40 protein-coding genes (1 of these 40 cut by a window edge) are annotated in these 57,671 nt (G+C 55.1%); 22 read left to right on the top strand and 18 right to left on the bottom strand.

Annotated features, from left to right (window positions below):
* Positions 1 to 1,611, top strand: partial view of a sigma-70 family RNA polymerase sigma factor gene (locus tag KF752_06885; GenBank protein MBX3421267.1) — the 3' portion only. Its footprint begins 303 nt before the window's first position; the window shows 1,611 of its 1,914 coding nt (coding positions 304-1,914); its start codon lies off the left edge, out of view; the stop codon is at positions 1,609 to 1,611.
* Between the two features lie 22 nt (positions 1,612 to 1,633).
* Here the strand turns inward: KF752_06885 and KF752_06880 are convergent, their stop codons facing one another.
* Positions 1,634 to 3,376: a DUF4332 domain-containing protein gene (locus tag KF752_06880; protein MBX3421266.1), complete on the bottom strand. Its 1,743-nt coding sequence runs from the start codon at positions 3,374 to 3,376 to the stop codon at positions 1,634 to 1,636.
* 337 nt (positions 3,377 to 3,713) lie between these two features.
* On the opposite strand from KF752_06880, the gene rimI reads away from it, so the two are divergent.
* Both rimI and KF752_06870 read left to right on the top strand, forming a co-directional pair.
* Positions 3,714 to 4,190 carry a ribosomal protein S18-alanine N-acetyltransferase gene (rimI, locus tag KF752_06875; protein MBX3421265.1) on the top strand — a complete coding sequence of 159 codons (477 nt, stop codon included), beginning with the start codon at positions 3,714 to 3,716 and terminating at the stop codon, positions 4,188 to 4,190.
* A 134-nt stretch (positions 4,191 to 4,324) separates the two neighbouring features.
* Entirely contained in the window at positions 4,325 to 4,837 is a 513-nt protein-coding gene (locus KF752_06870; protein MBX3421264.1) for an NUDIX hydrolase, read from the top strand.
* Between the two features lie 137 nt (positions 4,838 to 4,974).
* On the opposite strand, the gene KF752_06865 is transcribed toward KF752_06870, so the two are convergent.
* The gene (locus tag KF752_06865; GenBank protein ID MBX3421263.1) at positions 4,975 to 6,384 is read right to left on the bottom strand and encodes a sodium:solute symporter family protein; all 1,410 of its coding nucleotides are present in this window, start codon (positions 6,382 to 6,384) and stop codon (positions 4,975 to 4,977) included.
* Between KF752_06865 and KF752_06860 the strand changes: the two genes are divergently transcribed.
* The 5 genes from KF752_06860 to KF752_06840 all read left to right on the top strand — a co-directional run bounded on the left by KF752_06860 (position 6,371) and on the right by KF752_06840 (position 11,324).
* The gene (locus KF752_06860) at positions 6,371 to 7,249 is read left to right on the top strand and encodes a 1-acyl-sn-glycerol-3-phosphate acyltransferase (GenBank protein ID MBX3421262.1); all 879 of its coding nucleotides are present in this window, start codon (positions 6,371 to 6,373) and stop codon (positions 7,247 to 7,249) included. The genes KF752_06865 and KF752_06860 overlap by 14 nt on opposite strands.
* Before the next feature lie 360 nt (positions 7,250 to 7,609).
* The gene (locus tag KF752_06855) at positions 7,610 to 8,638 is read left to right on the top strand and encodes a fatty acid desaturase (GenBank protein ID MBX3421261.1); all 1,029 of its coding nucleotides are present in this window, start codon (positions 7,610 to 7,612) and stop codon (positions 8,636 to 8,638) included.
* Positions 8,639 to 8,744: 106 nt separating this feature from the next.
* Positions 8,745 to 9,710: an aldo/keto reductase gene (locus KF752_06850; GenBank protein ID MBX3421260.1), complete on the top strand. Its 966-nt coding sequence runs from the start codon at positions 8,745 to 8,747 to the stop codon at positions 9,708 to 9,710.
* Between the two features lie 34 nt (positions 9,711 to 9,744).
* Positions 9,745 to 10,527 carry an inositol monophosphatase gene (locus KF752_06845; GenBank protein ID MBX3421259.1) on the top strand — a complete coding sequence of 261 codons (783 nt, stop codon included), beginning with the start codon at positions 9,745 to 9,747 and terminating at the stop codon, positions 10,525 to 10,527.
* Positions 10,528 to 10,607: 80 nt separating this feature from the next.
* Entirely contained in the window at positions 10,608 to 11,324 is a 717-nt protein-coding gene (locus KF752_06840) for an orotidine 5'-phosphate decarboxylase (GenBank protein ID MBX3421258.1), read from the top strand.
* Between the two features lie 103 nt (positions 11,325 to 11,427).
* Here the strand turns inward: KF752_06840 and upp are convergent, their stop codons facing one another.
* Positions 11,428 to 12,054, bottom strand: coding sequence for a uracil phosphoribosyltransferase (gene upp, locus KF752_06835; protein ID MBX3421257.1), 627 nt, complete (start codon positions 12,052 to 12,054; stop codon positions 11,428 to 11,430).
* A gap of 421 nt (positions 12,055 to 12,475) precedes the next feature.
* On the opposite strand from upp, the gene KF752_06830 reads away from it, so the two are divergent.
* Positions 12,476 to 12,862, top strand: coding sequence for a hypothetical protein (locus KF752_06830; protein MBX3421256.1), 387 nt, complete (start codon positions 12,476 to 12,478; stop codon positions 12,860 to 12,862).
* A gap of 13 nt (positions 12,863 to 12,875) precedes the next feature.
* Here KF752_06830 and KF752_06825 read toward each other — a convergent pair whose 3' ends face one another.
* Together KF752_06825 and KF752_06820 are read right to left on the bottom strand one after the other, a co-directional pair.
* Positions 12,876 to 16,868: a ThuA domain-containing protein gene (locus KF752_06825; GenBank protein ID MBX3421255.1), complete on the bottom strand. Its 3,993-nt coding sequence runs from the start codon at positions 16,866 to 16,868 to the stop codon at positions 12,876 to 12,878.
* A gap of 213 nt (positions 16,869 to 17,081) precedes the next feature.
* Entirely contained in the window at positions 17,082 to 17,930 is an 849-nt protein-coding gene (locus KF752_06820) for a TIM barrel protein (GenBank protein ID MBX3421254.1), read from the bottom strand.
* 771 nt (positions 17,931 to 18,701) lie between these two features.
* On the opposite strand from KF752_06820, the gene KF752_06815 reads away from it, so the two are divergent.
* Positions 18,702 to 21,671, top strand: coding sequence for a vitamin B12-dependent ribonucleotide reductase (locus tag KF752_06815; GenBank protein ID MBX3421253.1), 2,970 nt, complete (start codon positions 18,702 to 18,704; stop codon positions 21,669 to 21,671).
* Positions 21,672 to 21,870: 199 nt separating this feature from the next.
* Here the strand turns inward: KF752_06815 and KF752_06810 are convergent, their stop codons facing one another.
* The 4 genes from KF752_06810 to KF752_06795 form a co-directional block, all read right to left on the bottom strand.
* The gene (locus tag KF752_06810; GenBank protein ID MBX3421252.1) at positions 21,871 to 22,803 is read right to left on the bottom strand and encodes a hypothetical protein; all 933 of its coding nucleotides are present in this window, start codon (positions 22,801 to 22,803) and stop codon (positions 21,871 to 21,873) included.
* Positions 22,804 to 23,458: 655 nt separating this feature from the next.
* A complete protein-coding gene (locus tag KF752_06805; protein ID MBX3421251.1) occupies positions 23,459 to 24,817 on the bottom strand; it encodes an HD domain-containing protein in 1,359 nt (452 codons plus the stop codon).
* 13 nt (positions 24,818 to 24,830) lie between these two features.
* Positions 24,831 to 26,306, bottom strand: a complete 1,476-nt coding sequence (locus KF752_06800; protein ID MBX3421250.1) for a DUF1501 domain-containing protein — start codon at positions 26,304 to 26,306, stop codon at positions 24,831 to 24,833.
* Positions 26,307 to 26,310: 4 nt separating this feature from the next.
* A complete protein-coding gene (locus tag KF752_06795; protein ID MBX3421249.1) occupies positions 26,311 to 29,364 on the bottom strand; it encodes a DUF1553 domain-containing protein in 3,054 nt (1,017 codons plus the stop codon).
* A gap of 432 nt (positions 29,365 to 29,796) precedes the next feature.
* Between KF752_06795 and KF752_06790 the strand changes: the two genes are divergently transcribed.
* Positions 29,797 to 31,005 (top strand): trypsin-like peptidase domain-containing protein, encoded by a 1,209-nt coding sequence (locus KF752_06790; protein ID MBX3421248.1) that lies wholly within the window; start codon positions 29,797 to 29,799, stop codon positions 31,003 to 31,005.
* A 51-nt stretch (positions 31,006 to 31,056) separates the two neighbouring features.
* Positions 31,057 to 31,374 carry a Dabb family protein gene (locus KF752_06785; protein ID MBX3421247.1) on the top strand — a complete coding sequence of 106 codons (318 nt, stop codon included), beginning with the start codon at positions 31,057 to 31,059 and terminating at the stop codon, positions 31,372 to 31,374.
* On the opposite strand, the gene KF752_06780 is transcribed toward KF752_06785, so the two are convergent.
* The 4 genes from KF752_06780 to KF752_06765 all read right to left on the bottom strand — a co-directional run bounded on the left by KF752_06780 (position 31,371) and on the right by KF752_06765 (position 36,946).
* Complete coding sequence (locus KF752_06780; GenBank protein MBX3421246.1) at positions 31,371 to 32,420, bottom strand: TauD/TfdA family dioxygenase; 1,050 nt, start codon at positions 32,418 to 32,420, stop codon at positions 31,371 to 31,373. The genes KF752_06785 and KF752_06780 overlap by 4 nt on opposite strands.
* A gap of 115 nt (positions 32,421 to 32,535) precedes the next feature.
* A complete protein-coding gene (locus KF752_06775) occupies positions 32,536 to 33,429 on the bottom strand; it encodes an OmpA family protein (GenBank protein ID MBX3421245.1) in 894 nt (297 codons plus the stop codon).
* A gap of 380 nt (positions 33,430 to 33,809) precedes the next feature.
* Complete coding sequence (locus KF752_06770) at positions 33,810 to 35,492, bottom strand: alpha/beta-hydrolase family protein (GenBank protein MBX3421244.1); 1,683 nt, start codon at positions 35,490 to 35,492, stop codon at positions 33,810 to 33,812.
* 107 nt (positions 35,493 to 35,599) lie between these two features.
* Positions 35,600 to 36,946, bottom strand: coding sequence for a PQQ-like beta-propeller repeat protein (locus tag KF752_06765; protein ID MBX3421243.1), 1,347 nt, complete (start codon positions 36,944 to 36,946; stop codon positions 35,600 to 35,602).
* A gap of 365 nt (positions 36,947 to 37,311) precedes the next feature.
* Between KF752_06765 and KF752_06760 the strand changes: the two genes are divergently transcribed.
* The 3 genes from KF752_06760 to KF752_06750 all read left to right on the top strand — a co-directional run bounded on the left by KF752_06760 (position 37,312) and on the right by KF752_06750 (position 41,936).
* A complete protein-coding gene (locus KF752_06760; protein MBX3421242.1) occupies positions 37,312 to 38,244 on the top strand; it encodes a metalloregulator ArsR/SmtB family transcription factor in 933 nt (310 codons plus the stop codon).
* An 88-nt stretch (positions 38,245 to 38,332) separates the two neighbouring features.
* A complete protein-coding gene (ahcY, locus tag KF752_06755; GenBank protein MBX3421241.1) occupies positions 38,333 to 39,850 on the top strand; it encodes an adenosylhomocysteinase in 1,518 nt (505 codons plus the stop codon).
* A gap of 1,126 nt (positions 39,851 to 40,976) precedes the next feature.
* On the top strand, positions 40,977 to 41,936 hold the full coding sequence (locus tag KF752_06750) for an SDR family oxidoreductase (protein ID MBX3421240.1): 960 nt from the start codon (positions 40,977 to 40,979) through the stop codon (positions 41,934 to 41,936).
* Between the two features lie 37 nt (positions 41,937 to 41,973).
* Here the strand turns inward: KF752_06750 and KF752_06745 are convergent, their stop codons facing one another.
* Positions 41,974 to 42,783, bottom strand: coding sequence for an MBL fold metallo-hydrolase (locus KF752_06745; protein MBX3421239.1), 810 nt, complete (start codon positions 42,781 to 42,783; stop codon positions 41,974 to 41,976).
* Between the two features lie 507 nt (positions 42,784 to 43,290).
* On the opposite strand from KF752_06745, the gene KF752_06740 reads away from it, so the two are divergent.
* From KF752_06740 to KF752_06715, 6 genes are all read left to right on the top strand, one after another.
* Entirely contained in the window at positions 43,291 to 44,910 is a 1,620-nt protein-coding gene (locus tag KF752_06740; protein MBX3421238.1) for a sigma-70 family RNA polymerase sigma factor, read from the top strand.
* A 321-nt stretch (positions 44,911 to 45,231) separates the two neighbouring features.
* On the top strand, positions 45,232 to 48,117 hold the full coding sequence (locus KF752_06735; GenBank protein MBX3421237.1) for a PQQ-dependent sugar dehydrogenase: 2,886 nt from the start codon (positions 45,232 to 45,234) through the stop codon (positions 48,115 to 48,117).
* A gap of 168 nt (positions 48,118 to 48,285) precedes the next feature.
* Positions 48,286 to 48,708, top strand: coding sequence for a hypothetical protein (locus tag KF752_06730; GenBank protein MBX3421236.1), 423 nt, complete (start codon positions 48,286 to 48,288; stop codon positions 48,706 to 48,708).
* A 50-nt stretch (positions 48,709 to 48,758) separates the two neighbouring features.
* Positions 48,759 to 49,835, top strand: coding sequence for a methionyl-tRNA formyltransferase (locus KF752_06725; GenBank protein ID MBX3421235.1), 1,077 nt, complete (start codon positions 48,759 to 48,761; stop codon positions 49,833 to 49,835).
* Positions 49,836 to 49,972: 137 nt separating this feature from the next.
* Positions 49,973 to 50,605 (top strand): zinc ribbon domain-containing protein, encoded by a 633-nt coding sequence (locus KF752_06720; GenBank protein ID MBX3421234.1) that lies wholly within the window; start codon positions 49,973 to 49,975, stop codon positions 50,603 to 50,605.
* Between the two features lie 47 nt (positions 50,606 to 50,652).
* On the top strand, positions 50,653 to 51,450 hold the full coding sequence (locus tag KF752_06715; protein ID MBX3421233.1) for a PIG-L family deacetylase: 798 nt from the start codon (positions 50,653 to 50,655) through the stop codon (positions 51,448 to 51,450).
* 20 nt (positions 51,451 to 51,470) lie between these two features.
* Here the strand turns inward: KF752_06715 and KF752_06710 are convergent, their stop codons facing one another.
* From KF752_06710 to KF752_06700, 3 genes are all read right to left on the bottom strand, one after another.
* On the bottom strand, positions 51,471 to 52,502 hold the full coding sequence (locus KF752_06710) for a DUF1559 domain-containing protein (GenBank protein MBX3421232.1): 1,032 nt from the start codon (positions 52,500 to 52,502) through the stop codon (positions 51,471 to 51,473).
* 262 nt (positions 52,503 to 52,764) lie between these two features.
* Positions 52,765 to 53,547, bottom strand: a complete 783-nt coding sequence (locus tag KF752_06705) for a TatD family hydrolase (GenBank protein MBX3421231.1) — start codon at positions 53,545 to 53,547, stop codon at positions 52,765 to 52,767.
* 190 nt (positions 53,548 to 53,737) lie between these two features.
* Positions 53,738 to 55,231, bottom strand: coding sequence for a hypothetical protein (locus tag KF752_06700; GenBank protein ID MBX3421230.1), 1,494 nt, complete (start codon positions 55,229 to 55,231; stop codon positions 53,738 to 53,740).
* A gap of 157 nt (positions 55,232 to 55,388) precedes the next feature.
* Between KF752_06700 and KF752_06695 the strand changes: the two genes are divergently transcribed.
* Positions 55,389 to 56,486 carry a DUF1570 domain-containing protein gene (locus KF752_06695; protein ID MBX3421229.1) on the top strand — a complete coding sequence of 366 codons (1,098 nt, stop codon included), beginning with the start codon at positions 55,389 to 55,391 and terminating at the stop codon, positions 56,484 to 56,486.
* Positions 56,487 to 56,589: 103 nt separating this feature from the next.
* On the opposite strand, the gene KF752_06690 is transcribed toward KF752_06695, so the two are convergent.
* On the bottom strand, positions 56,590 to 57,351 hold the full coding sequence (locus KF752_06690; protein ID MBX3421228.1) for a gamma-glutamyl-gamma-aminobutyrate hydrolase family protein: 762 nt from the start codon (positions 57,349 to 57,351) through the stop codon (positions 56,590 to 56,592).
* Positions 57,352 to 57,671 lie beyond the last annotated feature (320 nt).

Below are 57,671 nucleotides of genomic sequence, written 5' to 3'. Positions count from 1 at the left end.
AACAAGATTCGCCACAAGAATAGCTTGGCTGCCTGGTTACACGGCGTGGCATATCGAACGGCCAGCCGCCTCAGAAGCCAACGCCGGCGCAGCGGTGCGCTGAGGAGCGGACAGTCCGACCAGTCTGTCGCAGGTCTGCAACCTGCGATTCATGATGACCCGCTGGTTGAGCTAGCGCGGTCGATGGAGCTGGAAATGCTGAACTCGGAACTGACCAAGTTGCCCGGCAAATTGCAGGCACCGTTGGTTGAGCACTACTTGCTGGGCTACAGCGTTGCCGAGATCGCCTTTCGAATGGACTTGAGCATTTCAGCGGTCGAGGGTCGTTTGCGGCGCGGACGCCGCCTATTGCGGACGCGTCTGGCTAGCCGCGGCGTCAGTCTGTCGATTATCATGGCAGCCTCCGGCTGGTTCCAACAACACGTCCATGCGGCCAACACAATTATCTGGACGAACAATTTGCTGCCCCACTGTGGTGCCGGAGGCGCTTCGCCAAGCGATCCGGCCTCTTCCCCAGATGTTTCGGCGCTTATACGAGGAGAATTGTCGATGGCTACATTGCCTCCAAAATTGGCGATCACCGCAGGACTACTGGCGATAGCCGGTTCGCTGGCCGCCTACTCGGTGATTGCAGAGGGGCCGGGAGCTCGGGCTACCGGCGACAGCGCGTTGGTACTGAACAGCCAGGATGCTCAAGAACAAGCGGACTTGGCACCATTTTCACTTGCTGGCGGGCCCTCTCCATCCACCGTAGGGCAGACCACCCCAGTCGCGTCAAAAGATGCGGACGGATCGGATAATCCTTTTGCGGAAGACAGAAAATTGGCTGATTCGCCTTCAGATTCATTCGGTTCTGCGACCAGTACTCCCACCAAACAGTCTGGGGATAAACGCGAAGTATTGCTACCGACGAACGGCTTGCCCAGCGCAACTCTCAGGGAGAGACCCGCGATCTCTTGGCAGCGCCCGTTTGGCGAAACTCCACGTTGGATGGAGTCGGCGACTCGGTCGCGCCAAAAGTTTGAAGCTGCCTATGACAAACTCCAGAGCGATTTACCCAACGAACTCGCATTCAACGGTCAGCCACTAAATCAAGTCATAAAGATTTTGGCCAACGACTATCAATGCCCGATATTCATTGATCTCGCTGAATTGGAAAACGACGGAATTGCGTCCGATGCTCCTATTACACTTGAGCGGCCAGGACCGATCAGCTTGCGAGCGGCGCTCAAGCAGGTTTTGCGGCCACTGAGTCTGACCTACACCGTGCGTGAGTACGGTATTGAAATAACTACACTAGCCAGCGTTGAAAGGGAGCCCGTCCTGAGATACTACGACCTAAGCTTTGTACTGCCCAGCGCAGAGAACGCATCACACGTCGTCCAGACAATATTTAGTTCTATTGACCCTGATCGCTGGATCGCCTCAGGTGGCACTTCAACATTGTCCATGATCAGTTCGGTGATGGTGATTAGCGCTCCACTGACGACTCATGAAAAGATTGAAGAATTTCTAGGCGAGCTAACCGCTATGAATTTGCGCAATACAACGCCAAAGCTTTTCCAAATGCCAGTGGGCGCCGGTATGGGCATGGGTGGTGGGATGTTTTAGGCGGAATGTATTGACCCAGGAATCAACCCGCTACGCTACGGCGGGCGTAGCCCTGAGCCGCCTCGATCCAGCGCTGAATATCCTCTGCCATCGGCTGTTTGGCAGAACGCAGAATGTGCTGTCCGTCCGCAGTCTGACATAGATTGTCAACCTGCGCAGTCAGTTGATCCGCGTTGGCAGTGCAAACTTGCCAAGAAGTGCGGTAACCTAGCGCCACCAACAATTGGGCTCCAGTGCCGGACAGTCCGGGAACTTCGCACGCCAGGCGGGCTTGATCCTGCCAATCGCGGATGAGACTATCGGTGATCCAACGAACCGTCAGACCACTGGCCAATTCCTCGGGGCTTGCGCCAACCAATTGCGCAATGGAATGCACGCCGATATCCGCTAAGCGTTTGGCTGTCTTGGGACCAATCGACGGAGCTTCGATCAATGGGCTACCGTAGTGAACGGTCTGCTTGGCAACGCTACTCTGCCAACCAGTTGGTCTGGCAATCCGCGGCGGAATGGGAGCGCTAGTCGGCTGAGTCGTCTCGCTGAGCGATTCGGGCAGAATGCGCAGACCACCCGTAGGTGCTTCAACCGTCTCGTCAACCCTGCATACTTCGATAGCAGGTGTCTGCCGCGTCTGACTTGGATTGAGTGCTGGGCAGGCAGACATCTCCGCGCTCTGGTTGGTAATTCGGTGAGCATCGGCGTCCGATCCAGTAGCTGAATCGCCAGCCGATTCCGTTTGTTTTGCTTGCGCTTCACGCTGGGCGCGGGCAACAGACAACGAAATGTAGCGTGTGGCTTCCGGCTCATTGCGCGCTAATTGTTGGTTGGCAGTTGCGGATTGAACCGAACCGTCAATCGAATTCTGTTCTTGATGCGCAGCGGCGGCTTTACTAACGACCCCAAGCTCTTCGGGCAGATTGCGAACTACGGTCCCTGTTTTTTGGTACTCATCTAGCAATCGCTGAACTTCGCGGCGCTGACTGGCATTAGATATTTGGCGTGCTACCCAGGCCAGCGGCAGATCGATGGTAGCTAGTAGCGACGTGACGGTCAGCGAGACGTGTGGCAATTGAACTGTCGTTTCATCAGCCAAACGCGATAACACACCGGACCAACCGCCAATGGCCAATGCAAACAGTTCCACTAAGATGTCCTGCACCTGTTCGTCCAACGCGCACTGCGGGTTTTTCGTGTTACTGGGTGGCTTGTACAGTTCCATCAGCCGACCGGCGTGCCGATGCGAAACTGTGGCGGCAGCCAACACGGCCTTACAAATCCACTGCGGATCTTGCGCGAATTCAAAACTGGCAACACACTGCTGTTGCAAGTAACGATCGTAGATCGAATCGTACGCTCGACAGATGCTCCACTCCAGCGGACGATGTACGATCTCTTCACCCCCAAACGACCCGGTATGCAAGGGCATGATCGGGTCCGTGAAGTAATGACTTAGCACGCCGCAAGCATAGGCGGCTTTTTTCCAGCGACAGCCGGCCAAATGATCTTGGGCGATGGCCAGCCACTCTTGGCACTTGCCAGGAGCTCCCCCCCAATTGTTCTGCGATACATGCACGACGTGGTTGGTAAAATCTTTGAAGCTCGTGTCTGGTGCGTTCGCACCTTGCAGATAGTCGTCGTGATACTTGAGCAATAAATTGCCAAGTCGTTGTGCTTGCGGTGACTGTAATTGCCTGAGCGCGTCAATCGCAAAGTAATGATGCGTACTGCGGCAATGTGCGGCGCGAAGTATGGCGAAGATATGCGACATATGCAGCTCCAGCTCGGCAACCACGCTCGATGGCTAGCAATCAAAGGGACCTATTCGACGTCAACGGAAGACGGCAAGTTGGCTATACCACTTTGATCAAATCCAAGGCTAGGTGAAACTTGGCGATAATCGCGCGCAAGTTACATGGCGAATATCTCGTCTTGGCTACCCGCGACGGTTCTGGTAACATCCCACCTGAGAAGGCGGGCGTTCGATTCGCCCACCAGTTTCGATGCGATTCGATCCAGATGTGGATCGGTGCATGCAGGATAAAGCCTAGCGGAGACAAGGAATGCCAACCGCCGAAAGCAATCAAACGTGCGTCCACATTCGTTGGATGATTCGCCGTGACATGCCTACTGTATTGGCCATCGAGGAGGCTAGCTTCGAGTTCGCCTGGAGCGAAGAGGAATTCATTCGCTGCCTTCGCCAACGCAACTGCATTGGTATGGTTGCCGAGTTGAACGAAGAGGTGGTAGGCTTCATGATCTATGAATTGCACAAGAATCGGCTGCATCTGCTGAATTTCGCAGTCAATCCAGCAATGCGTCGTCAGTCGATTGGCTCGGCTATGATGGACAAGCTGGTCAGCAAGCTATCGACCGACCGTCGCTGCCAAATCCTGTTGGAAGTACGCGAAACCAACCTCAACGCACAACTGTTTTTCAAGAATTTCGGTTTTCGTGCTATCTCGGTGTTACGCGACTACTACACCGACACCACCGAAGATGCTTATCTGATGCAATACCGCTTGGCTAACGCCCAAGGCGACGAATTCTACTCCGACGAAGAAGATCGCCGGATGGCTGGTTAAAGCGTGATAGCCGGTTCCGCACTGTGACAGTGCTCAACTGAGCGCTGTAGTACCGGACCGTCGCAAGGCTACGTTTGCATGCGAGGTAATTTGAGGAGCTGCAGTTGAGCCAACGTATTCGACAGCGCCTCGGCCTGTATGAGTCCGATCGATTTCGAATCGAGCGGGTGGAATACGAATTGGACTCGGGGCAAGTTGCCGCACGCGATGTGATTCAGCATCCCGGTGCTGCGGTAGTGATTCCTGTGTTGCCCGACGGGCGGATTTGTTTGATTCGCAATTATCGAGTAGCCGTCGATGCCCAGTTAATCGAACTTCCAGCCGGTACATTGGAACCCGGCGAACCCCCTCTGCAGACCGCCGCCCGCGAATTGACAGAAGAGACCGGCTATCGCGCAGGCCAGATTCAGCCGCTGTTGACCATGTGTATGTCGCCCGGCATTTTGAACGAATGCATGCACGTATTCTTGGCCACACAGCTTGAGGCAGGCTCGTGCGACCTGCAAGACGGCGAGCAGATCGAAACTTGGTTGGTCACTCCCCGTCAAGCCATCGAGCTCCTACAAAGCAACGAAATTAAAGACGCCAAAACTGTAGCAGCGCTGCTCTATTATCTACGATTTGTCGCTCAGCAGGATGACCAATAGCCACCTTGTGACCCGGGGTCAAATCTGTGGCTGGTGTCGCCAGACGGTGGAGCCCCTGCTTCCACCGGTCTGCTGAGGAAAGCTATTGTTGTATTGATATTGGCAACTGGCCAGGCCACCGACATCCGCCTGCAGCTTCAGCCAGCCGCAGTCTGGCGGCTGGACAGGGCCACGACAATATAGGCAATCGCCGCCAACAGAGTGGCCATCATGGCCACCGGCATGTGCCACTCCGCAAGCCATGCCTCCAGAAAGTAGCTCCAGCCGCACAGATAATGCTGCAGCCACACCCCACTGCCAACGATCATGCTGGTGATTCCAGCGACTGACGATGGTCTTGTAACCCATAGACCAAACAGTAGTGGCACCAGCAGTCCAACCAGTGTCACTGCGTATGATTCTTCCAGCAGCTTGTAGGCGTTCTCGCCGGCATAGGCTACCACCAAGCTGCAAAGGGACACTCCAACCACAGCCAATCGATTCCAGCTCAACAGCCTCTGGGCGTCATTAGAGCGAACGAAATTCATAGTCAGTATGCTGGCCGGAGACAGGATAGCGCTGTCGATCGTCGATAAAATCGCGGAAAGCAACGCCAGCATGAAAATGATCGCCACAGCTGGGTGAAAGCACATTTGCACGAGCATAGGCAAGATCGAATCCGACGCATGATTGGGCAACAAATGTGCACTAGCGATGGCCAAAAAGACGGGAATCGACCCAAAAGCCAAATAACTTGTTCCGGCGATACCGCAGGCCCATGAAGCGGTTCGGGGCGAATTGCTGGCGAAGACTCGCTGCATCAAATCCTGCCCAGCCACATTGCCCAGAGCGCCAATCATAAACAAGTCCAACCAGCCTAACAGCTCACGAAGATTTTCCGTGGGGAGCAGGACTAGCTTTTCGGCAGGCGTCCCGCTGATTATGCGCTCCAGCCCCCCGGACCAACTGCCACTGCCCAGCTCCCACAGCACCACGGCTGCTAGCACGACCAATCCAATCAACAGCAAAGTTACCTGTACCGCATCGGTCCAGGTAACCGACCACATGCCACCCATCAGCGTGTAGCCCGTTCCCAAGATGGCCACCAATGGCAGTCCGTAGCTGACCGGAATCTGCCAATATAAGTGGAGCACTGCTGCCAAGGCGGTAAACTGAGCAGCAATCCAGCCGAAATAGCTGGGCACAAGAATGCAGGCCGAAATCAGTTCGGCCTGTCTTCCGTACTTAATACGAAAAAAGTCTGGGACCGTAGAAATTTTCATTCGCCAGATGGGCGCGGCAACGAAAGCCGCTACAAATAGCAAACAGCAGCCGGCACCCAACGGGTCAAGCGCTGCGGCGCGGATGCCAGTCGCTCGTACCTCGTCGGACACGGCCAACAAGGTACCGGCTCCAAACCACGTTGCCAGCAACGTCATCCACGCCAACGACAACGGCAACCTGCGACCAGCCAACAGAAATTCCTCGGAGCTGGAAATTCGGCGTTGGGCCAGATAGCTAATGCCATACATGATGATGAAATAAACCACCACGATGAATGCCAACATGATTTGGAATTGGCTTGAAACATGGACCTCCGATGGCTCGTTCACGTTGTCGCTCGTCTGGCTGGCGGGGCTGAGTCTGGTTGCAATCGGCTATGGCCTGAAGTTGATGTGGCAAAGCGATTACGGCTTTTCTGAATCGGTACTGTACCTACCTGCATACCTGCTGGGACGACTCCTTTGGCGTGTCCAGTTTACCAATCCACCACCGCCAGAGCTACGCAGTGGCGCCATCTTGGCACCCAATCACCGCAGCAGCGTCGATCCGATGTTTATCCAGTTGGCAGCCAAGCGACGAGTGCACTGGATGGTTGCTAAAGAGTACTGTCAGATTCCGGTGATGAGCGCGCTAATGAAGGCATTGCAGGTCATTCCAACCAACCGCAGTGGGACAGATATCAATTCCACCAAGATCGCCATGCGTTATGCTCAGCAAGGACGATTGGTTGGCATGTTTCCGGAGGGTCGCATCAATGTCACTGCGGCTCCGCTATTGCCCGTTCGCGCAGGCGCGGCCATGGTTGCACTCAAGGCGGGCGTCCCCATCATCCCCCTGTATTTGCACGGCAGCCCATTTCGCGAGTCAGTGCTCAGTCCATTGCTGATGCCAGCCCGAGTCCAAATTACGTTTGGCCAGGCGGTCCATCCTGTTGAACCGCAACTTGAAACCAACGAGCCCGCCCAACAGTTCGATGAATCGGGCGATAGTCCGCGTGCGAACAATCAGCGTCAAGCAACGTGGATGATGCAGCGCTGGGGCCAGTCAATGTTGCGTCTGGCGGGACGACCGCACGCAACTTTTGAACTTGGCTCATCGCGCGCCAAAGTACGGCGTGACAGCAAACAATCAGCCAACGACCAAGCTTAATCCGGCAAACCCGACTCGTAGATTCGCCTGTCCACCGGGCTGCGCGGCCAGCAGGCCGCATAACTACCAACCTAAGCGACGATCCGACCAGTTCCCCCCAAAATCGCGCGGTATTGCCCGCACAGTTAGATGGAGCAGTTGTGCGCGGGTGCGGCATCCCGTCGCTGCAAGCTGCTGCGCCCCTGGCTACTGCGTGCATTTTTTTGAATTGACAGTTTTTAACGTTGGTAACGGTATAGCCAACACGCTGATCGTGCCGATCAGCGCCGCACTCACTTTTGGACTCGTCTTTTGTCCGATATGCGAGACAATCTGCCAGTGGGGCTTTACTGAACCATTTGCCGAGCAGGTCAAAATATCATGTCTAACCCAGTTCCTGCACCAGTCATTCCGTTCATACCAAACCGAATTTACGCCATCACGATTGCTGTGGTTCATGTGCTTGGTGTGGTTCTGCTCGCTTTGTTGGCCTTCGGTCCGTCGGCTTGGCGGCCGTATTTGTTCAGTTGGCCAGCGTTTTTTGCTTTCCTGTGTTGCATTCACTTATTCGGTCAGGGAATAACGATCGGCTACCATCGGTTATTGACGCACCGCAGTTTCAAGACACCTAAGTGGCTGGAGCATGCGATCGCCATCATCGGCATTTGTTGCATGGAAGACACTCCGGCTCGCTGGGTTACAGTGCATCGAATGCACCATGTACATTCCGATGAAGTCCCCGACCCTCATAGCCCGCGAGTTAATTTCTTGTGGTCGCACATGGGGTGGTTGATGTTTATCAATCGCGAGACGTACTCGATTGCCAGTCTGCAGAAATTCTCCAAAGATTTACTGCGCGACCCGTTTTACATGCGGCTGGAGACCAATGCATATCGCCAGTTCTACTATATCCTGGGTCAGTTGCCCGTGTTCTTCCTGTTCGGAGTGATGATCAGTTACTTTTTTAGCAGCCAGTTCAGTGACGCCGTGCAAATGGGGTCTAGTATGGTCGTGTGGGCGGTCGTTATGCGAGTGATCGCGGTGTGGCATATTACCTGGTCGGTCAACTCGCTGAGCCACATGTTTGGCTACCAGAACTACCAAACGGGCGAGGACAGTCGCAACAACTGGCTGGTTGCACTGCTGTCTGTCGGGGAAGGTTGGCATAACAACCACCACGAAGACCCGTCGGCAGCTTCTGTGCAACATCGCTGGTGGGAGTTGGACTTGAGCTACTACGAGATTAAGCTACTGGAGTTTTTAGGATTGGCCAGCGACATCATTCCAACGCGATTGCAGCGCCGAAAACAGTCTGCTGCAGCGGCATCCTCCGGCCAAGATGTCGCAGCACCGGCCGACAACACCGACGGTGTTCCGCGATCGTTCTCAGATTCGAACCGGTCGTGGTAGTCCAGATTTTAGGCGGTTGGGATGATCGCCATGCCGCCGTGGTTGGCTTGGCCAGCCCATTAGAAGTCATCATGAGAAGCAGTGCATAGTGGCCAGTCCAACCTGTATATCGACAGTTCAAATCCAACCGCCGCCCGTAGGACTCGGCTTATGGAAGATTCCTCAAGAAGCGACAGCGCAGTTGGTCGAGTCAGCAATTGAATGCGGCTATCGGCATATCGACTCCGCCTGCGATTATGGCAATGAAGTTCAGGCAGGGCTGGGAATTCGGGCTGCATTGGATCGAGGACTGTGCAGCCGCAACGCGCTGTGGATTACCAGCAAACTGTGGAATACCTATCACCGACCGGAACATGTACGCCCAGCCATTGAACGATCACTGCGCGATCTGGGGGTTGATTACCTGGACCTGTATTTGATTCATTTCCCCATAGCGCTGCAGTACGTACCTTTTGACAGGCGCTACCCGCCTGGCTGGTTCTACGACCCAGACGCTTCGCAGCCCTGCATGCGCCCTGATGCTGTGCCGATTGCTGAGACCTGGTCGGCCATGGAGGAGTTGCAACGCATGGGGCTATGTCGCCAGATTGGCATCAGCAATTTTGGCGTCAGTTTAATCCGGGACTTACTCTCGTACGCTACGAATCGCCCTAGCGTCTTGCAGGTGGAGGCGCACCCGTATTTGGCTCAGACCAAATTGCTGCGGTACTGCCAGCAAGAAGGCATCGCGGTAACTGCGTTTTCGCCGCTGGGAGCCGGTTCGTATGTATCGTTGGGAATGGCCGACAAGCGTGAATCGGTGTTGGACGAACCGATCGTCCAGCACATCGCCGCCCGACATCTGCGGACTGCGGCTCAAATAGTATTGCGATGGGGCGTGCAACGCGGGACGTCAGTCATTCCCAAAACCAGTCAGGTTCAGCGATTAAGCGAGAATCTGGGGGCCACCGAATTCCAATTGTCCGAAGATGAAATGCAAGACTTGAGTCGATTAGATCGCCATCGGCGCTTCAACGATCCAGGTCAATTCTGCGAACAAGCCTTTGGCTGCTTTTATCCGATCTACGAATGACCACCTGCTCTGCAAACTGAATTGGACGGAACAAGTGCAAGACCCATTAGCCGCTGCATGCGATGCCGCTCGTGGTGCAGGACGCATTCTCTTGGAACATTTGGGCAAGGTCTCGGTACGTGAAAAGGCTCAAGCTGATCTAGTTACCGACGCCGATGTAGCCTCGCAACAGGTGATTATGCGTCTTCTAGCCGGACGATTTCCGCAATACGCTTTCTTAGGCGAAGAGTCGTCTGCCGAGGAGCAACAAGCGGCACTGGACAGCAACAAGCCGGTGTGGGTTGTTGATCCCCTGGATGGCACCGTCAATTTTGTGCATCAGCTAGCCGGTTTTTCCGTATCAATTGCCCTGGTCGTGGCTGGCCAGGTAAGGCTGGGCGTCGTATACGATCCACTGAGTAACAGCCTGTACACCGCCACTCATGACGGGCCTGCCATGCGCGACGGCAAGCCGATTCGGGCCAGCGCATGCCTAGATTTGTCGTCTGCCCTGGTCTGCTGTAGCTTTCCTCCGGCAGTTCGTCGTGACGACCCGACCGTCGAACAGTTCTTGCGTGTGCTTGAACGCTGTCAGTCGCTGCGACGGCTGGGTTCTGCCGCACTGAATTTGTGCTATTTGGCCGAAGGCAGTTTGGATGCCTATTGGGCATCGTCGGTCAAGTGTTGGGATGTCGCCGCCGGGTATTTGATTGCCCAGCGAGCAGGGGTAATTTTTTCGCATCTCCGTGGCGATGCTTTCGATCTGTGGAATCCACTGTTGGTAGCCGCTGCCAGCCCCACACTTCACGGACAGATGTTAGAGTGTATGGCCGGTTAGACAACAGCCCGAAGCGCTTTTTTTAAGTCGATCCCGGCCCCTTGCGGGCCTAGCCAGTTTCCTCCCTTTGCGAGTGACCTATGAAACCTGTTGTGCAGATATCCTTGGACGTTACCACGATCGAAGAAGCCGTTGAGACCGCCGAGTTGGCGGTCCGCGCCGGTATCGACTGGCTGGAAGCGGGCACGCCGCTGATCTTGGCCGAGGGCCTACGCTGCGTTCGCGAGCTGCGAGCGAGATTTCCCGAGACTCCCATCGTGGCCGATTTGAAAACGATGGACGGTGGCTACTTGGAGGCCGAAATGATGGCCAAGGCCGGTGCCAATTTTGTCGTGGTGATGGCTCGCGCCCATGAAGAAACAGTCAAGGTCGTCTGCCAAGCGGGCAGGGACTACGGAATTGGAGTAATGGGTGACAACTTGGGCTGCCCCGACATGGTCGCCGGTGCTCGGCAATTACAAGATTTGGGCTGCGACTTCATCATTCATCACATCGGCTACGACGAGCGGCGCGGCATCGCTGCCCGTGGAGATATCGCCCCCACACCGCTCGATCAACTTCGCCAAGTCGTTCAAGCCGTCGATATTCCTGTGCAGGCGGTCGGCGGGATGTCGATCGATCAGGCCATTCAGTCGCCCAGCTTTGGTGCACCATTGGTTGTTATCGGGGCACCGCTAGCCATCAACCCCGACCGCTTCGAGCGAGCTGGCGGCAATCTGGAGACCGTACTGCGACAAATCTGCGATGCTGTCCACGCCTACGGCGATGTTCCCGTCACTCGCCCGTACAGTCCATAAGGTAATGAGCATCCCCCCGTCTGCGAATCAAGTAGCTACGCCCTCCAGAATGTGGAGGTAGGCCGAACAGGCCACGTTCTGGGGAACACAGCTACAAGGCTAACTAGCGTGTATTAAAAATTCGATCACCGGCGTCGCCCAGACCGGGTATGATGAAGTTGTTATTGTCCAGTTCAGGGTCGACTGCGCACACGTACAATTTGAGATTCGGGAACTCGCGTTGCAAGCGATCGACGCCGGGCTGCGAGGCAATAACGCTCAGCACGCGAATATCGGGGCAGCCCCAGCGTTGCAGCGCTTCGATGGCCGAAACCAAGCTACCACCGGTGGCCAACATAGGATCTAAAACGAATCCAACGTCGCAGGGATCGCCATCCGGCAATCGGCAATAGTACTCGACCGGTCGCGCCGTGGCTTCATCACGATACATCCCCAGATGCCAAACCTCAGCCTCTGGCAGCAACGACTGCAACGGTTCAACCAGCCCCAGACCGGCACGCAAGATGGGGACCAAGGCAATCCGCGATGCGAGTTGCTGGCCAGTTGTCGTGGCCAGTGGCGTGACGACGGTGCGCGGTCGGAGTGGCAGATCTTCGGTGGCAGCAAAGGCCAGCAGTGCCGCGGCGCGATGCACCTGCTGGCGAAACAGCCAGGCAGGCGTCGAGACGTCGCGCATCACGGAAACGTGGTGCGCAGCCAACGGGTGCTTCAATTCGACTAACTGGCCCATGTAGGTGCCTCCTTTGCCCAACTAACTTACCACACGTACCGGCGACGTTACTAGGTACCAGTCATCACGCCCGAGTTTCTTCATGGGCGGGCCGGGCGGCTGCCAAGATGCACGCTGCTACGCCAAGCTCCTGCGATTCGATGGGCGGGCGGTTCCTTGAGCGTTATCGCTACCGACGGTACAAAGCGCAGTAACTCTGCAACGCACACCAGCCAATTGATCGCCCCAACGAGGCGATGGACATCGGCAATCGGTCAATCTAGCGGGTTTGCACAACAGTTGGAAGGCTATTGATTTCGAATGACTGTAAGCCAACCATCGTCGACACGCGCATTGGAAATCGGCATGCTGGCTGGGTAGGCCCCTTCGATGGTGAGACGTAGCGCTTCGGCAATCAAACCGACCAGTTGAGAACTTCAAGATGAATTTACGTCCTGCACCCACCAGATTGTATGGTTTTCGAGTCGCCTGCTTGGGAATCTTGGTTGCACTAGCCGCGAGCGTAAATGCCCAGGAAGTCCAGGAGACTCTGCCGGCAGAGGCGCCCTTGTCGCGACCCACAGCAACTTCCTTATCGCACGCATCGGGCTACTACGTTCCGTTCAAGCCACTGACAATTTCCCAACAACGCGCTCGCTACGAAGCTGAGCAGCGAATGTACCGTACAGAATGGTATCAGTGGATCGGTTACAACCCCGCACGTCCTGCGGTGAACGCCAGCTATATGTCCTTTGGCGAGCAGTATTATTACACGCCGTCGCGTGCAGCCATGTTCAACACCGGCCCCACCCGCGCATGGCTGTGGTAACCATCACACCAAGTTACTGACTGTTGTCCGCCCCAAATTTCTTCAGGCTTTGCAAGTACTCCACAAGATCCACTAGCTGGCCGACAGTCAGCGCTTCGACCAAGTTACTCGGCATCAGCGACACGGACTGTTTGGCAAAGCTCTCTAAGTCGGACTGATTCAGGTTGTGATCCAGCCCCTCGGCATCGCGCAACACTATATGCTGCTGGGTCTGACTAACTAATAGTCCTGTAATGAGCTGTCCATCAGCAGTGACTGCCGCATACGTTTCAAAATTGTGGCTCAAACCGGCAGATGGGTCTAGAATGGCCACGTACAGCGCCTCCTTGGCAAGTTTGTCACCAATTTCGCTTAGGTCGGGGCCAATTTGCTTGCCATCACCCTGCAGCGGATGACATTTCGCACAGGTAGCTACCCCACGGTACACCTCGGCGCCGCGCTCGGCATCTCCGCTCTTTTGTACTAGGGCGGCAAGCGGCGGTAATGGCTCTGCGGCCTTGGATTTCAGCGGCGGGAACAGTTCGGTGGCTCGCTGTCGAATTGCCTCGCTGGCATGTTCACGCAGCAGTGATCCGACTATCAATCGTGCTTCGGCAATCAGAGTGTTTGCCTCTGCCATCTCCAGTAATTGCTCGGCTCCGCGCGGCGTGCGTGTCAGGCCCTTGGCGGCGATCACCTTTATCGGTGCAGCAATGGCATCGGTTCTCAAAATCTCCAGCAGTACCGGGCGGGCCGAGCGCGGGTTTGAGGCTGCTAGCGCCTCTGCCATTTTGATGGCATACGTCTGGTCTGTGGTTGTAAACTGCTCAGACCACTTCTCGAACGAAACGCTGTCGAAGAAGCGCTCTGCTGCTCGCGCTGCAATCGCATCTAAAGTCGCGCCCCTTATTAACTCGATCCATTTTTGTTCAGCGTCGGGGATACTCAGCTTCTCCAGTATCTCAAATTGTTGCTGGCGCGATGCTTTTGGAAAATAGCTGACCACGTGCTCCTGAAGCCCCTTCATAGTGGAGCGCTGTTGTCCATCCGGGGCTCGCATCAGCAACTGGATGATCAGTGACTGTTGCGTTTCACTGGCAACCGTCAGCGTACTCAAATACTCAAGTGCACCGTCGACTACGTGCTGTCTGGTAGCTGCGGATTGAAACTCAAGCCCGCGCAAAAGTTGGGCGGATTGTGCGACTGCGAGATCCTGACCGCAGAGCGTTGCAATCAGGTGAGAAGCCGTTCTATCTGAGCGGGATCGCCAGACAATATCTGCATGAGCCTCTGCCCCCATCGATGCACTGCGAGCAACATACGCATCAAAACATTCGTCCCAGCGCAGATGTGCACCAATCCCCAGCGCTTCCAAGTACCAGCGGTCTTGTCCGGCGTAGCTACAGGCCAGCGTGGCCCAGGTTTGCGGCATCTCCGGTGATGTATCCAGCCTGAGCGCTATAGCCAACTCGCGTCGAACTGCGGCCGAGGCATCACTCACGACTTTAAAACTGTACTCGCTGGGCGCAAGCCTCAACTGTCTGGCTAGGCGAATCGCCATGCAACGCACGTCGGCATCCGGGTCCGACAGTGCTGAGGCCACGACCGCTTTACCATGTCCAGGCAGCTTACCCAGAGCCCAATAAGCTCGAGCGCGAAATCGCGGATTCTGGTCGGTAGCCATTTGCTCCAGTGCGGCTTGAGCCGACTTGCCAAAATGCTCAATGGCTTGCCAGGCCAAATACCGCACGGAAGCGTTCGGACTGGCCAATGCCGAGACGGCTCGTACCGGGGTCGATACGTCGAGTTTGGGAATGTGATACTTGCTATCGGGAGGAGCGATGCGAAAAAGGCGACCTCGATCCAGGTCGCCCATCTGATGACCGCCCACTCCAGGGTCATACCAATCGGTGACCAGCAGACTACCGTCCGGAGCCGCACACACATCCACGGGGCGAAACCACTGGTCGCTGGTGGCTTTCAACAAATTCTCGATCGAGGCAGCATATCCGGCTCCGAGGATTGTGGTTGGATACGCGCGTACCACGTGATGGCCTGGTTCGCAGTGAATCAGTTGATTGCGAAAGGTGGCGGGCAACAGGTCTCCTTCGTAAATAGTCGCCGCCGAAGGCGATCCGGACCCAGTAATCAACATGGTGGGCACGACGCCTGGATCATTCAGATGCCAGTGCTGTTCAGGAATCGTGCCTTCCATGTTGACGCGCATCGCTTGCCATCCCGCCCCAGTCAATTCATCGCGATATCCGTAGTTGCCATACTCCATCACATAATTAACGCGCGCGGCTTTATTGCCATCGTCATCATTGTCGGTCTGCCACAGAGTACCAAACGAGTCGATAGCAATTTCGTAATTGTTGCGAAAATTGTGAGCCAGGGTTTCGAACTCACTACCATCTAAATTGCAGCGAAACACCATACCGCCGTAATAGGGCTGGCCGTTGTCGATCACCTGGTTACCAGCCATATCCACCACGGGCTGACCTTGCGCATCATGCACGGCCTGGCCCGTATTGCCGAAATTCCAGTACAGCTTGCCGTCAGGACCAAAAATGAAACTATGCGCGGAGTGATCGTGCTGCGGTTGTCCTGTCTTGCTAAACAGCAAATCTTTTCTGTCGGGCACATCATCGCCATCTTCATCGACAAAGCTCCATACATTAGGCGACGCCGATACGATAACACGATTGCCCAACACGCAGATGCCCATGGCCGAGTCGATATCGGTGCCCTGGTAGAACACTTTACATGTATCCATCACGCCATCGGCGTCCTCATCTTCCAAGATGAGAATACGGTCGCCGGCGGGCCGCTTGCCCAGATGCCCGCGATAATTGACCACCTCACACACCCACACACGCCCCCGATGATCAACGTCCAAATTGGTCAATGACTGCAGCATGGGCTCCGAAGCGGCCAACGTGACCTGTAGGCCTGAAGCGACCCGCAGTCGACCAACCGCTTGATTGGGGTCGTGCAGTGAATCTATGCTTGAGCCATCCGTAGCTGCTTGTTGATTGGTGCCTGGTCGTTTCTGGTCGCTCACTCTGGATTGATCCGAGTCTTTGGGTCGCGACAGGAGCTGAAATTCTTTCAACAGTTTCTCGCGCTCATGATCCTTGGGAATCTGCTCGTCCTGTCCCTGCTCGAGAGTTTCAACGCTCGGACGCAGGACCGGCAATCCATCTTTAGGAACTTCGGCCTGGGTCGTCCAAAGTATGGCGTTGCAAACCAGCCGCAGAATCTCCTCGCGGCCCCAATTCCAATGAAAGTGTCCGCCGGTAAAACCAAACGAACGTCCGCCGTCCGGCCGCTCAAATACCCAGGCCGTGTGCTGAGGAACCTTCTGAGCAACCTCCTTGCGCACCTCGGGATTGCCGCTATGTGGACCATCCGGGCGCAGCATCGTATGGTCGGGCGCCACGGCACTCAGGATCGGCGTTACTCCGGCCAGTTCGGGACGAAACCGCATGTGAAAATACCATTCGTCGTTCGCCTTGAATGGATTGACGCCGCGTGTCACCGGGTGCTCGGGCAATTGCGTATACTCGGCTACCCAGTGCGGATTGACCGACCAATGCGTTTCGAAATAGCCTCCCAGCCATTCTAAAAACTCGCTACCCCCATGCTCCTTGGGCACCTCGACGGCATAGTGCAGGCAGGTGAAGCCAACGCCGCGCTTCATCAACTCTCCCAGCCTCGGCAAATGACGCAGTGCCGGATGTCCGCCACCACCATCGCAATACATGACGATGGCATCTGCTCCGTCTAGCACGCTGTCGTCCTCCGGCCAACCGTTGCCGTATACGTCACATACAACCTGCCCTTTGGTACTGCGCTGGATCGCATCAGCCAGCAGGCGACAACCAGCCAAGTGCTCGTGAGAACCATAGCCGTGACTTGGTCGCCCGGCCAGAAAGACGACTCGCTTCGTGGGCTGGGCTTGCAGCGGCACGCCTACCGCCACTACCGCCAGCACCGCGCCGATTAATGAACGTTTGAGTTTCATGCTGAATGTTCCTCCGCATTAAGTGAGTTTTGTTGATAGCCGATCAAGCCAAATAGTGTTCGTGTAAGTGGTGGGCCGGCGCGGGGTCGCAACTGGTGCTTATGAGCGATCTGGTCACGGTAGGCATACATCAAGATTTACCGAATGGTCTTCACCGCTCGCGGTTGTCCCACCTGCCCCAGCGCGTGAACGGTTGCGATCGTAATGTACTGTTTAGGCCTGACCTGCCTTGGACCAATACTTGGCAACCGAATCTCGTAAAAATTTTAGCGACTCGGCCATCTCATCCATCCCATTCATGCCATCTTCGATGCTTATCCAACCGCAGTAACCGGCATCCCGCAGGATAGTGAAGATGGCATCATAATCGTTTAGCCCACGCCCGGTTACGCCATGGTGCAAAATCGCAGCATAGCCCGCAGCACCATCGGCGGTTTTCAGATCTTCAAGTGTCGCGCCTGGTGCCAAATACCGGTCGCTGGCGTGCATGCTCACGACGCGCGGTGCAACGTGGCGCAGAAGCTGAACTGGATCATCTCCGGCGACTACGGCGTTGCTGGGATCATACTGGACCCCGAAATGCTTCGAGGCTGGTATAAGAGCCAGCAGGTCCAGAAAGACGTCCTGCTTCTGTGCGAATTCAGGATACAGCCAAAAACCATCCTTGTAGTGATTCTCGATCCCCAGCACCACATCCAACTCTTGTGCCAGTGGGATACAGGCCAAGATTCCTTGACTGGCATATTCCAAGCCCTGCTGGCGAGTAACTTGCGGCCAGCGCTGTCCGCTCAGCACACGACACACAGTGCCCGGTCCGCCAAGAGTGTATGCGACGCGGATCATCTTCTGCTGATACTCAATCGCATGGCTGCGACGCTGGGCTTCCGGATGCGTGAAATCCGGGGAGCAACACAGCATGGGCATGGCAAAACCGGCCTGCTCGATAGCGGCGCGGACCTCGAGCAGATAGCTCTGATCGAGGTTGGTGAAGAAGCCTTCATACATCTCCAGGCCATCGCAGTCCAATTGCTTGGCCATTTCAATCCATGCAAACAACGACATGCGCTGTTTGGAGATTTCTTCTAAGTAACACTTGGGGAATGCACTAATCTTGGGTTGCGCGGTAGAGAGCGGATGCGAGAGCGCTGTAGGGATGGTCAAGGATGCACCTGTGAGGTCTAGGAGTTTGTTGGTCACGGCGTAAAGTGAAGTAGTGTAAGCCACCGCGATTGGCAACACTCCAATTGCCGCGCGCGAATTGTAGAAATTTAGCGGCACAGCCGTGGCCAGCGCATCCACCCTACCCCAGACAGCGCACACAACCCGAATTGACAGCGAGTCGTTTTGCAAGCAAAAAAATTTTTTACCGACGCGCGAATTTGTGGCGTCTGAAGACAGTTAATGGAAAATTCACAAACCGTGTGGCAGATGATAGTTACGACGGCAAATCGACTGCGGTTCGATCCGGTCGCACCTGTTGGGATTTTGCTGGAAGTGCTCGCTGGATAGCCATTTACGAACTACCGGAGAACAAAATTTGACAGGCCCAGAAGAAACGATAGACTCTTGCGGAAGTGCTATATGTTGTACACGTCGCCACTGGATATACTATAGATAGTGGTCACCCGTGTCCGACATCTTAGTCAGAGGAGTCTTGATGCGGGCGGAGAGCCCTAGCAGAGAAGCCCCACGACTAACCACGATGGTGAACGTAGGTTCAGTAATTTCTTCTTTAAGGGTGAACACCTTCGGGTGGCCGGGAGCCGATGCGCAATTGCGCATGGGTTGCCCCAGGTTGTCGGATATCGCAAACAATTAAGGAGATTGTAGCAAATGGCAACGGTGGAAGTTGATCGGCGCAAGGCGCGCAGCAGCAAACGAACAGTAAATCCCCAGGGCAATCGCGTGAACGACAAGAATCGCCAACGGAGCCTGTCGGTTCCGAACCAGTTTTGTCCGGCAGGCATCGATCCATTCGATACGGTCCAGTGGGAGACGCGTAGCGCAGCGATTAAGGACGAAAGCGGTCAGGCTCTATTCGAGCAGACCGATTGCCAGATCCCGCAAAGCTGGAGTCAGTTGGCTACCAACGTGGTGGTCAGCAAGTATTTTTACGGCGAACCCGGAACACCGCAGCGCGAAAAAAGTGTCCGTCAATTGATCCATCGTGTCACGCGAACCATTGCTGACTGGGGGGTCGCAGACGGCTATTTTGCATCGGCACAAGAGGGGGAGACGTTCTACCGGGAACTCTCTTGGTTGTGCCTGCATCAATATGGATCATTTAATTCACCGGTCTGGTTCAACGTGGGATTGTTCCACGAGTACGGTGTCACCGGTTCCAAGTGTACCTGGAATTGCAATCCGGAAACGCTGGTCGTCGAACAGCCAGAGAATCCCTACCAGTATCCGCAGGCCTCCGCATGTTTCATCCAGAGCGTGGAAGACAACATGGAGGACATCATGCGACTGGCCAGCAGCGAAGCCATGCTGTTCAAATTCGGTAGCGGTACGGGTACCGATCTGTCGACCATTCGCAGTTCGCGCGAAAAGCTGTCCGGTGGCGGGACCCCATCTGGTCCACTGTCATTCATGCGCGTTTACGACTCGATCGCCGGCGTGATCAAGAGCGGCGGCAAGACGCGTCGCGCCGCCAAGATGCAATCGCTGAAGATTACGCATCCCGACATCATGGAATTCATCCAGTGCAAGTGGAATGAAGAGCTGAAGGCGCATGCTTTGATCCGCGAAGGATACGAATCGAACTTCAACGGCGAAGCTTATTCTTCGGTCTTCTTCCAAAATGCCAATTTATCGGTGCGCGTCACCGACGAATTCATGCAGGCAGTCCGCGATGACCGATCCTGGACCACCTCCTGGGTCAGCAACAAAACATCCGGCCAGCCGCCGACCTATCCAGCTCGCGAATTGCTAAACAAGATGGCCGATTGCGCATGGCATTGCGGTGACCCTGGTGTGCAGTACGACACCACGATCAACAAATGGCACACCTGCCCTAACTCTGGCCGTATCAACGCCAGCAATCCGTGCTCGGAATATATGTTCCTGGATAACACGGCCTGCAATCTAGCCAGCATCAACCTGATGAAGTTCCGCAATGAGGACGGTACGTTTGATGTCCAGCGATTCACGGCTGCGGCTCGACTGTTCTTCATTGCCCAAGAAATTCTGGTCGATCATGCCAGCTATCCCACGCAGGATATCGCCAAGAATAGTCATCTGTTCCGCCCGTTGGGACTGGGCTACTCCAACCTGGGTAGCCTGGTGATGACCGCCGGCGTGCCGTACGATTCGGATCAAGCCCGTTCGATTTGCGGCAGCATTACCGCGTTGCTGCATGGTGCAGCCAATCTGGCCAGCGCTGAAATGGCTGGAGTCGTTGGACCGTTCGCAGAATACCATCGCAACCAGCAGCCGATGCAGCGCGTCATGCATATGCACCGTGACGAAGTGGAAAAGATTAGCGACGCCGGCCCTGGATATCTCAAAGATGCCGCCCGCCAGTTGTGGGATAAGGTGATCGAGCTGGGTGAGCGCTACGGCTATCGCAACGCTCAGGCCACCGTGTTGGCTCCCACCGGCACCATCAGCTTTATGATGGATTGCGACACTACGGGCATCGAGCCCGACATCGCGCTGGTCAAGTACAAGCAATTGGCTGGTGGCGGAATGCTGAAGATCGTTAATCGCTGCGTGGCGCTGGGCCTGGAGACGCTGGGTTATCAGCCTCAGCAGGTTCAAGATATTGTGGCCTACATCGATCGGCACGACATGATCGAAGGCGCGCCGCATATCAGCCAGGATCACTTGGCGGTATTCGATTGCGCCTTTAAACCTGCCGCTGGCACGCGCAGCATTCCCTGGAAAGCTCACGTACAAATGATGGCCGCCGCCCAGCCATTCTTGTCGGGCGCGATTTCCAAGACGGTCAATATGCCCACCGATGTTTCCCCCAAGGACATTGCCGACGCCTACTTCTGGGGTTGGGAGCTGGGTTTGAAGGCCATCGCCATTTATCGCGATGGTTCCAAGCAAAGCCAACCGCTCAATACGACCACGGAAACCGACAAGAAGGCTGCTGAACAGCCCAAGGTGATCTATAAGGCGCGCCGCGAACGCTTGCAGGACACGCGTCAATCGGTGACCCACAAGTTCAATATTTCAGGTCACGAAGGTTATCTGAACGTCGGGCTGTATCCGGACGGTCGGCCTGGTGAGCTGTTCATCACGATGGCCAAAGAGGGCTCAACCGTCGGTGGTCTAATGGACGCCTTCGGAACCGCTATTTCCATGTCGTTGCAATACGGCGTTCCACTGGAAGTATTGGTCAACAAGTTCAGCCACACGCGATTCGAGCCCATGGGACCCACCACCAATCCCGAGATTCGCATCGCCAAAAGCGTGGTAGATTATATCTTCCGCTGGATGGGGCTGACTTTCCTGCCAGGGTACCGAGCGGCGATGAGCGAGATGCACAAAGCTGACTCGGATCAGGCTTCCGATACCAAGGTCGCCACGCAAGCCGACGGGAATGGGGCGTTGCACACGGACAGCCTACAAGCGGTTGGTGCTAATGGACACTCGCTGCGAGCTGGCCACAGTCCGGCGACTGGAATGGTGGCAGAGGTCGGATCGGGGTTGGCCAACAAGAATACTCGCGACTCACAATTCGCTGGCTTCCAATCCGATGCGCCTACCTGCGATAACTGCGGCTCAATCACCGTCCGCAATGGCAATTGTTACTTATGCCACAACTGTGGCAACTCGATGGGCTGCAGTTAACTAACTACGCTCGCCAAGAACCTGGTTGCCAGATGACACACCACCTTTTGGCAAGTGCAACTTGCATAACGACCTGACAAGCACAAGCGCTACGTCGGTTACATGATTGTCCGGCGAGCGGTTGAGTCCACACCTCACCGCTCGCCGCAACAGTGCGGTTGTCTTTTCAGCACGCGACAGAAATGAAACCACCATCTGGCTACGGTAGATTTCCGACTGCCGCTCGCCCCACAGGCTGCTCAATCACCAGCTCGGGACTAGGTGGCAATTGACTACGCAGTGCTGCGCCAATGCGCCTTGCAGGCTGCTGGATATCAGAGCTGCTAGTGGGTCCATTGACCCTCGAATTCAGTGTTGCCTGAATCAGACGCTGCGAACCAGCTCCAACGGCACCTCCCAGGATTATCATCGGACGACCATTGCTGGCGAAATCCGCCGATTCTGAGCCATGAGTTCGGGCAGCAGTTGGCACATCCATATTTTTCCGGGTAACTTCGCTGGCTAATGTCTGAACGTCCGGCAACCAATCCTGATCGGGCCAGGCCACCGCAGACAACGCTAACGCGCCTTGGCTACTGTGTTCCAGGCGATCATCGGCAAACGGAGTATACCGTCCGAAACCGCTGGCTTGAGAAGGTTTAGTTTTAGATTCAACCTGATCTGCAGGATTGGGCAATTGGTGGGCAGTCGAATCACGGGCTGGTGGCGAAACAATGACCTTTCTCTCAATCGCCTTCGCAGGTGCGCTTGAAATCTGCCCTGACATCAGAGCATCTAATGGACTTGGCTTGCGCGCCCACGAAGGCAACTCTGCCGGTGCAGATACTGCGTCAGACAGCCTTTCCATGCCGGCCCAGGTGTCGGCAGCTTTAGAACTCGTGGCCTGTCGGACATCGGTATCTGATGGACTGGATGAACGATCCTCTCTCACGCCTTGTTCACTGCCCGGCGAACCCTGAGACGATCCACTGTCTGACACTGCGGTGGTTGCCACAGGCGGCGATACAGTATTGGGAGCGGACCGCTTACTAGGTGTGTGAGACTTGAGAAACGGAACCGATAAAAAGGTACCTACCGACGCGATTAACACCGCCCAAGTTCGAGGCGAGAGTTTCGAGAATGGCTTCTTCATGGCACTGCATTCTGCCCAATGGGCAAATTTCAACCGCCGTGCCACTTCCATGCGAGAGTGCGGTCGAATGCTGCTACGTAAAATCGCCAACCAACCGTGGCGCTATGTAGCCAGATAATTGACTTTCGACCATTGGCTGCCCGAAATTGAGCAACTTTGTACAAGATCGGCTTATGCCGAACAGGCAACTTGCAACACGCCTATCGCCAACCCTACGCGACCACCGTCTGGCGACAGTAGCCACCAGACGGACGCGCGCCTTATTGTTCCCATAGCTCCTCAAAGAACTTGTCAATCGACTCCGCCGATGATGTAGCTGGCACGAGGTCGCTGGTAAGCTAAGTGCTGGTAACACCTAAGTTGCATACTTCCCAGCACCCCGCCACGAGCTGGCTGGACGCTAGGTAATTTGCAAACTAACTGCTCGAGGATGAGCGATTAGAAATGCGTATTTCAGCACTACTTGGGCCGAACACCGCCGGTCCAATAAAATCGAGCGTCGCAAAAAGATGGCTAACTCGATCACGATCGAATCATAGGTACAGATTCAATGAACCGGCTGAGAGTGTGCAAGATACTTGCGGGCGATCAGCAAATTAGTGCAGTTTTTTCCTGCAGGATAGATTGGCAAACTGCCTATCTGGATCAACGGCCTTCAGGCTTTGCATTGAATCGCTGAAGCGCTTTCCAATAGTAACTCCGTCAATTCTGTTGGCGATATCTGCAATTTGTCGCGCACGTCGGGGGCGACAAAGATGCGGACTTGTTTGACGTGTTTGTCAAACTGCTCAGTGGCCAACGTGTGAACGACGGGCGATAAGTCCGCCAGCGGTTGCGTTTGGTTACCTGTCTGTACGTTCAGGCGAAATTGAATCTCTAACTTGCTCGGCGGTGCATCGATCAGCAGTTGGTCAGAACCAATGCCTATATTTAAGTGTCTGGATAGTCTTTGGCTCAACCGCTGGCTGCAGGCGACCAGTTCTTCAAATGGCCGATGCGCCAGGGCGCGATGCACCTGCGGATGCGATGAATAACTGTACTGTCCACAACGCTTGTATAATCGGCGTTGTTGACCAAATAAGCCTCTGGCCAGCGGTTCTAGTTCGGCATGCTTTTGGCAGCAGTTCAACAATGCTGCCTGGAACTCTGCATCGGACATGGCACGCCAAGCAATCACGGGCAATTGCCCGCGCAGACGAAATACCAACCGCTGTAACATAGCGGTTGCACTTCGCACTCCATGATGCCAGTAGACTTCACTGAACATTACGTAACGACTGAAGACCATCATCTCCGCAGCCGTCTTGCCCTTGCCAGTGATCGTCAGACCGTGCTCAGCATCAAGCCGCAGGCTACTGAGCAACCGGGCAACGTCAAAGTTCCTGCCATAGGGAACGCCGGCATGAAGGCTGTCGCGCTGCAGATAGTCCATTTTGTCGATATCGACTGGACCATTCAGAATATGCTGTAACAGCCGTCGGCGACCGTCCATCGCAGGCTGCGAGAGAAAATCGGCAACGCCTTGCGGATCAACTGACCAATCGCGCTCGATAGTCTCGGCCAGGATTCCTTGCGTAATCCAGTAGCGCGCGGCCTGTTCGTGACCTGGTACGTCCGCCAACCGCATGTCCTCGATGGGGTGACAGTACGGCCAGTGCCCCACATCGTGCAACAAGGCTGCAAGCAGGAACAATTTGATATCCGACGCAGATATGCTGCTTAATAGTTCGGGCTGAGCTTGCCCTAAGTGCCTGAGTACCTGACAGGCCAAGCGATAGACGCCCAGCGAATGCTCTAGTCGAGTGTGCACGGCGCCGGGATAGACGTATGCAACCAAGCCAAGCTGCGAAATGTGCCGCAGTCGTTGCATGGCCGGGGTGTCCAGGACAGTTCGCACCCGATTCGTGATGGGGACATCCTGCTCGGGCGGCACACGCAACAGTTGATCCGGACGTACCAATTCGGGCAAATCCCACAACAGCTTCCCATTGCCCCAATGTCCGTCCGCATCCATGATCGACAATCCGTTAAATGATCTTGTCTACGACTCGGCCATGAACATCGGTCAGTCGATAGTCGCGACCGGCATGACGATAGGTCAGCCGCGTGTGATCCAAGCCCAACTGATGCAGCAAAGTGGCGTGCAGATCGTGCATGTGTACTTTGCCTTGAATCGCCTCGAAACCAAATTCATCGGTCTGACCATGAGTGACGCCAGGCCGAAATCCGCCCCCAGCCAACCAGACTGTAAACCCTACAGGATTGTGGTCGCGCCCCGTCCCGTTGTCCTGCGCGTAGGGAGTTCTACCGAATTCGCTGCCCCACCAGACGATCGTATCGTCCAATAACCCGCGCCGCTGCAGATCGGTCAGCAGTCCGGCGATGGGTCGATCGACGGCTGCGGCATGGTCGGCATGTTTAACGATGTTTGAGTGTTGGTCCCAGGCCGGGTTGGCCGAATTATCGCCGTAGTTGACTTGGATAAAGCGGACTCCAGCTTCGCACATGCGTCGGGCCAGCAGGCAGCGTTGACCGTAGCTGCGAGTCCGTTCGTCATCCAGACCGTACAGCCGCTGGGTCTCTTCCGATTCGTTGGACATATCAAGCAGCTCGGGCGCCGCAGTTTGCATGCGCCAAGCAAGCTCGTAGGACTGCATAGCTGCTGCTAATTCGCTATCGACAATCGCGCGCCGACTTAATTGTCGCGCGTTCAGCGCTTGCAACAGCTCGAACCGCTGGCGACTAATGCTGGGTGGTTCACTGCCCGGAGTCAAACTGTCGATGCTTAGAGCCTCATCGCTCGCCCCACCGATGCGTGTACCTTGGTAGACCGCCGGCAAGAATGCATGTCCGTAATTGCGCGGCCCGCCGTTGCCAATGGAAGGGGCTATCGACACAAAGCCTGGCAAGTTTTCGTTCTGACTACCCAATCCGTACAAAACCCAAGCACCCATCGATGGGCGCACCGAATTGGTGGCTCCACAATGCAGGAATAGCGTCGCCGGCCCATGCGCAACACCCTGAGTGTGCATGCCATGCAACATGGTCATTTGGTCGATGTGCTGAGCGGTATGCGGAAACAGTTCCGAGACCATGCGACCAGTTTGGCCGTAGGCCTGAAACTTCCAGGGTGACTGCAGGATTCGCTGTTGAGTTGGCTTGCCCGTCTTAGCCAATTGCCGAGCGTCGCTGAATACGAGCGCCTCTCCGTGACGCTTGGCCAGCAGTGGCTTGTAGTCAAAACTATCGACCTGGCTCACACCACCTTGCATGAACAGAAAGATAATGCGCTTAGCGCGCGGCGGGTGATGCCCAGGGCCAATCAGGCCACGAGCCGCGTCATTGGCCGAGGCGGATTTGCTTGACAGCGCAGCGAGTGCCAAGCCTGTGAATCCACAACCCGCATGTTGCAGCCAACTGCGGCGAGATGCCAAGAAGGGCAGCTCGGAAGCAGCACTATCACCCAGTGGCGTACTTTCAAGAGGTGGAATTCCTGATCGCATCGGCTTACTCCACAAATCGAAAATCCAACGACGACATCAACGCATGGATCCACTGCGTCCAACGTTCCAACTGTTGTTCGGTATTCGTTTCGGCAACTTGCAATAGTTCAGCCGCCAGCAGTCGTTCCTGGGGGTCCGCAGGCCGACCGACACATGCTAGGTGCAGTTCGGCGACTGCCGCCAGCGTGCCTACCTCGGCGGCTCGATCGACATAACGGCGAGCCGCCTGCTGAGCACGCTTGCGCACCCAAGGGCTATTCATCAGTATCAGACCTTGGTTGGCCACCGTGCTTCGCGACCTCTGGCCGACCGAAACGCTGGGATCGGCAAAGTCAAACGCCTCGAACAGTGGCGGCAACGAGTTGCGAAAGACCGGTTGGTAAACGCTGCGCCGCGTCGATTGATGAATATAATCATAGTCGGTCTTGGCGGAAGCTTGGATCAGACTGCCGCCGCGGGCGAAATCCAATTCGCCGCTGACCAGCAACATCGCATCACGCAGCGCTTCGGCGTGGATTCGCCGCGAGTATCCCCGCCAGTACCAACGCCCATCTGGATCGACGTTTTGTCCTTGGATAGAAGCGGTAGTTTCAGCACCAACCGCTGCGCGACGGTAGGCTTGTGAATGCACGATTTCACGCACCAAGCTTTTGGTCGACCAGCCGGATTGAATGAATTTCACAGCCAACCAATCCAATAATTCAGGGTGGGAGGGTGCCGCTCCCGTTGTGCCAAAGTTATTCAGACTGGCGACAAGACCTTGGCCCATCAACCAAGACCAAACACGATTGACATACACCCGCGCGGTCAGTGGATTATGTTCATCTGCGATCCAATTGGCCAGGTCCAGTCGATTGGGCGGAGCTGCTCGCGTTGCAAACTCTGGACTTTGAATGGCTGTCAAGAACCCGCGCGGTACCACCTTCCCCAAGTTATGCACATCACCGCGAATATGGATGGGCAGATCATCAGCCTGGCGATTCTCTACCACGGTCAAATACTTCGGACGCAGCTGCAATTGTGACTGCACTTTGGCTAGCCGCTGCTCGGTCGCCTTGAGTTCTGCAGACAAATCAGAGGCCTCGGCCAAATCCTGGTAGCTACGCTCGCCAGAGCGTGGAAGGCTCTTACTTAAACTCGTATCATTGGCCGACTTAGCCGCCACCGGATCTACCGTCCCGGCTTTGTCGGTAGAGCTTGCCACGACTAGGCCGTCAATATCGCGTACAGGCAAGAACTGTACTGCATCCAAAACGACATGACCGCGAGTGTCCGTATTGCTGACCAGCACATACGCCTGCCCATTCTGTTCAAAGCGATAAACACCTAGACTGCGCCACAAACCCGATTCGGAAGCTGGCTGTTGCTGATTGATTTCCACGTCGAATTCGCCATCAGCGCTGGCCACCTTGACGATAACACGACTAGCCCGATTTCCACCGGCCTGATACGCCAAACGCACTTCGTACCGCCCGGCCGGCAGCATCTCGGGTTGGAACGTTGCCGACTTTTCGCCTTTCTGCGCGTCGCTGTCATGAATGTACTCTTGGCCGACGATGGGGCGAACATGCGTGGACGATGTCCATTGACCGACCAATCGCGCTTGCTGGTTGTCGATGACGATGCCTGGCAACTTGTCGATGACAATGAAGCCCGATGGCTCTGCGGTCGTCGCCTCCATGCGTCGTTTGAGTTGCTTGACAGTATCGCGCAACTTTTTTTCTTCGGCATCCAATTCATCGAACCGCTGCTGCTCGGCTGCATCCAGTGGCAATGGACGCTCAATCCACTCGGAGACATTGGCGTGAACTAAACCCGACGAGGACCGCAGAATGCCGGCCAGCGCGTAATAATCTCGCGTCGGTATGGGATCGAACTTGTGATCGTGACATCGCGCACAGCCCAAGGTCTGGCCCAGAAATGCGCTGCCAATCACATCCAATTGCTCGTCCAAGTAATCCATTTCTAATTGCAGTTTATCTTGCTGCTCCAAATTGGTATTGCCCATAGCCAACATGGTCGTGGCCACTAGGTGCTGCGACCGCAGATGAATATCTTCTGTCGCCAGCAGGTCACCCGCAATTTGCTGGCGAATCATGTACTGGAAAGAACGATCGGCATTGAACGAGTCGATCAGATAGTCGCGGTAGCGCCAGGCTTGTGGCAGAATAAAGCCGCGTAAGGTGATGGAATCTGCGTAACGCACCACATCCATCCAGCGTCTGGCAATCGTCTCGCCGTACAAATCGCTGCCTAGCAACTCGTCAATGATCTGCTCGATCATGGCCGTAGATTGGCCTTGCGCATCGGCCTCGTCAATGCGCCGCAACTGCTCCAGGCTGGGCGGCAACCCATGCAAGTCAAAACACAACCGGCGCAATAACACGGAAGGTGCAGCAGCACCCAACGGTTGCAAGCCTGCAGAGGCTAATTGCTGATCGACAAAAAAATCTACAGCTTCACCGAGCGGCAAATCAAACCCGACCGAAAACGACTCAGCGGCAGGCAACGGACGATAGGCCCAGTGCTGATGGGCTTGATCAACGCTGAGAGCGGATGGCTGGGACACTATGCCGTCTGCCATACGTGGGTCGGCGGCACCTGTGTCGATCCAATGCTGGAAGTCAGCAATGATATGCTCGGGCAATTTTCCGTCCGGAGGCATTTGCAATTTGGGGTCGTTGTAGCGAACGGCTCGCATTAGCAAGCTGTGGTCCGCGCTGCCTGGCTGAATGGCTGGACCTGAGTCGCCGCCACTGAGCCAGCCTTGGCGGCTATCCAATAATAGCCCGCCGGATGCTTCGGTAGCTTGAGAATGGCAGCCTTGACAATGCTCAATAAGCGCTGCACGAATTCGCGTTTCAAAAAAATGCACATCTTGTGCACCCTCAGCGACTGGCGTCGGCAGCGAATCTATAGGGGAATCCGAGTTGGCCTGGCGGACGTCGGCTGCCGAGTCGATGGGTTGACTCTCGTCGGCCTGAAGTGTCAAACTGGCAGCAATCAGACCTGCCACAACCAGCAAGTGTTTGCACACTTGAATTCTCATAGGCCGCATCTACGGTCCTCGCAAAGTCATTCGCGGGCTGCTGTCAAACGAAGGTACGCATAAAATGTTCCAATCGCCAAGGCTCGGGCGGTTCATTGGCAGTCACTGGTACAATTGCTGTTATTATAGCAGGCACACCCCACATCTGCATCGGCGCAGCGACCTTCCGTAGGCTTACACAATTTACACAATTGTTCAGCTAAAGTTGCTTTGAAAATCATCACCTATTGCGCTAAACTGGGAACTGCTTGGTCCCTCGCGGGCGGGGCGGGTGAAGCGAGCCCAGAAATTACCATTCGCGTATCCCTGGCACCCTCGCCTCTTGGGCTCGACTGGATTGCGGTCTCGATCTAACATTCTTTCTCAATCGTAGGAGTTGGTATGGGCCGCGCTACTCGCAGGGCATGGTCGGGACGTATTCTAGGGACCAAGGAGGATTTGATGTTATTTCGCAACTGGATTGGATGGGCTAGTCGGGATGACGAGTATATGCCCGACCATCGCGGGGTAAGCCAGTCAGTGCTATTCGTTGGCTGCATCCGTACTGCCGTCGCACTCAGTACTCTACTGGCCTGTAGCATGACGACTCCTGCTACTGCATTTGCGCAGCCCATCTATTCTGCCACAGCCCCTAATATCACTCCCGCTGCTGTAGATTCTGAACCAATCTATCTGCAGGAAGAACTGGTGAGCATGAATGTCTACGAGCAATGCAATCGTAGCGTGGTACATATTGCCACCAAATCGGTAGGCGTCGGAGCATTTTCGCAACTCAAACTACGTGAAGGTACCGGCAGCGGCAGCGTACTGGATTTAGCCGGTCATGTCCTAACGAACTATCACGTTGTCGAAGGCGCGCGAAAGGTCACGGTAAGTCTGTACAACGGCTTGTCCTATCCTGCTGAACTGGTGGGACAAGACCCGGATACCGACATTGCGGTATTAAAAATTGATGCACCGACCGACCACTTGCATCCTTTGGCATTTGGCAGTTCGGAACAACTTCGCGTCGGCCAACGCATATACGCCATTGGCAATCCTTTTGGACTGGAGCGCACAATGTCAACCGGCATGATTTCCAGTTTAGATCGGCAGATTCCGTCCAAGACCGGTCGCTCGATCCGCTCGCTGATTCAACTGGATGCTACGCTCAATCAGGGCAATTCCGGTGGTCCGCTGCTCAACACGCGCGGGCAACTGGTGGGGATGAATACGGCTATCATCAGCAGCGACGGCGATAGTGCCGGAGTCGGTTTTGCCATCCCTGCCAGTACGATTCAACGCATCGTGTTGCAGTTGATCGAGCACGGCAAGGTGATTCGCGCCTCGATTGGCATTTCACGGGTCTACGAATCGGACAAGGGACTACTGATTGTTAGCTTGGTGGCGGGCGGTCCAGCAGAGGCGGCGGGACTGAAGGGCTTTCAGTTGGTCAAACAGGTGAAGCGGCAAGGACTATTTCAGGTCGAGCATTCCTATTATGATCTATCCGCCGCGGACTTGATTTTGGCCGTTGAAGGTCAGAAGGTGGATAGCGCCGACCATTTTCTATCGCTGATTGAAACGCGTCGTCCCGGCGAGGTAGTGCCAATTACGATTATCCGTGGCGGCACTGAAATGACTGTACCGGTTCGGCTGGGCAATAGCTGAGCCAGATTTGATTGATTTCGCACGCGTTAGCATCATCCAGGAACCAACACAATGAGCGGCTCGAAACTGGCGCACATGGTCTACTTTACTCTCCACGACGCGTCACCGGAGAAGGTCCAGGCATTACTATCCGACATGCACCAGTACCTGGATGATCATCCAGGCCTGGACTATTTCGCCTGTGGGACGCTGAATCCAGATCTCAGCCGCCCGGTTAATGACCGCCAGTTCGACGTCAGTCTACACACTGTCTTCACCGACCGCGCTGCTCACGATGCCTATCAGTCTGACCCACGCCACACCGAGTTCATTCAGCGCAACAAACAGAACTGGCAAACGGTGCGTGTGTTTGATTCGGATTGCAACTAATTGAAATAGACCCCGCGAACCCAGCGCGGGCCTTGAAAGGCGGTACGGGCGTGCAACATGCGATGGTTGTCGTAGAAGACAAAGTCGCCTGGCTGTAACAAGAAGCGATATTGATGCGTCGGATTGCGCACGACGTTTACAAAGCGATCGTAGGCTCGATACCAGGCTTCCATCACTTCAAACGGATAGCGAAACGGTGCGTGAGTAAAATAGGAGTAACGCACTTGCGACAACTGTCCGTCCACTACCTTTAGGATCGGTGCATCAACAATCCGCTCAAACTCTTTCTGCTGACGATGGAATCGGACCGGTAGGGTCGTCAGCAAGCGGAACGCCTCGGCATCGACGGCCTTGAGATACGCGGCTACATGCCAAGCATCGACCAAGAAACTTTCGCCACCTACATCGGCGGTGCGCATGGAATGCAGCAGTTGATAACGTGGCGGGTCATCCAGGAATGGCTGATCGGTATGCAGGTTGACACCGGCGTTGGTGTACCCGAGCTGATCAGTGTTTTGATTGGTTGTATTGTCGGTGCGCAGGTCTTCGATTCTGCCAAAGTGTGTACCGACAATTGTCAGCCCAGCCTTGCCAAACATATCGATGAGAGCTTCGGTGTCGTCGGGTCCAATAGTATCGCCGAAACGAAAGTCTCGCACGAGAGCCACACCCGCTTGGCGAACTTTATCCAATACCGACTCAGCCAAATTGGTGTTTTGGCAGACCAAAACACTTGCCAGATCACTCGGCGGCGGCTGTGCCGCAATTTGCCCGACTGAGTAAGCATGCTGGCGAAGCCACTGGCCAGCATAATGACTTTGGCGCCCATCGCTCCACAGTATCGACAACTGGCCATCACTATCGACCGCCGCCGTTTCGGGATGAATATCCACAGGAATGTCTATGGAATCCACGATTCGTTCGCCGGTCGTTGGATGCCGGTCCTGATCGCACTGCTGCCTGAGCCAGCGATAGTGAAAATTCAGTGCCGCTGGGCCCCGGCCAATCCTGAGCCAACGGTCATACAGGTGCAAAGCTTCTGACATAACACGAACTCTTCCAGCAAGTAAACTCTGGCGGGATGATGCAACCGACGTTGGCGGACGCGATCAATTGATGCCTGCGACAGTATAGCAACGCATTGTGTTGGTGCGATTGCGCTTAGAAAGTTTCTGGAGTGACGACTAATTCCAGTCGTCGGTTTTCAGCGCGACCCGAAGGAGTAGAATTGTCTGCGATCGGACGGCTGGGTCCATGCCCGATGACGTACAACTGCTGCACTGGCAAGCCATGTCGCTGAATCAAGTAGTCCACTACGGCTTGCGCCTGAGCTGTCGAAGATTGTTGTGTAAAGGGCAATCCATTCGCTCCGCCGGCATCTGTGTGCAATTCGACGGCTACGCGCTGCCGCGGGTACTGACGCGCTAACAGGGCCGCGAATTGATCCAGTGTGGAAGCAGCAATCGGATTAAGTTGGGCGGTGCCCGGCGCAAACATTTGATCGGTTGCCACGCGAACTCGAATGAACTGGCCTTCGGGCAAGACTCGCGCACCCGGGATGTCCATGCCGGAGGGCGCAGTGGTAGATAGTGAATTGTTGGCGGTCAGCCGGGCACCGCCCCGCGATGTCATAGAAGCCTGCATGCCCCGGACATGATCAGCGTATTGTTGCGCCGTAGCCAGCAACTGTGAATTCTGACGGTTGGCATCTTCCAACTGGCGGGCTAACAGGTCGGCCCGCTCGCGGTAAGCCGTGGCCTGTTGTTGAATCTGTGCCAATTGCATCGTCAATTGACGATTATTGGCATCCAGCTCTTGCGATCGTCGCTGCAGCTCAATCAACTGTGGTGCCATTTGACCGCCAGCGTAAACCGAACCTGGTCCTGCGGGCATACCTGCCGTGGGTGCCGGATAGGGATATCCGGCCGCACCAGGCGGCATGTAAGGATTGTAGCCCGGACGATTGCAGCCGCTGACCAAAGCTGTGCCAGCTAGTAAGCTGACCCAGCACAGGTGGCGCGCCCATCGTGGTTTTTGTTCAGCCAGCATGTCCATCGGCTAGTCGGTTGCCAAAGTCGAATATGCCTCCGGCGGGCAGACGTCCCCCCTAGAGCAATTCGTCGCCGGGCAGGTTAAACAACCGCGATCATCAGCCGCAAGGCCAATTCCGAATGCTAGCCAATCGCTGGGTAAATCGAGACCGTCAGTAGACGTACTTCAATGCACATCGAAGCCTCCATGCACCTCGATGGACCAAAGCAACAAAGGCACCAAACAGAGCAGCCAACAAGAAGCAGGCCGCGATGAAAGCTAATTTTCCATGCAAAGCAAAAATCAGACACCAACGCAACCACAGGGACAGCCATCGTCCAGGCAGGTATTCGATCCGTTGCAACACTCCCATTCTCGTTTTTTCAATTGAGTGTGGCTATCACTTAGGGTGCTCCATAGGAGGCAGTCTGCGTTTTCTCAAACAGTCGGTGCAATCTTTCCAACTCTTGGCTACTCCAGCCCTGAGGTTCGGTCAATCCTAGCCAAGCTCGGATATAGTCGTGTGCAGCATAGTTATGTCCGAAGCCTGGCGGGGCTGTTCCAACAATCATGTCGGCAGCTAACTGCAGCATAGTTACCACCGGAAACCAGGTAAGTTCTGACGACACATCTGCGCCTCGCGGAGCATTCATCCATTCCGGTTTTTGCCAAGCCGACCTAGGGTCAAAAAAAGTTATCGGATCACTTGCGTATTGTAAAAACGCGATTCGAAAAGTCCCCCACGTCTCCCCGGCCTGGGCTAAATTACCGCCTTGAGTCATAAAGCGAATCACCGTTCCGTTGCGAATTCGAGGCTCCCATACAGGGGAACCGGACTGGCGTTGATGCGTTGCTTGCTTCCATGTCGGATGCAGAAACGGCGGACCACACCACAAAGCGCCATCGAAGGGGTCGTCGACCACATCGAATAACTGAAAAGACAAATCTGAATTCAAGGATCCTAAGCTCAATCCGTTCAAGAACAGACGTGGGCGAGCATGTCGGGGAAGCGTTCTCCAATACCCGTAGATGGCATTGAATACTGCTTCTGCCGTGGTCGCTCCGTACGCGGCTTCGGTCAACAGAGCTAACGGGCTGTTCAGGTAGGAGTACTGGACAGCCACCGTAGCGATGTCGCCCCGATGTAGGTATTCAAGTGGGTTTTGACAAGCGGGATCAATCCAGCCAGTTCCCGTAGGAGTTGCGAGAATCAAGACAGATCGTTCGAAAGCCCGAACGCGGATGAGCTCGTTCAATGCCAATACTGCCCGTTCCTGTGCCGAGTCCGCAGAATTCAAACCGACATAGACTCGAATTGGCTGCGCACATGGCTGTCGAAAGAACGCTTCCAAATCCGATGCACTAGGTCCATCAGAAATGAATTTTCGACCTTGATTTCCCAGAGATTCCCAGGATATCAACGACTCCGGACTTCCAGTTTGAATTGCTGCAGTGGGCACAGGCAGATCGTCATCCATCAGTGCATCGAGCTGCTGGAAGGACCGATCGATGGCCCGCATCGCATAGCGCACGATGATACCTTCGGAAATAGCCCAGCACACCCACAAGCATGCCGCCAGCCCCAATAACCGTGCCAGGCGCGGACGAAAAAACCGCTCAAGCTTGGTGGAAGAAAAACGCAGCATGGTCCGAAATAGGCGCGCCATTGCCAAGAGCATTACAAACATACCGAAAGCTACCACACACAAGTACAGCGGCTGTACACTATCGAGTGGGTCTAGCCCCATCAGTGTTCGTATCGAATTCTGCCACTTAGCGGCTCGCCAAACCGAGTAGCTCATCGGCATCACACTGAGCATGATGGCAATGCGTAGCATGACCTCCGATGTCTGATTTGTTGCCACTGGTAGTTGAAGGTACCGCCACACTTCAACGCATAGAATCCCTAGTCCATATCCAAGCGACAATGCCAAACCAGACAGAATTCCCTGGATCAAGGGAGGCCGGGGAAGCAGCGAGGGCGTCAGTGAAGCGGCAAAGAATAAGACACCCAGGACGATTCCGAATACATGCAGCCCTTGGAAAAAACGCTTTACTCGACCTGAGAGTTGCATTTTAGCATTCACGCAAATACTCGGCGGTAGACCAATTCAGCTCGGGACGAGTACGATTCATTGCCAACGCAACATTCCCAACGCGACATTCCCAACGCGACATTAGTCATCGGCACCACCTATTGCTGGATGCGGTACAGATGCGAGTCCGTGCGCGCAAACAGCGCACCACCGGCGACTGCTGGCGAGGCGTTGAAGCCCTCGTCCAGTTGATTCTCGGCTAACCGCTGGAATTGGCGGGCGGCGCGGATGACGGTACTTTTGCCCTCCATGCTAAAGAAATAGACGCGATCATCATGGACCAGTGGTGATGCCGAATACTTACCACCGATCCGCTCACGCCAGACCTCTTCTCCGGAATCGGCATCCATGCAAGTCAAGATACCCGAATCACTGCACACGAAGAGCAGATCGCCCACCAGCGCCAACGATGGCTTTTGCGGAATGTTACTCTCCGATGTCCAGACCACATGACTATCGGTCACGTCCCCTTGACCTCCGTAGCGAATTGCCAACAGCTTGGACTGCATGAAGCTGGTGCAGACATAAGCAATTCCATTGCGAACGATGGGGCAGGGCACGGTGGAAAAACCAAGCCGACCATAATTTGCCTTCCACAATTCGCTGCCATCGCGCGGATCATAACCGTAAACCCAGTCGGCGGCTGGTGAAATCAGTTCCGGACCGCGCTGTGTATGCACGATGGTTGGCGTGCAATACGCCTTTTTCATCTCAGGCGTGGGATTCATCTCGCCAGAGCGATCGGTGCGCCACGCCAACGAGCCGTCGGAGAGTTTCAGGGCTGCGAGAAACTGCTGGTCGGTGCCGTCGTAGTGGGTAATTAAGTAATCTTGCCAGATGATTGGCGAGCTACCGGGTCCATTTTGATGATCAACATGCAGTTGGTTGAATCGCCACAGCACTTGCCCACTTTGCGTATCGACCGCTGCAGCACCGTATGTCCCAAAGTGAACATACAGTCGACCTTGATCAATCACCGGTGTTGGTGAAGCATAGGTGTTGGTAATGTGAATCGGCTCGGGATGCTCCGGTTGAAATATCTGCACGTCATGAAGTAGCCTGCCGGTCTGCTGATCGAAAGCCAAAGCGTGCAGCGACAGACTACCAACCAAGTTGACGTTTTGAGCGTCTCTGCGCCCAGCTAATTGCTCACGCTGTTGCTGGTCGCTCAGCGGCTCGGCAATCGCTGTGGTAAGCCATATCTTTCCATCGGCAATAACGGGGGAGGAATGACCCTGGCCGGGCACCACTACTTTCCAAGCGATGTTTTCCTGCTCGCTCCATTGTAACGGCATTACCCCCTGCACCTGACCATCGCCACTGGGCCCACGGAACCGCCCCCAGTCCGCCGCACGGACAATGGCAGACGGTATAACGAGGACCAGCAGGGCTAGACAGCCGAGTACGATCCGTCCGAAATCGCTCATCCCGCTGGTCGAAGTCATATAATTCCACCCGATTGAAGGTCCGTAATGATTCACAACTCTCAGTCGCCGGATATCCCTGCCAAGCGCCACAAGACCACCCATTTGGGGATTCCGGAGGCGTAATTCTATAAAACCGCTTGACGTTTTCCAGTCCCTATCGAATAATTTAATCATCCGGATGAACGGATGAATGATTCAGCCTTGGGATTCGGCGGCCAGCGGGTTGGGGCTCGGTAATTGCATTTGAGCGACCTTGGCTGCATTCCGCAGAACATTAGCGTTTCTGGCCGTATACACCGTATCCCGCATGCCCGGCCTACAGAACGGGCGAATGGATACCGAGTAGCAACCAACAGCTAGTCTGTTGGCGAGAGACACAGTCAATGATTACCGACTCACTAGAATGGCTTCAAACGCTGGCTGACGCGACCCGCGTCCGGTTGTTAGCGGTTTTGAGCCAGCAGGAGCTATCGGTGGGCGAGTTGTGTTCGATCCTGCAAATGCCTCAAAGCACCGTCAGTCGGCATTTAAAGGTTTTGTCCGCCGATGGCTGGGTGGAGCATCGTCGCGACGGCACCAATCAATTGTACTCAACGACTGCCGAACGTTGGAGTTCGTCGCGAGAACACTTGTGGAGCTGGGTAGTTGGGCAACAGGAAAACTCGGCGACAGTACTCCAGGATCAGGCTCGACTGCGACAGGTACTGGCTCAACGCTCGCGGAGCGAAGCGTTTTTTCGATCTGCAGCCGACGAGTGGGACCGCCTGCGGGTTGAGCTGTTCGGCTCGCAGTTGGATGCTTTCATTCTGGCAGCCAGCCTAGCTGCGGATGCAGTGGTTGCCGAATTGGGATGCGGATCCGCTCCGCTGGCTCAGTTGGTGTCACCCTACGTGCGCCAAGTGATCGCCGTGGACAATTCTACATCCATGTTGGCTGCCGCTCGTCAACGGCTGAGCGGCTTGGACAATGTCGTCATTCAGCAGGCATCGTTGACCGAACTGCCACTGGAAGACCAGTCGGTGGATGTAGCCTGGTTAGTCATGGTACTGCCGTACGTGGAGAGTCCTGAGCTGGTGTTAAGCGAATCGACGCGGATACTCAAGCGGTCAGCACCGTTGGTGGTTGTCGATCTTGTGCCGCATGATCGCCAAGCATATCGCCAGGAAATGGGGCACGTTCGTTTGGGCGTTGCCGAAGATGAGTTGAGCCGCTGGTTGGACGGGGCAGGGATGAGATTATCTAAATATCATCCGCTACCTCCAGATCCATCGGCCAAGGGGCCCGCGCTGTTCGCAGCAGTGGGTCATCGAGTTTGAAAAGGTTTTATACAGTTTACGCATCATCAGAATTCCTTGTCTGGTGAGTGCATTTTCAGAGTTCAATTCACATTAGGAGAAGTTCGAAATGAGTGCGGTGGTAACCAAGGGTCAAGGGTTAGATTACAAGGTGCGTGCATTCGACTTGTTGACCGAAGGCAAGCGTGACGAAGCGCTGGCCTTGGCCGACCTGGGTCGTAAGGAAATCAATTTAGCCGAAGACGAAATGCCAGGCCTGATGGCGCTGCGTACACGCTACTCTGCCAAGAAGCCTCTCAAGGGCGTGAAAATCATGGGCAGCTTGCACATGACCGTGCAAACTGCAGTGCTGATTGAGACTTTGGTCGACCTGGGTGCCGATGTGCGCTGGGTCAGTTGCAACATCTTTTCGACCCAGGACAGCGCTGCGGCCGCCGTGGTAGTTGGTCGTGGTGGTTCGCTGGACAAGCCCAAGGGATCAGCCGTGTACGCCTGGAAAGGCGAAACCTTGGAAGAATACTGGTGGTGCACTAATGAAGCTTTGGTTTGGCCCGATGGCTCGGGGCCCGACTTAATCGTCGACGACGGTGGTGACGCCACGATGTTGATTCACAAGGGGGTCGAGTATGAAGCTGCGGGCGTTGTACCCGACTTTGATCCCGACAAAGATTCCGAAGAATGGGGCGTGGTACTGGCGCTGCTCAAGTCGGAACTGCAAAATAATCCTGGCAAGTGGACTGAAATGGCCAAGACGATTCGTGGTGTCAGTGAAGAGACCACCACGGGGGTGGCTCGACTGTACGACATGGCTAAGAACGGATCGCTGCTCTTCCCGGCCATCAACGTCAACGATTCAGTGACCAAGAGCAAGTTCGATAACAGCTACGGCTGTCGTCATTCGCTGGTCGATGGCCTGAATCGCGCCAGTGACGTGATGATGGGTGGCAAGGTCGCCGTAGTGTGTGGCTATGGCGAGGTCGGTAAAGGCTGTTGCCAGTCGCTGCGCGGTCAAGGCTGTCGCGTCATCGTTACCGAAATCGATCCGATCTGCGCCTTGCAAGCTGTGATGGAAGGTTACGAAGTCAAGACTCTCGAAGATGCCATCGAATATGCCGACTTCTTTATCACCACTACCGGCAACAAAGACATCATCACCGTCGATCACATGCGGCAGATGAAGGACAAGGCGATTATCGGCAACATCGGTCACTTCGACAATGAAATCGACATGGCCGGCTTGACTAAGCTGGAAAAGGCCGGCGAGGTCGAACGGATCAACATCAAGCCGCAATATGACCAGTATCGCTTCAAGAAGACTGGCCGTAGCGTATTGATCCTGGCTGAGGGCCGACTGCTCAATCTGGGTTGCGCGACAGGCCACCCCAGCTTTGTAATGAGCAGCAGCTTCACCAATCAAGTTTTGGCACAACTAGAATTGTGGACCAAACGCGATTCGGGCGACTACGCCAACAAGGTCTACATGCTGCCCAAGAAGCTGGACGAAGAAGTGGCTCGTCTGCACCTGGAGAAGCTCGGTGTCAAACTGACAAAGCTTACTCCCGATCAAGCCGACTACATCGGTGTTCCCGTGGAAGGTCCGTACAAGTCCGACCACTACCGCTACTAAGCTGAATTTGCGGTTTGGTGACTTTTTCTATTTTGCAACCGCTCGCGCCGATCGTGGACCGGCGCGAGCGGGTTGCACATAGAAGTTGGTTCCGGATGACATCAGAACGCTGCCGCGATTGCACTCTTGAATTTGTTCGTCGGCTGGATTTTCATCGGGTGAGCAGTAGCACTTGTTTGGGCTTTCACACAAATTCGCGACAGATTGACGACCAAAATGCCAAATCGTGCTGCCTAGGCTGATGGCTTTGGTCAAACGCTTTTCTCATCGCTGCGCACAGAACAATGGATGACTGTTGGAGCCCCAGCGCACTCGGTGACGACCGACTTTGGGCGGCGGACAGCCCTCTGTGCAACCCACATACAGACTGGCACACATCCGGCCTTCCTCTTGGTACAATACGGCCATCTGGCCAGCTTCGCCTGCGCACTCGGCCCTGCATAACGCTCTGCTCCGTCGGCGGTGACGGGATGGAAAATCTACGGGTAGGAATCGCACTATCACTCTCGACGTTGCCCTCACCCCGTTGTCGGTTAGATTACGATACGTTCAAGGCCACAATGTAAAATCATTTTTGATGGCAATTTTGAGGCGCAGACATGTCAATTGATTTGCCTTAAGGCAGCATGACGCTTGCGGAGAAGTTGGAAGCGACGTATGTGCGATTCTGGACTGTCGACCTGATCCGGAGTGGATTGTCAAACGACTAAATTGGTCGCGAGCCAAGCGTTCATGAAAGAGTATCAATGTAACGTTAAGGTAGGCGAGTTTTTAGTACTCAGGGATGAGGTTGCGACGCACGGTCATTAGGCATGTTTTCTGGGGTTTCCTGTTTGGTGGCTGGCGTGTAGTCTGAGCCGGCTGAATCGAAATTCAAATCACGACTTCCGGACGACATTACCAAGTCAACCCGTCCTCCGTCCGAGGCGTTTTGACACAGGGCTGCGGGTTCTACAGTTGGCCCGCTACATCCAGCACAATCCTAACAATTTGAACGATATACCTCGCCTTGTCATCGGCTGCCGAGTGGTTTGGTGCTAGGCGAGTGCTAGAGTTATGCGAGGTGGTGGCTAGGCTGATTTCGCCTATTAGCTCACCGGATTCTAAGGCTTAAGGCAACTCCCTGATGGCACGAGTTCTAGTCACTGGCGGCGCAGGCTTCATCGGTTCACACATTGCTGAGGCGTGTGTTAAACGCGGCGACACTGTTCGCGTGCTCGACAATCTATGCGCTGGTTTTCAACACAACTTGGCCGACGTGTGGGACGACATTGAATTCATCCAAGGCGATGTTGCCGATGAGTCTATCACGGCTCGCGCCGTGCGCGATGTCGAGCTGGTATTTCATCAGGCCGCATTGGCTTCTGTTCCGCTGAGCATCGAGCGACCGCTGGATACGCACAGAGCCTGCGTTACTGGCACGCTGAACGTACTGCACCAAGCCGCCCAAGCCGGGGTGCGCCGCGTCGTGTATGCGGCTAGCAGTAGTGCCTATGGCGACCGGCCCTATTCGGCCAAGCGTGAAACGGACTTACCCCAAGTTCTTAGCCCGTACGCTGCCGCCAAGCTGGCGGGCGAGTTGTACTGCCAAGCCTACTTTCACAGTTTCGGCTTGGAGACCGTCGGGCTACGATACTTCAACGTCTTTGGCCCCAGACAAGACCCCAACAGTCCTTACTCGGCCGTCATTCCGTTATTTGTGACCGCCATTCTGAGCGGCAAGCCGCCGATGATTTTCGGCGATGGAAGCCAGTCTCGCGATTTTGTGTTCGTCAAGAACGTCGTACACGGCAATCTGTTAGCCGCTGAAGCACCGCAAGCAGCCGGCAAAGTGTTTAACATGGCCGAAGGTCGACAAACGAGTTTGCTGCAATTATTGAACGCACTTTCCGAACTGCTCGGCCAGTCGGTTCAACCAAACTTTCAGCCAGCCCGCGTGGGCGATGTTCGAGAAAGCTTAGCCGATATCACCCAAGCCCGCGTTCTTTTGGGGTATGAACCGCAAACATCGCTAGACCAAGGATTGCGGCAGACGATCGACTACTATCGCCGCATCTCGCAAGATCGTCTAACGGTCAAGTCCTAGCGGGATGACGATTAGGTGTGACCGGCAGCGGTGCGTGCTACAGCACCAGCGGCAAACGCAGGCCGTCATAGGCTAGGTCAATTCCGTCGGGCAGGCGCCGACACGTTTCTTCATGTTCCAGGTCGTGGCAAATGTGGGTTAAATACGCTTGACGCGGCCCTACCTGACGAATGACATCAATGGCCGCATCCACGTGAAAATGCGTGGGGTGTGGTTGATAGCGCAGTGCATCAAGGATCAAATATTCAACGCCCGCTAACACTTGCAAACTGCTTTCGGGAATGTAATTGGTGTCAGTACAAAAGGCGATGTTACCGAGCCGAAATCCAAGAACTTGGAAATTGGGACCGTGCAACATTCTTAGCGGTCGCACTTGAGCGCCCAATACGTGAAACGGCTCAGTACCAATTGCATGAAACGTTAGGCTGGGAATGGCTCCAGGATGAGTTTGCGGTCCGTCGTTGAATGCGTAATCAAACGTCTTGGCGATCCGCTGCTGGACATTCGGTTCACAGTACAGCGGCACAGGCCCACCCAATCGAAACGGAAACAGCCGAAGATCATCCAGCCCCATGAGATGGTCGGCGTGGTCGTGCGTGAAGGCTACGGCGTGCACGATTCCGATGTTCTCTCGTAACAACTGCTGCCGCAAATCGGGCGGTGTATCGAACAGCAGATTACCTTCGGGCAGCCCTGCAATTGCCGCCGTTCGGGTGCGACAATTTCGCGGATTTGTGCTCCGGCAAACTTCGCAGCCGCAACCAATGGTCGGCACCCCTACGGAAGTGCCCGTGCCCAGCAAAATGAACTGGCCGGTGATGTCAGAAGTGTCAAATTGATAGGGCACTCGGGGACATTCTTGTTAGCGCACGCGGTGGGCGGACGCGGGGAAAGACATTTGATATGTGAACGAACTGCCTGTATCTGCGTGTTTTATGACGTGCCACACAGAACTTGTCTGCCCCGCTTGTCCCACCCCACGAAACGAGGAATTGGTTATGGTTGGGTAGCATTATGAGCTGGCAATCACTGCCTGACCAGCGACACCCACCTTCAAAGACTTGTCCGATCCCCCTGGACTGCCTAGGATTCGTTGCCGACTGTTGTTGTTTTTAGGAAACGCCCATCGAACCTTCTGCGTCTAAACGAGGTTAAATCGAAACGTCGCCACTGGACGTCCCAACCCGACGACGGGCGCAAACAATTGCTCCGTAAAGACTTACAGCTCCCCACCAGTTCTCCATGGTTCACTGGCATTGCGAGTGCTCCTTGCGAATAGCCTCGGGACGACAAGTTGCCCGTAGATGACTTGACGACCGACTCGCCAACCAGTTGTACACCAGAGAGACCACCGATGAACAAGAAGTATCGCTCGGAAACAGGTTTTGAAGATGGCTTTGAAGCTGAATTCGTTCACGTAGATGACCTGGATTCCGTGGCAAGCTTTGGCGGTGATGCGCTGAATGCCGAACTGGATGAATCCAACGAGACGGCAGAGATTCAAGAACTGGACGAACTGGACATCGAGGAAGGCGACCTGGAGGAATTGAATGACGACACGGACGGCACGGACGATCCCGTCCGCATGTATCTCATGCAGATGGGCGAGATTCCTCTGTTAACCCGTCAGCAGGAAATCGACTTCGCGAAACATATCGACCGCACTCGTAGCCGTTATCGCCATTGGATGCTGGCTACCGACTTCATGTTGCAAGGTGCATGTAAGCTTCTCGAACAAGTCCGCGACAGCAAACTGCGACTCGACCGCACTATCGAAGTCAGCGTAACCAACGCTGCCGAGAAGAAGGCGATCATGAAGCGGATTGTGCCCAATGTGACCACGCTCCGACAACTGTTGATCTCGAACCACCATGATTACTTCATCGCTATCAATCGACGGTTAGACGCGATCACGCGCCGCGCTGCTTGGAAGCGTCTGACGCGTCGGCGTAATCGGGCCGTTCGCTTGGTCGAAGAAATGAATCTACGAACCAATCGTTTGGAGCCGCTGTTCAAGAAGCTAGAAGCCATCGAAGGTCGTATGCAGTTGCTCAAGCGACAATTGGACTGTTCGCTGCAATCGCCTCCCATGATCAGCGGATCGCTGGAATCGGCTCGCGAGGAACTGCGCTATCTGATGCGTATAACCTACGAAAGCCCACGAACTCTGGGGCGGCGTATTCAGCGCGTTCGCAATAATCGACTGGCCTATGACGCAGCCAAACGTGATCTATCGGCCAGCAACTTGCGATTGGTTGTGTCGATCGCCAAGAAATATCGCAACCGGGGCCTGAGCTTTCTGGATTTAATTCAAGAAGGCAATACCGGCTTGATGCGTGCCGTGGACAAGTTCGAGCATCAGCGTGGCTTCAAATTTTCAACCTACGCCACCTGGTGGATTCGCCAAGCAATTACTCGCGCCATCGCTGACCAAAGCCGCACGATCCGCGTGCCAGTTCACATGATGGATACCATGACCAAGGTACGATTGGTGTCGCGTCAACTCATTCAAGAGCTAGGTCGTGAACCCAGTGTCGAAGAAACCGCTGCTCGCATCGGCATGGCCGTCGAGGATGCTCGGGTTATTATCAAGATGTCCAAGCAGCCCTTGTCGCTGGATCAACCCGTAGGCGACCACGAAGACAGTTACTTCGGCGAATTCCTGGAAGACCATCGTGAGTATGACCCATTACTGGAGGCCAATCAGGAAGCGCTCAAGCTACATATCAACGAAGCCATGCAGACACTGAATTTTCGCGAGCGAGAAATCCTGAAGCTTCGCTATGGCTTGGCCGATGGCTACTCCTATACCCTAGAGGAAGTGGGCCGAATATTCTCGGTAACTCGCGAACGTGTTCGGCAGATTGAAAGCAAGGCGGTTCGCAAGCTGCAACAGCCCTACCGCAACAAAGCGCTGCTGAGCTACGTGGATGGAGTCGACCCCAGCACCGTGGGAACCGAATCAGCTCGCTAATCTCCAGAATTGATTGGCTGCCTGGCAGTTGTAGCTACCGTCTTCCTCGTGGCACCGTCGCCAGACGGTGGACGAGCACACACCATTTACTGGCGACGACAGCTACGTTTTTGGACTTGAGTAATAGCAAACTTCATCGAAGCGACCGCCAGGCGCGCACTGGTCGGACCTGCCATCGCCTGCTGGCGACGACAGTTGCAGTTTGCGTGCAGGAACGTGCTTCGTGCTTGCACTGGCTGTGGTTATAATAAGGGCCGCGTCGAACTCACGTTTCGACGAGAGTCATGCACCGTTCCACTTGCCAGCCAGTGATACCGTTAGATGAATATACAGACGTACCGTCTTCGCGCAGCGCTCCATGCAGGCTGGCGGCTGTTGGGAAATTGCCTTTCGTTGACCATTGCGTTTGGCCCCTGTGTGGCTGCTGATCTGATTGACTCGGCAGACTCCAGCCTCGTGCAACCTGCCGATGAAACACTGGACTGGTCACGTTTCGAACGCAAAACAATTGCCTCGCAATTGCAGCAGCCGATGGAGTTCGATATTGCTGCTGATGGCACAATTTTTTTGATTGAGTTAGCGGGTAAACTTAAGACGATTGACCCGCAGACGGGTGTGCAGTCGGTAGTCGGCGAATTATCAGTTACGACCGAACAAGAGAACGGCTTGATCGGGCTGGCCCTGGCTCCCGATTTTGAAAACGACCACTGGATTTACTTGCAGTACTCTCCGCCCGACTTCTCGGGACAGCGAGTCAGCCGCTTTCAATTTCGCGACGGACGACTGCTGTTGGATTCAGAGCAGCAGTTGCTGGAGTATCCGGAGCAACGGCGGGAGTGTTGCCATCATGCCGGTTCACTGGAGTTCGGTCCGGATGGTTGCTTGTACATTGGTACCGGCGACAATACCAATCCATTTGATTTTTCCGAAGGCTACGCGCCGATCGATCCACGGGCCGATCGTGAGCCCTGGGATGCGCAGCGCACATCGGCGAACTCGCAAAATTGGAATGGCAAAGTCCTGCGCATTCGCCCTGAGCCAGGCGGCGGCTATTCGATTCCAGAAGGCAATTTATTTCCAGCCGATGGATCGCAGGGCTTGCCCGAGATCTATGTCATGGGCTGTCGCAACCCCTGGCGTATCAGTGTCGATCAGCGAACCGGCTATGTGTACTGGGGAGATGTTGGACCAGACGCTGGCCAGGATGGTCCACGCGGTCCACGCGGTTACGACGAAATCAATCAAGCCCGGCAAGCGGGCAATTTCGGTTGGCCTTACTTTATCGGCGACAACTTTGCCTACTCCAGCTACGACTTCGAAACTAAAATGGCTGGCCAGCCGATGGATCCCTTGGCCCCGGAAAACCATTCTCCCAACAATACTGGCACTCGCCAGCTACCTCCGGCCCAACCTGCGCTGATTTATTATCCTGGGTCAGCTTTTGAAAAATTTCCGGAACTCGGTGCGGGCGGACGCACAGCCTGTGCAGGCCCGGTATTTTATGCTCAGGACTACCAACCGCATCCCTACCGCCTGCCCGACTATTTCGAAGGTTGTTTGTTTATCCATGAATGGTCTCGCAATTGGCTGATGGCCGTCCACCTGAAGGCGGACGGCCGGGTAGATCGTATCGAACCGTTTCTCCAGGCAGAAAAATTCACGCGCCCCATCCAACTGAAATTCGATCGCGGCGGTGTCCTGCATGTATTGCTGTATGGCGAGACGTGGGGCATCAACCATGATGCAGAACTTGTCCGCCTGGATTACGTGCGCGGCAATCGTGCACCGCGCCCTGTCATCGACATCGATCGCACCTTCGGACGTGAGCCGCTTAGAATTCAACTATCGGCTGCTAAATCAACCGATCCGGATGGCGATTTGCTAGAGTATCTGTGGAGCTATTCCGTGGTCCGACATGCTACTGGGGACAGGAATTCAACGGCATCACCAACGCTGAGCAATGGTCTACCTGCGGTGGATGAAGTGGTCGGAGCCAATGAGCGACAAGAATTGATAATCGCCGACCCTGGCGTATACACCATTTACTTGGAAGCCTGGGACGATTCGGCTGCTAGCGGTCACGCGCTGGCGACGGTTATCGTTGGCAATCAACCGCCCGAGATCAAGTTCCTGAGACCCACCGAGTTCGATTTCGTTATGCCGGGGCAGGCGATCGCTTACGAGTTGGAGATTACAGACTTTGAAGACGGCACCAGCAACTATGCAGCCGTTGATCAAGATCCACAACTCAGCGAACTTAACCCATCGGCCGTTAGTCGAATGAACGTTCAGTTGACGTCGGTTGGTGCCGATGGCCAGCCAATCGGTGACAGCGATTTACCTCCTGGCCTGAGGTTGATTCGACAGTCGGACTGCTTGAACTGCCATGCTGCCAATCGCCCGCTGGTTGGGCCATCATTTGTCGAAATTGCTCGCAAGTATCGCGATCAAGCTGGCGCACAGGAACAATCGGTTCAGCGTGTGCTCAAAGGTTCTACCGGGGTGTGGGGCAAGGTTCCGATGTTGCCTCACCAACATTACTCGTTGGCCGATGCCCAGACAATGGTCGAGTATGTCTACAGCGTGAGCGAAGAATCGTCCCCGCCAACAGCGATTGGATTGCGCAATGAGCTGACGGTACCCTCAGATGCTCAGGCAATACGCTTGGAGGCCAGCTATACCGATGGGGGACGTGGCGATGTACCGGCCATGACCTCGACCACTTCTATTGTGCTCCGCTCGCGGAAAATACAAGCCGAACATGCGGCCAAACACCGCCGCACCAAGGCGCTGGATTCAAAACAGGCCGAAGGCGGACGATTTATGGGAGCCATCGAACATCGTGGCTACTTGATGTTTCCCGATGTGCGGCTGGACCAGATTGGTGGAATTCGCGCCTCAGTGGCCAGTGCCGGAGCAGGCGGGGTCATCGAGTTCCGGGCTGAGTCACGTACCGGCACATTGCTGGGGACATTGGAAGTAACGGTCAACGGGCACTGGGAAGAGTTTTATCAAATCGAGTGCCCCATTGAGCCTCAACAGTTACGCTGCGACGTATTTGCGGTATTTAAGAACCAGCAATCCCAACAAGGGCTGATGAACGTGGATTGGATCGAGTTCTTGCCGCCATCAGCAGTAACTGCGGCCAATGCGCAAGTTTCTCCCGCGACTGAAACTCCCGTTGCTGAAACCACATCGTTGCCGTAACGTAACAGTTAGATAACCGTATACGCCAACTGTAGGGTGGCACAATCGGCGCCGGTGCCTGGGAGTGGTGAAACGAAATGTGTGTCGTGGAAGAGAAGCTTTGCTTGATTGCAGTCAACGTGGTCCCGCGCCGGCCCACCACAGGCGCGTAAATTTACGATCGTAGTTATGAGCAACCGTTTTACCAACCAACAACTGCAAGGCTATCTGGATGAGATATTGGCCAGTGAGCTGATGGTTCAAATCGAACAGGCTTTGCGCAGCGATGCCGCACTCCGCGATCGGCTGGTCCAGGTGGCGGCAACGCGCGAAGCGGGGGTACATGGACTGGGCGAGATTTGGCGCCGCCAACGACTGACTTGCCCCTCGCGACAACAGCTTGGCAGCTTTTTGTTGTCGGCAATGGACGATGCACAATTGGATTACATTCGCTTCCATCTGCAGACCGTCCAATGCCGTTACTGCCTGGCGAATCTGGATGATTTGAAACAACAGAATTCGGCCAATCAGTCCGCTGTTCAATCGCGCCGCCGCAAGTATTTTCAAACCAGTGCTGGTTATCTGTCTAGCCGACTGCCACCTAGCTCCTAATGGCGACGTAACTTATTATTCTCTTACTCAAACGCCAAGCAACAAATTCGATGCGGATTGTCGTGCTGGGAACAGGGCCATTTGCGGTACCATCTGTAGAAGCGCTGCGCACATTGGGGCACGACATTCCACTGGTCGTTACGCGACCTGTTCCAGCCAGCCTGTTGCAGTCCAAGACTGGCAGCAAATTGCCCAATCGTCCCGTTGCTGACTGGGCTGCACGGCACAACTTGCCACTCTGGGAACCTCCGTCGATCAACGACACTCCGGCCATCGAGCGGTTGCGTGAGCTACGTTGTGACCTGCTGTTCGTATGCGACTACGGTCAGATACTGTCGGCCGACTGCCTATCGTCGTCTCGACTGGGAGGCATCAACCTACACGGCTCGTTGTTACCTCGCCATCGTGGGGCCGCACCGGTGCAGTGGAGTCTGCTGTGCGGCGACAAGCTGGCTGGTGTGACCGTGATTCACATGACTCCGCGATTGGATTCCGGCCCAGCCATTTCCATTCGAGCGACTGCCATCTTGCCGGATGAAACGGCCGGCGAACTGGAACCGCGATTGGCTGTGCTGGGGGTGCAAGCGACTGTCGAGGCGGTTGACTTGCTTGAGGATTGGGACGGCCAGTCACCAATAGGCCAGCGCCAAGATACAACCTTGATGACACGTGCGCGACGCTTTTCCAAGCAGGATGGACAGCTAGATTTCCGTTTGCCTGCGGAATACTTAGTACGCCTGATACGCGCTTGCCAGCCTTGGCCCGGTACATTTGCTGAGCTGCTGTGGCCGGGTGGTAAAAGGATGCGATTGTCCATCAAAGCGGCCAGATATCTAGACAGCCCGCTGCCACCGGACAGTAAATCGATAGAAGCAATTTGCACTGCAGATAACGAAGTGCTTGGACATGTCTGGCAGAGTAGTAGCCAACAATTGGGCTTAGACTGGGCGGCACCCTGGAACCAGGTGATGGTCGTCCGTACCGGACGAGGACTATTGGCAATTAGCCGCTTGCAACCCTCGGGCAAACGCGATATGACTGTAGCCGAGTTCTTGAGAGGGCATCCGCTGCAGCCTGGAACACGATTTGAACTGCCAACCAGTCCGCTGGCTGAACTGCACCCTTAAGAACCCTCGCCAAACCGTAGCTAACGTCACCATGACGTAGCTACCGTCGCCAGACGGTGGGTTTCGACCAACGCGCTAGGTTCTGGCGAATTTAGCCACCGAGAGATTTTTTCCGCGCAGCTATCGGGTTCCAGTGCATGATCGTGATTGGTACGTGGGATTGGCCGAAGACGATTGAGACCGGCATTTTTTATTGCCCGGCCTGCGATTCTCAGCAGAATTATCGTCGACGGCGCGTGCGACCGTTTTTGACGCTGTATTTCATCCCGGTCATTCCGATTGGACGGCGGCAGGAACAAGTCCAGTGCCGCAAGTGCAAGAGCCAGTTCGAGACCTCGATCCTGGGTGACTCAGTACCTGAAAATGAACGCACGGTTCAAAGCGATCTGATCAAGGCCGCAGCCCTGACCATTCTGGAAGACCAACACGTCACCGAACCCGAAATCGTGCAAACAATCGCAGCGCTCCAGCGCGTTGGTGGTGTGCATATCGACCGGGCAGAATTGGGTAGCGTATGTTCGACTTTGCGAACCCGCGGATTGAGCATAGGCGGCTTTCTGTGGTCTGGTCGAAATCGCTGGAGTCGCGATCTGCGACTGATGATTCTGCAGATTATCTTCCTGGCGGCCAGCGCCGAAGGTCAGCTATCCCAACGGCGACTTTCAAGCCTGCTGGGCGCTGGGCGAATCCTAGAACTGTCTGAGTCTGAAATCGAAAACTGCATTGAGCAAGCCGAGCAATTGATCTTGGGCGATGATGATAGAAGATGACCTTGTGCCCACAACTAGATGATCGTCATGCATAACGGAGCAAAACGATGAAGCCATCGGTCTTGGCTATTGCCGCGCACCCTGACGACATCGAATTTGTGATGGCGGGCACGATGTTGCAATTGGTCCAGCGAGGCTGGCAGGCGCATTATTTCAATATTGCTAATGGCTGTTGCGGCTCGACGACGCTCGATCGCCAGCAGTGCGCTGCCGTGCGTTTGGCCGAGGCCCAGCGGGCGGCCAGCCTACTACCAGCAGTCTTTTATCCGCCGATTTGCGACGACCTGGAGGTGTTTTACACGCCCGAACTGCATCGACGAGTCGCCGCTGTGGTGCGTCAGGCCAGACCAAGTATCATTCTGACCCACGCTCCGCTGGATTACATGGAAGACCACCAGAATGCTGCTCGACTAGCCCTTGGTGGAGCCTTTGTGCGGGCCATGCCGAATTTCGTTAGCGATCCTCCGGTAGCGCCGTATCAGAATGACCTGGCCATCTACCATGCGCAGCCGCATGGCAATCGTGAACCGCTGGGCACGCTGGTCTGCCCTACACATTTTGTGGACGTCAGCGGGCACATGGACCTCAAGCGGCAACTCTTAGCCGCTCATGCCAGCCAGGATCAGTGGCTCGACGCCACGCAGGGCATTAGTGCCTATCTAGAAACCATGGTCCAGCAACATCGCGAGGTCGCCAGCCTCTGCCGCAGGTCTGGCGTTACTTCACCGATAACGACCTTTACGCACGCCGAAGGCTGGCGACGGCATATTCATCTTGGACTCTCTGAGCCCAATTTCGACCCTTTAGCCACCGCACTCGGCGACTGCATCGCAGTCAACTCATGACTGAGGAAAGCTGAACTGATCTACTCGTAGTCGTCTGCCTTGAGCAGATAGCGGTTGTATGGAACATCGCTCTTGCGAGTGTTCGGCGTTAGCAGAGCCTGATAGACGTGATACTCCAAGCCCTCTGACAGTACACGAACCGAGCCATCTGCCATTACCACTACCACCACGCCACCAGCGTGGCTCGACGAAGGCCTTGCGGCGAACAACTCACCCTTGGCAATTGTCAACTTGTTGCCATTGATAGGCAAAGCATTGAGTTTGGCGGCATCTGCGTGTGATGGAGCAACTGGAACCTCCGTCAATTTGGGAATTGTTACCACTGTTGATCCTTGAAGATCTGAATCTGGCACGCTTCCCAAAGCATACACCCAGCCAACCCCAAGACGATAGCGAACTGAATCATCACTCGCGCTGTATCCCCAACTATCGGCTTGCAAGTTTTCAGCAAACCACAGAGTATTGGAGTTGCCGTCCTTTATTCCCCCGCTTTGCAATCCCTTACTTTGAAATCCTTCCGATCCCTTCGCGTGGTTATATGAAATTGAGTTATCAATCTGAGTAGCATTGACCGTGTTGAGATGTTTCCAGTTGGCAACTGAATCATCGACGTAGTCCAACATGGGAAGCCTATTCATAATGTCCATTAGTTCCCACAAGTGACCAACGTTTATTGCATAGCTATTACGCGCGTACGATTCATCATTGTTGTCATTGTCTGACGGACATTGAAAGAGCGGAATATTCGGACGTAGCCGGTCATTATTGCCGGGTTGGATCGCACCGTCGTCCCATTCATCACGTATAGGCTGCTGCTCGATACCTCCTAGGAGCGACACCGCCCAAGAGCCACGTTTGGGTGCGCTTGAAGGCCCAAAGTCATCTTGGTATGGCACCAGTTTTTTCTTGGTTGTTTCGTAGTTAATCGCCGCCATTGCAATCTGCCGAATGTTATTCGAACACGAGGTGCGGCGGGACGCTTCGCGGGCAGCGTTAACTGCTGGTAGCAACAGACCCACCAGGACGCCGATGATGGCGATAACGACGAGCAATTCAACCAGCGTAAAGGCGTTTCGCTGTGGTGCGGTGCGCATGGGGTTCCCCTGAACTAGTGGTGATGATGAGCAGTTCGATCCGTTTTGACGTACTTTCCTAGACGTGTCCCCACGTGTCTATTGTCGCAGACCTGCGCGTTCCAGTCCAGTGATTTGCCAAGCTAGGACTGAGAATTTTGAGGCTTTGGGCGGCGGAACGAGTAAGGTCGATGTAATTTTTGCTACTAGGAGTGTGCAGGACAGGTTGGCTACCGTAATCCTACTTTGACCAGCGATTAAATAAGCGGTGAGCGTTGCCAGTGGTCTGCTCGGCTAACAGTGCAGGGGAGACGCCTCGTAGCTCGGCCAGGCTTAACAGCGTGTGTGTGACCAGCGCGGGATGATTGGGGCGCTGGCCTCGATACGGATGCGGCGTGAGATAAGGGCTGTCGGTTTCGACGAGTATCCGATCGTCGGGTATTTGCCGAGCCACCTGGCCGAGTGGACCGGCATTCTTGAAGGTTATCATGCCGGCAAAAGAAATGTATAACCCCAGTTCCAAACAGCCCTTGGCCACCTCCCACGAACCGCTGAACGAGTGCATCACGCCGGTGAATGATCCGTGCTGAGCGGCCTCGCGCAGTATCTGCAGCGCCTCATCCCCACAGTCCCGTGTATGAATCACCAAGGGCAATCCGGTCTGTCGCGATAGTTCGATGTGGCGACCAAAATAGTCGAGCTGGACTTCCCAGGGACAGTCATCCCAGTAGCGATCCAGTCCCGTCTCGCCCAACGCGACGACTCGCGGATCACCACACAACTCAACGATCATGCGCCAGTCGCCAGACTCGGCTTGATGGCAGTTGTTCGGGTGAATCCCCACCGCAGCGCGCAGTTGCTGATAGTTTCGGGCTAAGTCGACGCAGCGACGAGAGTCCTCCAGCGTCGTTCCAACACACAAAATACCCTGCACCTGGGCTTGGTGAGCCTGCTGCAAATAGCCGTCGATATCACGCATAAGCTGCGGGTTAGTAAGGTGTGCATGCGTATCGATAATCACGATGGTGTAGGCTCTGTAGGAGTGCGACGATGTAATGCAGCAACGCGAGTCGGATAGGACACCAAGTGTTGGGTAGCTAAGGTGTACGGGTAGCTATGCTCGCCAGAGCGTGGATGCAGAATCTCGCGTCAAAAACCCCCACGGTCTGGCAACCGTGGCTACGAAAACCGGCGGCGCAATTCTACTGAGCAGCTCACGGAAGCGGAATGTGCTGTAGCTGATACTCGATGGTCTGCTGTTTGATCGACGATGGGGACTCGTAGATCAGCCTGCAATTGTCAGGATCGTCCTGCAATTGAAACAGGTAGGCGATACCCACGCCGCGACCGGTAGCACTATAGGTCTGAAAGCCGACGTTTTCTAAGCGTTTGCCCTGGGCATCCAGGAGATGCGGACGACTATCAAGTATCCAGTTGCGATACGACTCTAAGGAATCCTGGGGATTGCCCAGCTCGACAAACAGTCTGGCTTCGTGCACCGGACCGTTGCGCCGAAAGGCTTCCAGCGTGACCGACAGATCACCATACTTCTGTGACTGGCGACCGCCAGAAGCGAGCTTCTGGAATTCGTACGCGTGCCGTCCTCCGGGCACAGAAACCAACAACTGCCCAGTCAGTCGCACTAGTTGTTGGGCTTGTCGATCGGGGAGCTGAAACTGCAAATCGAACTGGGCACTGCACCCACCCAAATTCAAACGAATTTCGGGAGCTGCATCAGGGTTAGTGGCCAGCAACAGCGTGTTGGGCTGAGCGTCATTCTCCTGCTGCTTGACTGTGGAGCCTGAGTCAGCCTCGCTCCGCACCCAGGCACGAACATCCTGCATCGGAACGCGCATGAACAGTGGTTCCAGGCGGGGCTCCCACGACAACATCAAACTGACTCGCATCTGTCCATCAATCGACGACGCGAAGAACCGTTCCGTGTGCACGCTCTGCACATCCAGTCGATAGGGACCAAAGAAATGCGGCTCGATCAGCGTCGGTCCCTGTTCGGGCACTAGCAGGACCTGGCGATCGCTAGAATGATGAGGCCCCAGTCCCATGAAAGTTTGGTCCATCACATCTTGAATGGCTTTCCAAAACGGTACTCGATCCCAATTCACTTCGATCAACAACTGCGGTGAGGCCACATCGCCTGGCGATGTGTGAATCTGATTTCCCGTCTGCTGCTGCATCTGCTCCAGAACTTTCGACAACTCAAGATTGCCAGCCAGCGTAACCGTGCTGGCCTGAAAATAATTGTGAATATCCAGTTGTTGCAATGCCTGGCGAATCCTGTGCAACCGCTGCTTCATTTCGCCCGACATCTGGGCCGTGATTGCTGGCAGGAACTGCAGCGCGGGTGCCCCCAGGGCAATGATCTGCACCTCAGCTTGATCCCGTAATTTCAACTCGCGACTCTCGAGATCGCGCAACAGCTCACGCAACTGGCCATAAGTCACCGTTTCACCGGCGACAGGTGTAGATGACTGACCTGTGGCAGGGGACAGAGGATTAGATTGCACCTTGGTATCCGGAACCGCGCTAGCGGGCTGCCCCGCTTGTTGTCCTGCGGCAGTTGCCAGAAAGTTCATATACAGCAGCAGTCCACAAACGCATTGAAGTGCACGGCGGGCCGCATTGCCTAGGGAAGCGGAACGCTGTTGCCACTTAGTGGCCATAACCAGAATTGCCTTGGACGGTTTCATAGTAAGCTCAAACAATCCGCATAATCTGCTTAATCATCCTCCGGTTCCAACTCCTTTATAGTAACAACTTTTGTCGCGATAGGACCGTGCGCGCCAACCGTACTAGATTTTGGTGGGGCGCAATTCCATCACTCCATGCGATAGCTTCATGAGAAACATGAATGTTTCCTACCAGCGCGGCCTGCTATTGGCGTTGGCCATTTTTGCGACGTCCAACGGCATGATTGGTTGGGCGCAACCGCCGCGCAACCTTCAGGTGGACAGCGCGAAGGGACGCTTCGTGGGCCTGCCAATACATTGGGGACGCCACGACGCGGCACTGTTGCAGACAAGCGGCAGAATCGAATTGTTTGAACAGGCCGAGATCGACCAGCATCAACTACTGGGAGAAGTCTTTCAGCCGCAGTCATCACAGCAAGCCAAGCTGGCGCTGCAAGCTGAGCTGGGCCCCAGCTTTGAAACACTGGTCGCTGGACCGTATGTCATCGGAGCACCGCAGAACCAAGCGCGGCGTTGGGAAACGCGGTTCCGCAGTCTACTGGCTGGCTATCAGCGCTTCTTTGAAGTCCGGGGCTGGCCGCTGCGAGCCCCGGACTTTCCGCTGGTAGTCATTGTCCTGCCTACCCGGCAGGAATTTGTTCGCTGGGGATCACAGGAGGTCGGTGGCCGAGTGATCAATGACAATTTGGTCGGCATGTATGTACCGCGTACCAACCGCTGCCTGCTGTACAACATCAGCATCGGCAACTCCCCAACCAACTGGGAAGTCACTGAGGCGACCATCGTGCACGAAGCGATTCATCAACTGGCCTATAACACCGGCCTGCACGAACGATTGTTCGCTCACCCACTGTGGTTCGTAGAAGGCTTGGCTACGCTGTTTGAAGTGCCTGCCGTGTACGAAGTCAGCTTGGGGCAACCATCGCCCAAAGATCGTGTGCACCCTGAGAAATACAGCCATATCAAGCATCTATTGCACGATACAGACGCTTTGGCAGCCGGACTGGAAAGCTTGATTGCCAGCGATCAAATGTTTCAGTCCGACCCTCAAATCGCTTATGCACTCAGCTGGGCGCTGAACTACTATTTGATCGAGCGATTGCCGCAGAAGTATCTTGAACTGGTCGATCGCCAACGGCAACGAGGCTTCCATGCCTATGCCGAAGGCGACCGCCAATTCGATTTTCGCGCGGCCTTTGAAACTACACCGCCACAACTGGCACTGCAAATCCAACAGCTGTTGCGTTCACCGTGACCATATGACTTGTATTTAACGTAGCCACCTGCGCCCAAAGGTGGATAGCAGGCGTCTCCAGGCTCTGGCGAGCGCAGCTACCGCTCCGCTAACTGGTTGCACTCTACGCGGCCGAGGTTTCCAATTGCAAGCAGCCGACAGGTGACTTGCGCTCGACGATAGCTTCGATGAATTCTTCGAAGATGCGTACGTCCAGCGCACTGGCTTCCGTGCATTCGGGATGGAATTGAGTCCCCACTGCGAACCAGTCGATCATTTCGCTTTCGATGGCCTCGATCACACCATCTTGGCAGCGAGCCGTTACGCGGAAGCCAGCGGCCAACTGATCGATGGCCATGTGGTGGCGACTGGTAACGCGGATTTCGCCTTCTCCGTAAACGCGACCGATCAGCGAGTCAGATTGAATGACCAGTGAGTGGCGATGCTGAGTATCTTGAGCATCGCGATGCGGCAGTGCTCCCGGAATGTCTTCCGGGATATGCAAGAACAAATTCCCGCCACACACACAGTTCAGCAACTGCATGCCCGCGCCTATTGCCAAGACCGGCACGCGACGTTCGGCAATTTGCGTGGCCAATCGCCGGTCAAATCGCTCGCGGCGAGATTCCATCGGCTTGGTGGTGTGATGCAACATAAAACCGTCGTTACGTGGATCGAGATCGGCACCACCGATCAACATGAATCCATCCAGGTGTTCCACTAGCTGTTCAATTGCTTCGTCGTCCAACGCTGGCGGCACGACAATCGGCAGTCCACCGGCCTTAGCGATGGCGTCAAAATAACCTGCCGCTATGTAGGAAAACGCGGCCTGATTGTGTGTAGCCGATCGGTAATCAGAATTAATACCAATAATTGGTCGGGTCATCTGAAACTCCTATTCAGATCAAGTAGCGGTACGAAGAGTGGCGGAAAGACACTTCGACTGAAACTTGCTGGGACCGGCTGACTCAGCGTCGGTTAAGACTTGCCAAGCAATCATCCCGTCCAAACCAACGGTCCACAGAACCGTTGACTGTCGGATTGAGCTTGTCTTTAGCGCGCAATCTGCGACACTAGTTGCTGATGACTTGCTGGCTGCAAGCCGACGCCTGATTGAGCGCTGCGTTGGAAGCGACATCAAAGTTGTTCTCGCAAATTCCCTGCGAAGTTTGCTCTTTCGGTGAAGAGCCAATTCCTGCCCATTCA

This window comes from Pirellulaceae bacterium (genome assembly GCA_019636385.1).
Lineage (GTDB): Bacteria > Planctomycetota > Planctomycetia > Pirellulales > Pirellulaceae > Aureliella.
The sequence above is the reverse complement of the archived record's forward strand: the minus strand, read 5'-3'. Positions and strand labels throughout refer to the sequence as shown.

Excerpts from the sequence above, each read along its gene's own strand:
- KF752_06880 (MBX3421266.1), bottom strand. The coding sequence starts at position 3,376 with ATGTCGCATATCTTCGCCATACTTCGCGCCGCACATTGCCGCAGTACG.
- rimI (MBX3421265.1), top strand. The coding sequence starts at position 3,714 with ATGATTCGCCGTGACATGCCTACTGTATTGGCCATCGAGGAGGCTAGC.
- KF752_06860 (MBX3421262.1), top strand. The coding sequence starts at position 6,371 with ATGAATGCCAACATGATTTGGAATTGGCTTGAAACATGGACCTCCGAT.
- KF752_06865 (MBX3421263.1), bottom strand. The coding sequence starts at position 6,384 with ATGTTGGCATTCATCGTGGTGGTTTATTTCATCATCATGTATGGCATT.
- KF752_06855 (MBX3421261.1), top strand. The coding sequence starts at position 7,610 with ATGTCTAACCCAGTTCCTGCACCAGTCATTCCGTTCATACCAAACCGA.
- KF752_06840 (MBX3421258.1), top strand. The coding sequence starts at position 10,608 with ATGAAACCTGTTGTGCAGATATCCTTGGACGTTACCACGATCGAAGAA.
- upp (MBX3421257.1), bottom strand. The coding sequence starts at position 12,054 with ATGGGCCAGTTAGTCGAATTGAAGCACCCGTTGGCTGCGCACCACGTT.
- KF752_06830 (MBX3421256.1), top strand. The coding sequence starts at position 12,476 with ATGAATTTACGTCCTGCACCCACCAGATTGTATGGTTTTCGAGTCGCC.
- KF752_06825 (MBX3421255.1), bottom strand. The coding sequence starts at position 16,868 with ATGAAACTCAAACGTTCATTAATCGGCGCGGTGCTGGCGGTAGTGGCG.
- KF752_06820 (MBX3421254.1), bottom strand. The coding sequence starts at position 17,930 with ATGTCGTTGTTTGCATGGATTGAAATGGCCAAGCAATTGGACTGCGAT.
- KF752_06815 (MBX3421253.1), top strand. The coding sequence starts at position 18,702 with ATGGCAACGGTGGAAGTTGATCGGCGCAAGGCGCGCAGCAGCAAACGA.
- KF752_06810 (MBX3421252.1), bottom strand. The coding sequence starts at position 22,803 with ATGAAGAAGCCATTCTCGAAACTCTCGCCTCGAACTTGGGCGGTGTTA.
- KF752_06805 (MBX3421251.1), bottom strand. The coding sequence starts at position 24,817 with ATGGATGCGGACGGACATTGGGGCAATGGGAAGCTGTTGTGGGATTTG.
- KF752_06800 (MBX3421250.1), bottom strand. The coding sequence starts at position 26,306 with ATGCGATCAGGAATTCCACCTCTTGAAAGTACGCCACTGGGTGATAGT.
- KF752_06795 (MBX3421249.1), bottom strand. The coding sequence starts at position 29,364 with ATGCGGCCTATGAGAATTCAAGTGTGCAAACACTTGCTGGTTGTGGCA.
- KF752_06790 (MBX3421248.1), top strand. The coding sequence starts at position 29,797 with ATGTTATTTCGCAACTGGATTGGATGGGCTAGTCGGGATGACGAGTAT.
- KF752_06785 (MBX3421247.1), top strand. The coding sequence starts at position 31,057 with ATGAGCGGCTCGAAACTGGCGCACATGGTCTACTTTACTCTCCACGAC.
- KF752_06780 (MBX3421246.1), bottom strand. The coding sequence starts at position 32,420 with ATGTCAGAAGCTTTGCACCTGTATGACCGTTGGCTCAGGATTGGCCGG.
- KF752_06775 (MBX3421245.1), bottom strand. The coding sequence starts at position 33,429 with ATGGACATGCTGGCTGAACAAAAACCACGATGGGCGCGCCACCTGTGC.
- KF752_06765 (MBX3421243.1), bottom strand. The coding sequence starts at position 36,946 with ATGACTTCGACCAGCGGGATGAGCGATTTCGGACGGATCGTACTCGGC.
- KF752_06760 (MBX3421242.1), top strand. The coding sequence starts at position 37,312 with ATGATTACCGACTCACTAGAATGGCTTCAAACGCTGGCTGACGCGACC.
- ahcY (MBX3421241.1), top strand. The coding sequence starts at position 38,333 with ATGAGTGCGGTGGTAACCAAGGGTCAAGGGTTAGATTACAAGGTGCGT.
- KF752_06750 (MBX3421240.1), top strand. The coding sequence starts at position 40,977 with ATGGCACGAGTTCTAGTCACTGGCGGCGCAGGCTTCATCGGTTCACAC.
- KF752_06740 (MBX3421238.1), top strand. The coding sequence starts at position 43,291 with ATGAACAAGAAGTATCGCTCGGAAACAGGTTTTGAAGATGGCTTTGAA.
- KF752_06735 (MBX3421237.1), top strand. The coding sequence starts at position 45,232 with ATGAATATACAGACGTACCGTCTTCGCGCAGCGCTCCATGCAGGCTGG.
- KF752_06730 (MBX3421236.1), top strand. The coding sequence starts at position 48,286 with ATGAGCAACCGTTTTACCAACCAACAACTGCAAGGCTATCTGGATGAG.
- KF752_06725 (MBX3421235.1), top strand. The coding sequence starts at position 48,759 with ATGCGGATTGTCGTGCTGGGAACAGGGCCATTTGCGGTACCATCTGTA.
- KF752_06720 (MBX3421234.1), top strand. The coding sequence starts at position 49,973 with ATGATCGTGATTGGTACGTGGGATTGGCCGAAGACGATTGAGACCGGC.
- KF752_06715 (MBX3421233.1), top strand. The coding sequence starts at position 50,653 with ATGAAGCCATCGGTCTTGGCTATTGCCGCGCACCCTGACGACATCGAA.
- KF752_06700 (MBX3421230.1), bottom strand. The coding sequence starts at position 55,231 with ATGAAACCGTCCAAGGCAATTCTGGTTATGGCCACTAAGTGGCAACAG.
- KF752_06695 (MBX3421229.1), top strand. The coding sequence starts at position 55,389 with ATGAATGTTTCCTACCAGCGCGGCCTGCTATTGGCGTTGGCCATTTTT.
- KF752_06690 (MBX3421228.1), bottom strand. The coding sequence starts at position 57,351 with ATGACCCGACCAATTATTGGTATTAATTCTGATTACCGATCGGCTACA.